Origin of the sequence: Sarcina sp. DSM 11001, from assembly GCF_900101015.1 — a bacterium.
Lineage (GTDB): Bacteria > Bacillota > Clostridia > Lachnospirales > Lachnospiraceae > CAG-791.
This window is the reverse complement of the sequence record NZ_FNFZ01000001.1, coordinates 75,412-133,082: the sequence shown is the minus strand read 5'-3', so window position 1 is coordinate 133,082 and position 57,671 is coordinate 75,412. Positions and strand designations below refer to the sequence as shown.

At 52.5% G+C, this 57,671-nt stretch carries 39 protein-coding genes and 2 tRNA genes (1 of these 41 running past the window's edge); 9 read left to right on the top strand and 32 right to left on the bottom strand.

Annotated elements, in window-relative coordinates:
* Positions 1-729, bottom strand: the 5' portion of a protein-coding gene (gene pfkB / locus BLT02_RS00470; RefSeq protein WP_092990890.1) for a 1-phosphofructokinase. The gene continues 177 nt to the left of window position 1, outside the view; the window shows 729 of its 906 coding nt (coding positions 1-729); the start codon lies at positions 727-729; its stop codon lies off the left edge, out of view.
* Positions 730-1,371: 642 nt separating this feature from the next.
* On the opposite strand from pfkB, the gene BLT02_RS00465 reads away from it, so the two are divergent.
* From BLT02_RS00465 to BLT02_RS00455, 3 genes are read left to right on the top strand one after another with little or no spacing between them, the layout of a single operon-like run.
* Positions 1,372-1,851, top strand: a complete 480-nt coding sequence (locus BLT02_RS00465; protein ID WP_092990889.1) for a DUF134 domain-containing protein — start codon at positions 1,372-1,374, stop codon at positions 1,849-1,851.
* A gap of 19 nt (positions 1,852-1,870) precedes the next feature.
* On the top strand, positions 1,871-2,617 hold the full coding sequence (locus tag BLT02_RS00460) for an ABC transporter ATP-binding protein (protein WP_092990888.1): 747 nt from the start codon (positions 1,871-1,873) through the stop codon (positions 2,615-2,617).
* Positions 2,618-2,651: 34 nt separating this feature from the next.
* Positions 2,652-3,587 (top strand): SufB/SufD family protein, encoded by a 936-nt coding sequence (locus tag BLT02_RS00455; RefSeq protein WP_092990887.1) that lies wholly within the window; start codon positions 2,652-2,654, stop codon positions 3,585-3,587.
* Between the two features lie 273 nt (positions 3,588-3,860).
* Here the strand turns inward: BLT02_RS00455 and BLT02_RS18155 are convergent, their stop codons facing one another.
* The 8 genes from BLT02_RS18155 to BLT02_RS00415 all read right to left on the bottom strand — a co-directional run bounded on the left by BLT02_RS18155 (position 3,861) and on the right by BLT02_RS00415 (position 17,629).
* Positions 3,861-4,574 (bottom strand): hypothetical protein, encoded by a 714-nt coding sequence (locus BLT02_RS18155; RefSeq protein ID WP_347474847.1) that lies wholly within the window; start codon positions 4,572-4,574, stop codon positions 3,861-3,863.
* 168 nt (positions 4,575-4,742) lie between these two features.
* Positions 4,743-5,033, bottom strand: coding sequence for a hypothetical protein (locus tag BLT02_RS00445; protein ID WP_092990886.1), 291 nt, complete (start codon positions 5,031-5,033; stop codon positions 4,743-4,745).
* 223 nt (positions 5,034-5,256) lie between these two features.
* Positions 5,257-5,329, bottom strand: a tRNA-Thr gene (locus BLT02_RS00440).
* A 192-nt stretch (positions 5,330-5,521) separates the two neighbouring features.
* A complete protein-coding gene (locus BLT02_RS00435; protein WP_092990885.1) occupies positions 5,522-6,223 on the bottom strand; it encodes a hypothetical protein in 702 nt (233 codons plus the stop codon).
* Between the two features lie 94 nt (positions 6,224-6,317).
* Positions 6,318-8,801, bottom strand: coding sequence for a clostripain-related cysteine peptidase (locus BLT02_RS00430; RefSeq protein ID WP_092990884.1), 2,484 nt, complete (start codon positions 8,799-8,801; stop codon positions 6,318-6,320).
* Between the two features lie 329 nt (positions 8,802-9,130).
* A complete protein-coding gene (locus tag BLT02_RS00425) occupies positions 9,131-10,081 on the bottom strand; it encodes a hypothetical protein (RefSeq protein ID WP_092990883.1) in 951 nt (316 codons plus the stop codon).
* A 279-nt stretch (positions 10,082-10,360) separates the two neighbouring features.
* On the bottom strand, positions 10,361-16,528 hold the full coding sequence (locus BLT02_RS00420; RefSeq protein WP_092990882.1) for a SpaA isopeptide-forming pilin-related protein: 6,168 nt from the start codon (positions 16,526-16,528) through the stop codon (positions 10,361-10,363).
* Positions 16,529-17,077: 549 nt separating this feature from the next.
* Complete coding sequence (locus BLT02_RS00415) at positions 17,078-17,629, bottom strand: hypothetical protein (protein ID WP_092990881.1); 552 nt, start codon at positions 17,627-17,629, stop codon at positions 17,078-17,080.
* Positions 17,630-17,980: 351 nt separating this feature from the next.
* Here BLT02_RS00415 and BLT02_RS00410 point away from each other — a divergent pair, with 351 nt between their 5' ends.
* The 3 genes from BLT02_RS00410 (at position 17,981) to BLT02_RS00400 (ending at position 22,370) form a co-directional block, all read left to right on the top strand.
* Positions 17,981-20,767, top strand: a complete 2,787-nt coding sequence (locus tag BLT02_RS00410) for a leucine-rich repeat domain-containing protein (RefSeq protein WP_092990880.1) — start codon at positions 17,981-17,983, stop codon at positions 20,765-20,767.
* Between the two features lie 69 nt (positions 20,768-20,836).
* Positions 20,837-21,577 (top strand): hypothetical protein, encoded by a 741-nt coding sequence (locus BLT02_RS00405; protein ID WP_092990879.1) that lies wholly within the window; start codon positions 20,837-20,839, stop codon positions 21,575-21,577.
* 172 nt (positions 21,578-21,749) lie between these two features.
* The gene (locus BLT02_RS00400) at positions 21,750-22,370 is read left to right on the top strand and encodes a hypothetical protein (RefSeq protein WP_092990878.1); all 621 of its coding nucleotides are present in this window, start codon (positions 21,750-21,752) and stop codon (positions 22,368-22,370) included.
* Positions 22,371-22,625: 255 nt separating this feature from the next.
* Here the strand turns inward: BLT02_RS00400 and rlmD are convergent, their stop codons facing one another.
* The 11 genes from rlmD to BLT02_RS00345 form a co-directional block, all read right to left on the bottom strand.
* Positions 22,626-24,092, bottom strand: a complete 1,467-nt coding sequence (rlmD, locus tag BLT02_RS00395) for a 23S rRNA (uracil(1939)-C(5))-methyltransferase RlmD (RefSeq protein WP_092990877.1) — start codon at positions 24,090-24,092, stop codon at positions 22,626-22,628.
* A 37-nt stretch (positions 24,093-24,129) separates the two neighbouring features.
* Positions 24,130-24,783 (bottom strand): ribulose-phosphate 3-epimerase, encoded by a 654-nt coding sequence (gene rpe, locus BLT02_RS00390; RefSeq protein ID WP_092990876.1) that lies wholly within the window; start codon positions 24,781-24,783, stop codon positions 24,130-24,132.
* A gap of 308 nt (positions 24,784-25,091) precedes the next feature.
* Entirely contained in the window at positions 25,092-25,478 is a 387-nt protein-coding gene (locus BLT02_RS00385; RefSeq protein ID WP_092990875.1) for a desulfoferrodoxin family protein, read from the bottom strand.
* Positions 25,479-25,786: 308 nt separating this feature from the next.
* Entirely contained in the window at positions 25,787-28,930 is a 3,144-nt protein-coding gene (locus tag BLT02_RS00380; protein WP_092990874.1) for a translation factor GTPase family protein, read from the bottom strand.
* An 8-nt stretch (positions 28,931-28,938) separates the two neighbouring features.
* Entirely contained in the window at positions 28,939-29,991 is a 1,053-nt protein-coding gene (locus BLT02_RS00375) for a 3-deoxy-7-phosphoheptulonate synthase (RefSeq protein ID WP_092990873.1), read from the bottom strand.
* 125 nt (positions 29,992-30,116) lie between these two features.
* Positions 30,117-30,977, bottom strand: coding sequence for a prephenate dehydrogenase (locus BLT02_RS00370; protein WP_242869647.1), 861 nt, complete (start codon positions 30,975-30,977; stop codon positions 30,117-30,119).
* A 257-nt stretch (positions 30,978-31,234) separates the two neighbouring features.
* Positions 31,235-32,473 carry a 3-phosphoshikimate 1-carboxyvinyltransferase gene (locus BLT02_RS00365; RefSeq protein WP_092990872.1) on the bottom strand — a complete coding sequence of 413 codons (1,239 nt, stop codon included), beginning with the start codon at positions 32,471-32,473 and terminating at the stop codon, positions 31,235-31,237.
* Between the two features lie 138 nt (positions 32,474-32,611).
* Positions 32,612-33,868, bottom strand: a complete 1,257-nt coding sequence (locus BLT02_RS00360; RefSeq protein WP_175453609.1) for a shikimate kinase — start codon at positions 33,866-33,868, stop codon at positions 32,612-32,614.
* A gap of 89 nt (positions 33,869-33,957) precedes the next feature.
* Entirely contained in the window at positions 33,958-35,058 is a 1,101-nt protein-coding gene (gene aroC / locus BLT02_RS00355; RefSeq protein WP_092990996.1) for a chorismate synthase, read from the bottom strand.
* 141 nt (positions 35,059-35,199) lie between these two features.
* Positions 35,200-36,210 carry a 3-dehydroquinate synthase gene (aroB, locus tag BLT02_RS00350; RefSeq protein ID WP_092990870.1) on the bottom strand — a complete coding sequence of 337 codons (1,011 nt, stop codon included), beginning with the start codon at positions 36,208-36,210 and terminating at the stop codon, positions 35,200-35,202.
* Between the two features lie 163 nt (positions 36,211-36,373).
* Positions 36,374-37,465, bottom strand: a complete 1,092-nt coding sequence (locus BLT02_RS00345) for a bifunctional chorismate mutase/prephenate dehydratase (RefSeq protein WP_092990869.1) — start codon at positions 37,463-37,465, stop codon at positions 36,374-36,376.
* Between the two features lie 657 nt (positions 37,466-38,122).
* Between BLT02_RS00345 and BLT02_RS00340 the strand changes: the two genes are divergently transcribed.
* A complete protein-coding gene (locus tag BLT02_RS00340) occupies positions 38,123-38,992 on the top strand; it encodes a phosphoribosylaminoimidazolesuccinocarboxamide synthase (RefSeq protein WP_092990868.1) in 870 nt (289 codons plus the stop codon).
* A 237-nt stretch (positions 38,993-39,229) separates the two neighbouring features.
* On the opposite strand, the gene BLT02_RS00335 is transcribed toward BLT02_RS00340, so the two are convergent.
* Together BLT02_RS00335 and BLT02_RS00330 are read right to left on the bottom strand one after the other, a co-directional pair.
* Entirely contained in the window at positions 39,230-40,189 is a 960-nt protein-coding gene (locus BLT02_RS00335; protein ID WP_092990995.1) for a transketolase family protein, read from the bottom strand.
* Between the two features lie 31 nt (positions 40,190-40,220).
* Complete coding sequence (locus BLT02_RS00330; protein WP_092990867.1) at positions 40,221-41,144, bottom strand: transketolase; 924 nt, start codon at positions 41,142-41,144, stop codon at positions 40,221-40,223.
* Between the two features lie 340 nt (positions 41,145-41,484).
* Here BLT02_RS00330 and aldA point away from each other — a divergent pair, with 340 nt between their 5' ends.
* The gene (gene aldA / locus BLT02_RS00325; protein ID WP_092990866.1) at positions 41,485-42,939 is read left to right on the top strand and encodes an aldehyde dehydrogenase; all 1,455 of its coding nucleotides are present in this window, start codon (positions 41,485-41,487) and stop codon (positions 42,937-42,939) included.
* Positions 42,940-43,246: 307 nt separating this feature from the next.
* On the opposite strand, the gene thrS is transcribed toward aldA, so the two are convergent.
* The 7 genes from thrS to BLT02_RS00285 form a co-directional block, all read right to left on the bottom strand.
* Positions 43,247-45,028: a threonine--tRNA ligase gene (gene thrS / locus BLT02_RS00320; protein WP_092990865.1), complete on the bottom strand. Its 1,782-nt coding sequence runs from the start codon at positions 45,026-45,028 to the stop codon at positions 43,247-43,249.
* An 824-nt stretch (positions 45,029-45,852) separates the two neighbouring features.
* Positions 45,853-46,830: a DUF5688 family protein gene (locus tag BLT02_RS00310; protein WP_092990863.1), complete on the bottom strand. Its 978-nt coding sequence runs from the start codon at positions 46,828-46,830 to the stop codon at positions 45,853-45,855.
* 198 nt (positions 46,831-47,028) lie between these two features.
* Positions 47,029-47,586 carry an elongation factor P gene (gene efp / locus BLT02_RS00305; RefSeq protein WP_092990862.1) on the bottom strand — a complete coding sequence of 186 codons (558 nt, stop codon included), beginning with the start codon at positions 47,584-47,586 and terminating at the stop codon, positions 47,029-47,031.
* 388 nt (positions 47,587-47,974) lie between these two features.
* Positions 47,975-48,469, bottom strand: coding sequence for a transcriptional regulator NrdR (nrdR, locus tag BLT02_RS00300; protein WP_092990994.1), 495 nt, complete (start codon positions 48,467-48,469; stop codon positions 47,975-47,977).
* A gap of 93 nt (positions 48,470-48,562) precedes the next feature.
* On the bottom strand, positions 48,563-49,750 hold the full coding sequence (locus BLT02_RS00295) for a pyruvate kinase (protein WP_092990861.1): 1,188 nt from the start codon (positions 49,748-49,750) through the stop codon (positions 48,563-48,565).
* A gap of 130 nt (positions 49,751-49,880) precedes the next feature.
* On the bottom strand, positions 49,881-51,236 hold the full coding sequence (mgtE, locus tag BLT02_RS00290; protein ID WP_092990860.1) for a magnesium transporter: 1,356 nt from the start codon (positions 51,234-51,236) through the stop codon (positions 49,881-49,883).
* 68 nt (positions 51,237-51,304) lie between these two features.
* Entirely contained in the window at positions 51,305-51,940 is a 636-nt protein-coding gene (locus BLT02_RS00285; protein ID WP_092990859.1) for a YigZ family protein, read from the bottom strand.
* Between the two features lie 539 nt (positions 51,941-52,479).
* On the opposite strand from BLT02_RS00285, the gene BLT02_RS00275 reads away from it, so the two are divergent.
* Entirely contained in the window at positions 52,480-55,161 is a 2,682-nt protein-coding gene (locus tag BLT02_RS00275; RefSeq protein ID WP_092990857.1) for a transglycosylase domain-containing protein, read from the top strand.
* 365 nt (positions 55,162-55,526) lie between these two features.
* Here BLT02_RS00275 and BLT02_RS00270 read toward each other — a convergent pair whose 3' ends face one another.
* The 3 genes from BLT02_RS00270 to BLT02_RS00260 all read right to left on the bottom strand — a co-directional run bounded on the left by BLT02_RS00270 (position 55,527) and on the right by BLT02_RS00260 (position 57,367).
* The gene (locus tag BLT02_RS00270) at positions 55,527-56,069 is read right to left on the bottom strand and encodes a hypothetical protein (protein ID WP_092990856.1); all 543 of its coding nucleotides are present in this window, start codon (positions 56,067-56,069) and stop codon (positions 55,527-55,529) included.
* Positions 56,070-56,095: 26 nt separating this feature from the next.
* Entirely contained in the window at positions 56,096-57,052 is a 957-nt protein-coding gene (locus BLT02_RS00265; protein WP_092990855.1) for a phosphodiester glycosidase family protein, read from the bottom strand.
* Between the two features lie 241 nt (positions 57,053-57,293).
* Positions 57,294-57,367, bottom strand: a tRNA-Met gene (locus BLT02_RS00260).
* Positions 57,368-57,671 lie beyond the last annotated feature (304 nt).

Sequence of the window (57,671 nt, the reverse complement as noted above, 5' to 3'; positions counted from 1 at the left end):
TGCCTTGATCCGGGGAGCGTCCTCTTTGTAGGTCTGCCCGTCCTCTGTTATGGGCACTGCCCCGTGACTGCCCATGGACACCAGCACGTTGCGTGCGCCCTGCTCCTGGAGCAGCTTTGCCCAGGGTATGACTTCTTCATGGGTCTTCAGGGTCACCCCAAAGATCGCGCCCAGTTCATGGTGATTGGGCTTGATCAGGAAGGGATGGTACTTCAGCACATTGGTCAGAAGACTCCCCTCCGCATCCACTACGGTCTCGATTCCTCTGCCGTCCAGCCTGCAGAGGATCCGTTCGTACATATTCTCTGGAAGGGTGTTGGGAATACTCCCGGAAATCACAAGGATATCTCCCGCCTGCAGCTTGTCGAGTTTCCTGCCCAGCACTTCAATATCCTTCCGGCTGATCTTTGGTCCCTGTCCGTTGACCGCCGTCTCCTGATCAGACATGATCTTGCAGTTGATACGGGAAAAACCTTCCTCAACATGGATAAAATCGGTCATGCAGCCAAACTCCCGCATCCTGCTCTCGATCTCCCGCCCGGTAAAACCTGCGAGAAACCCCAGTGCCACGCTGTTGTGTCCCAGGTTGGACAAAACCATGGAGACATTGAGTCCCTTGCCTCCCGGCAGAAGCTTTTCGGACCTGGTGCGGTTGATCTCACCAGCCCTGAAATTTTCTACACCGACAATATAATCAAGGGACGGATTAAACGTCACAGTATATATCATTTCTGTCCTCCGCTAGTGTGCTGTCTCAATCATTTTTAAAGTTAAAACTGCCAAATCGTCATCATTCCCGAGTCACACCATTTCCTGACGATTCCTCTGTTTGTCTTTTTACGTGCGGTAACTGTCCGCGCTGTCTTTGCGCTGTCTTTGCGCTGTCTTTGCGTCAGCCTCCTCTTTGACACGTTCTGTCCCGATGATATCATATTGCGGGTTATTCATAAAGCTGCTGATTGTGACAGCCGGTCTAGCCCCGCCCTTTTATAATCTGCTCCCTCACACGCGGGGCATCCTGAAAGTTACGAAAGTTACCGATGATGGCGTCCCCTGCCTCCGGTACGGCTGTACCGGTTATCAAAATGCGCATTATCAGGAAAGGTATTTTAAAAAATCGGCTCCGGCTGCAATTAGCATGGACAAACCATATATTCCTTCCCTATAATCGACTTATGTCGAAAATAATCTGTACAAGGTCTGTTCCCTGTACCGAACTGTCATCGGGTATCGAATGCTTTCAATAACAATAACAATCGTTTCCAAATTACAAGCGTTTCCGATCACACCCTGAACAGAGTGTGACCATGAAACACTGTGTCTTTTTGTTATAGGGAGTTTCGCAACCTGTCTATAAAGAGGAGAAGTACTATGGCAAGGCCGCAGAAAAGCCGCCGGATCTGCAATATTCCGGGTGTTATCCGCTTTGGACCTGCTCCCTTCGCTGGTCCCCGGGCGGATCCCTCCAGTCTGCAGAATGCCGTTATTCTTACGGTTGATGAGTATGAAGTGCTGCGTCTGGTGGATTACGAGGGACTCACGCACAGTGCATGCGCCTCTCAGATGAATATTTCCCGGACAACCGCAACAGAGATCTGCGAATCCGCGCGAAAAAAAGTTGCTGAAGCCATAGTCTGCGGCAAAGACCTGATCATCGAAGGCGGCAGCTGGGAACTGTGCAAAGGAGGACGGGATGACTGCTTTCTCGACTCCTGCACCCGCAGGGAGGAAAACCATGTCACAGAGCACACCGACGGACAGATGCCTGACACAGCCGGAACCCATTCTTCCATCGCTGCAGGCGTATCAAGAGACATGACTAAAGACAAAGATAAAACAGAACATCATTAAAATAGTGTGGAGGAAAAACATGCTGGAACTTCAGAATATTTCGTTTGGCGTCACCGAAGACAATGGCGGCGGCTCTGTCAATAAAGAGATCCTCAACGACATCAGCCTCACCGTCGGGGACAACCGGTTCGTCGTGATCACCGGCCCCAACGGCGGAGGCAAATCTACTCTGGCCAAGATCATTGCCGGTATCGAGAAACCCACATCCGGCCGCATTCTCCTTGATGGAAAGGACATTACAGATCTTAACGTCACGGAACGGGCAAAAGCCGGGATCAGTTTTGCTTTCCAGCAGCCTGTCCGGTTTAAGGGGATCCAGGTGCTCGACCTCATACGGCTGGCAGCCGGAAAGAAAATGACAGTTGCTGACGCCTGCCAGTACCTGGCCGAGGTCGGCCTGTGCGCCAAGGATTATATCAACCGCGAAGTCAACGCCAGTCTCTCCGGCGGCGAACTCAAGCGCATCGAGATCGCCACTGTACTCGCCCGCAGCACCCGGCTCTCCGTCTTTGACGAGCCCGAGGCCGGGATCGACCTGTGGAGCTTCCAGAACCTCATTCAGGTCTTTGAAAAAATGCGCGCACAGATCCACGACAGTTCCATCATGATCATCTCCCATCAGGAGCGTATCCTCGAGATCGCTGATGAGATCGTGGTCCTCAGGGATGGACGGATCGATGCCAGCGGCCCCAGAGAGGAGATCCTCCCCGCCCTGATCGGCACTCCCTCGGCAGTCGAGGCCTGCAAAATCCTGAAATCCAAATAAACTGCTGCGCTAAACCAACAAATGGAGAAAAGACATGCTGAAAATAAAAGAAATAGATGAGATCCAGAAAAGACTGCTGATGGAAGTCGCCGACCTCCACAAGGTGCCTGAAGGTGCCGTCAATATCCGCGCGAACGGCGAACTCGCCATCCGCAATACCACCGCGAACATTGATATCGTCTCCAAGGAGAATGGCTCCGGTATCGACATCAAGATCAAGCCGGGCACCAAAAACGAAAGCGTCCATATTCCCGTCGTCTTGAACCAGAGCGGCCTCAAGGAAGTCGTCTACAACGACTTTTTCATCGGAGAGGACTGCGATGTCGTCATCGTGGCAGGCTGCGGTATTGACAACTGCGGAACCCAGGATTCCCAGCACGACGGAATACACCGCTTTTTCATCGGCAAAGGCTCCAAAGTCAAATATGTAGAAAAGCACTATGGTTCCGGCGACGGAACCGGCAAACGTCTCCTCAATCCGGGTACGGAAGTCTATATGGAAGAAGACAGCACCATGGAGATGGAAATGGTCCAGATCAAGGGCGTCGACTCCACAAAGCGGGATACAAAGGCTGAGCTGAAGGCCGGAGCGCGCCTCGTTGTACATGAGCGCCTCATGACCCACGGCACCCAGGACGCCTACAGCATCTACCATGTCGATCTCAAAGGCGACGGCTCCAGCGCGGATGTCGTCTCCCGTTCCGTTGCCCGCGACAATTCCTTCCAGAAGCTTGACCTTTGTGTCGTCGGCAACGCCGCCTGCAGCGGACACACTGAGTGCGATTCCATCATCATGGACAATGGCCGGATCCTCGCTGTCCCTTCCCTCGAAGCCAACAGTACCGAAGCCGCCCTCGTCCACGAAGCAGCGATCGGCAAGATCGCCGGTGAACAGATCATCAAACTCATGACCCTCGGCCTGACCAAAGCGGAAGCTGAGGAACAGATCATCAACGGATTCCTGAAATAAAACAGATCCAGATCAAAACAAGAATTGCGATTAAAAAACCAGATCCAGATCAAAACAGGAATTGCGATTAAAAAACCAGATCCAGATCAAAACAAGAATTGCGATTAAAAAACCAGATTAAATAAGCCAGATTATAGCAGGAGCTGCCGCTTTCCAATAAAGCGGCAGCTCCTGTTTTTGAGTCAAGGCAGCTCCTGTTATTCAATCAAGGCAGCTACTGTTATTCAATCAATCCAGCACTGTTATTCGGATAAAGCAAGTCCTGTTATTCGGTCATTTTCTGGAAATGAACCCGAAGGTCTTTGCAACAGACAACTGTTCCTGCTGGATTTCCTCAAGCAGTTCCTCATCAGAAGTATAAGTCTGTTCCTCCTCTGCATCCGGCAGGGAGAGGACATACTTCTTAACCTTTCCGTCCGGTTTCAGAAAAACGGTCAGGAGGGCTGATCTCTCCTGCCCTTTTGGGATCTCTGTTTCCCCCTCTCCTGTATTTGTTTCTTTTTCCAGATAAGGGATCCGGCAGGTCAGTTTCAGGGTCATCTTCTCAAGGTCCGCTTCTCCTCCAGTCAGGATTGCCTGGGCGCGGAGATATTTCTTCATTCTCGCAATTTCTTTATCCCCCATGGTCTTGAGCCGTCCGGCTGTGCTGTTGTGGCGCAGGTCCGCCAGCTTCACCCGGGCGGCAAGGGGATTGTCTTTCAGGCGGCGCACATAATCCAGATAAGGTGTGTCATCAGCGTGCGTGAGAAGGGTAAGGGCTTCCATGACTGCCGGCGGAAATCCTTTAGCCGCAAGCATCTCCAGAGTCAATTTCGTATCCTCCGCCACATCGTGCAGAAGCGCTGTACAGACCTCATCCTCCGTTTCCATTTCCTCTGCCAGATGAAAGGGATGGAACACATAGGGCATATTCCCTTTGTCTCTCTGCCCGCTGTGTGCCTTAAAACAGATATCCATAGCCCTCTGCGTCAGATTCGTATAAAGCATATCTAGCTCCTTCGTGTATTCCTATATTCCTGCCGTTTCCTGGATTCTTTTCTGGATTCTTTCCTGGATTCTCCCGGAGGTCTCCTGTCGTATCCTTCCTTATTCCTTTCCTCTTCCTTTATTCTTTATTCTCTTCCTCTTCCTTTATTTCATTATTTATTCCATCTCTTATTCCATTCCCTTGAGCTCTTCGATAAACAGCTCGTAATAATCATCCTCCCCTGTCAGCAGCGGCGAATTCTCGCCCCCTCCGTTCGTTGAACGCCGCATCGCAGCATAATAATCCTCTCCCGCGGACAGCAGGTCCATTTCATACAGAGGGATGCCTGCCTCTGTACTCAATCTGCAGAAATCCGACAGCGGTGTCTCACTCCTGTATGTATCCAGAAGCTTCTGCCGGAATGTTCTGTCCATTAGTGCTTTTTCACGAAGAGCTGACATCGCATCATAAATTTCCATTTTTTCTCCTTTTCTCTTTCCTGTCTGAATCAAGATCCATTCAGAAGCAAATCCTGTCTTTGATCACGCCTCTTACCCCGTCTTTAGTCTTTTCGTTAATCCTGTATTTAATCCTGTCTCATTTTAACACAAAGCCATAAGTCCCGATACGGTTCCGGGCTCAACAGGCGGGATGAAAACAAAAAATCCCTGAAGCCTTAAAACAGGCTTCAGGGACTCTCAGAGCTGGCAACGAGAATCGAACTCGTGACCTCCGCACTACCAATGCGACGCACTACCGACTGTGCTATGCCAGCAAATTGTTTTGTTGTTTTCCGCAACAAAAGTATACTACCACAGTCCGCATGATGCTGTCAACAGTTTTTTTAACATTCAACCTTATATTTTCAACTATTTTCAGCTTTATATTTTCAGCTTTATTTTTCACGCTTTAAGTCACTGTACACATCCTGTCGAGGGGAGAATTCGCTTGCGAAAATGCCCTCCCATTAAATCAAATCGTCTATTGGCTCGATCGTCATAAAATGACCGTGCCCAAGCTCCTCGTCCCCGACATAGACAGGGACAGGCGACCAGCCGTCTGAAAGAAGAAACTGTCGTTTCCCGTCCTCTCTTTTGCAGGCATAGCAGATCATATGGTGATCCTTGTATTTGGGATGGAAATAGACTTCCAGGTATACGATAGCGCCGTCCTTCAGGGCCTTTTCGACAGCATCGGGAGTGATCCACGGGTGGAACCTGACGGACACCTTGTTTTCCAGCCCCGCCTCGCGCAGGCATCTGCGAAGGAACCAGGGCATCAGGAAATTGGACGTCCCGCCGAAGTGTCCGAAGAAGTCTCCGTTCCAGTAGCTGTGTGTTTGTCTGCCGATGTCTGCGCAGACCAGAAAGAGCTCCTGCGGTGTCATCCTGTGTGCATTGACAGACCTGCAGCAGCCGTCCGCTCTTTCGGCGGCAGCCCGGTTCTCCACCATCCGGACAACGTTGACGGCAGCAGTCGGACCACAATGGCGTTTAAAGCCTTCCCTGAGCTGTCCGAACTGTCCCGTCGTACAGCAGGAAGCAAAGGGGATCCATCTTTCGGATCCCCCTTTCCGGCCGCTTTTTCCGGCTGCACAGTCCGGACCTGGTACGGCCGCTTCGTGCTTCCTGTTCTTTTTTTTATTAGAATCCATATATTTCTGCAGCAACAGGATCCTCCTCTGTCCTCATTTCGCGAATGAGATGCACGGGTTGTGCTCAGCGGTCGATCATTTCCGACTCCATGTCAGATACAAGATATGCTCAGTGGTTGAGCGCTTCTGTCCAGTAAGCCTGATTATAAATATCTGTCAGGCGATAGGTAAGCCTCACTTTCCCTTCAGGAAGAAGAACGTCACTGACTGTGAGGTCCCCGTTCACAGTGACCGGCTTCGGCATCCTGTAGCTGTCCTGGTATTTTCCGTCGTAGGAATAATAGTCACAGATGAAGGTCAGGACATCTCCGTCCGCGATCTCTGTGAGATTCTTGGCAAGCACTTCGATCTTCTCATCCTCGTACACAGTCTGTGCCCCTGCTACGAATCCCTTCGGATGGTCATTGTCAAAGACAATGATCAGGTTCACTCGCTCATCATTGAGAAATGCAGGAACACGGCCTGTAATGGTCCAGTTATCCCCGTCCTCGGAAGTGTCAAGATGATAATAGGGGACAATGTGGTTGTTAATGCCAAGCCAGGTCTTTCCTTCATCTGCCACGAGGTTTCCTTCTTTGTCAAAACTGTAGATATTATCAAGTCCGAGATCAATAAACCCTTCACCGTCGTCATAAAACAGGTTGAGGTCGAGAGAGTGGATGAGGTCCCACTGCTGCTCGGACAGGGTCATGACTGCCTTTCCCTCCTCATTTTCTGTCCAATAGAGAGCAGAGGTATCGAGGTGATTGTCATTGATGTACTGGACAGTCTCCTCATCTGAAACCATACGTCCCTGCAGGAATCCTGCATTTGAGGAAGACAGTCCGCTGATGGAGCTGTAGTCGCCTCCCAGGAAAGACCCCAGGAGCTGACCGATCAGCTCTTCATTCATCCCGGAGCCATAGGGAGAGCTGCCGCCATAAGAGGAGCCTCCCGAACCGGAACCTGCTGCGCTTCCGCCTCCATAAGGAGAGCCGCCAAGAAGAGTCCCGAAGAGTGAAGGAATCGGGGAACCGGTGGTGCTGCCGCCTGCCGCCGCCTGGCCGCTGACCTCCATACTTGCAAATTCACGGATAGCCTGGGCGTAATCTTTATCCATGCCGATCGCGTCGTAGGTCTGGGTCGCCTTGTCCACGTACCTTGTGCTCTGGTAGGGGAAGTAGATCGACAATCCGTAGGAATTGGTCATTCCTGAGGATGTGCGGTTGTATTTGACGGCGCTGCGGATCGTCTCCGCCAGTTCCTTTCCTTCTTTATTGCCCATATTATAGGCAAAATGAGCCAGATCGATCTGGTCGATCCTGTTGGAAGCGGCGAACTCGCGCGTTCCGCTGCGGGCTCTTGAGATAGTCCTGTAATCCTTTTCCTGGATCGATTTTGAAATCGACTGGGAAAAAGCATTGAGTTTGGAGGGAACAGTTCCGGCAAGTTCAGCGAGATCCGTGATCGAGAGCGTAGTCCCCTGGCCCGGAGTGCGCCTCGCGCAGGTATCGACAAAATCATCGATGATACGCTTGCCGATCTCCGGGGTCGGCATAGAAGTATTTTTGCTCAGACTGCTCAGCCAGTTGGTATAGTACCAGCCGATACCAGGCTCTGTCTCTTCGGAAGCAACCATGTAATCGGCATACTGATTGAGCATCAGTCCGGTCTCCGCTGTTGCCATCAGGCAGGCGTCAAATCCGATGAAATCAAAGGTGACGCCGCCCTCCCTGAGGGCCTTGTTGATCCCGGCCAGGCTCATGGAACCACTGGATCTGAATTTCTCATCATAGCCGTAGCCGCTGACAGAGCCGCAGCCGTGATCCCACAGGATCAGTTCGTTTCTGTTCGCCGGGAATTTCTTAGAACAATACTGGATAAAAGAGGAGAGAGTGGAGGGATCCGTCATGCAGTGTGCTCCGACATTGTCCTCCAAAGGAAGAAGTCCTCCCTTTTTGACCTGATAGATCTGGTTGGTCCTGCTGCTGATAATGTCATTGTTCCAGCGTGAGCAGCCGCCCGTGTAGACGATCACATTGACATTATCCCCGATATCCGCCGACGCCATTTCCTGCAGGTCAGAAGTTGCCATCCTGCTGCGGGATTCGAGATCCGTCCCGCACAGATAGATCATGATGGTGACGACATCTTTTCCGCCGCCGAGTATTCTGGTGCGTTTCTCCCGGGAGCCTGAAGCGACTGCCGTATCCAGATTCCCCGTGGCGCCTCCTGTTGACCAGCTGCCCTGGGAGCTGGAAGAGGTACTGGTCTGAGTGCCTCCCGTCAGGCCGCCATAGCTGCCGCCGAAACTGCCTCCAGAACTCTGGTTGGAGCTGCCGTAATCGTAACTGACGCTGCTTTCACCGCCGCCTCCTCCCAACAGGTTTCCGCCTCCCAGGAAATAGACAAGGACGATAATAATGATCACCGGAAGGCTCAATCCGGCACCGCGGGTGATCCCGCCGCCTCCCCTGCCGTTATTGCTTCCGCGTCCGCTGTATCCGTCTCCGGAGCCTACAGGACCGGTTCCCAGCCCGCTCCCTTCCCGGCCCAGTCCGGTACCCTTGCCTGTCACGTTCTTTTCTCTAGCGCGAGGTCGTTCCCGATCCATGTCTTCCCCCTTTCGCAATGAGTGTCCTATGGCAGAAACCGCCATACATTATAATACATCTATAAGTACTGCCTTATTAAGGCCTAATACTACCTTTATTATGCCTTCATCTGCTATTATACCTTCACTGCTGCTATTCCTTCACTGCTGCTATACCTTCATTGCTGCTATTCCTTCATTGCCCGGGATGAGATCCCCGCCGCCCTCCCTGTAAAAAACAGACAGCGGAATACAGGATTCTCCAGCCGGTCCTGCGCGATGAAGCGGGTTTCCTTTCTGCGCGTGTATGCCACGGCTGATGTCACAGGTACTGCGTGATGAAGAATAACTCAGTACTGGGCAATGGAGCAGGCGCAGACCTCATAGCTGTCCGTGTTCTCCGGGATCGGTCCCGCCGCTGTCAGGACATACCGGGCTGTCTTTCCCGCCGGGATCATGACCCGTCCGGTCTCTCCTCCCAGGATCACATCTCCGTGCCTGAACAGGACTGTTACAAAAGCCTCCTGGTCCGTATCCCTCGAACAGGAGATGTCTCCGGAAAGCTCTGGCAGCTCGCCAAAACGAAAGTATCCCTTTGCCAGGCCTTCCGAATTCTTTCTTCCAGCGGAGGGGGCTTTCTGCTCATAGTCAGGAGAAACGCGGATGGACACCGTTCCCGCACTGTAGCTGTCCGAGGAAGGCATGTCCAGTTCCTTATCCGTGGGATAAAAAACCTGAGGATCCTCGGACCTGGCAGTAAACCAGACACTCTCAGGCCTCTCTCCGCGGACGATCATATCCGACGCAAAGGCGATCTCATCTCCAGGCAGCACATAGGTGCGGATGGTCTTTTTGCTGGAGTAAATCTCATTGCCCTCGGCATCTGCAGCCACGGCTGTCACTGTCGGCCGGATCATGGCCCGGTCATTCCCGCTGTTGCTTATCCTGACTGCATAATCCACCAGCCAGGCCTCCAGCGGCTTTCCCTCTTCATCTGTTTTTTTGGGCGGATACACATCTGATTCGTCTATTTTGGTAATGGTATACCCGCTGTCCCTGATCATCGCTTCCGGAAGCTCCCTGTTTTCCTGCTCCTCGGCTGCAGCCTCCTGGGCTGTCACATCAATGTACAGGTTTTCCTCCTGATCTGAGGGCCCGTATACTGTACCGGCCTGAGGTTTCCCACAACCCTGCAGAGACAGCAGGATTCCGATCAGCAAAACTGCTGTCCGGGTGATCACTCTGTTTTTTCTTTTATGCTTTTGATGAGGATGTTCAGAACAATGATAGTGTCCGTGCATAAAAAGACCTCTAGTCCCTGGTATTATAATGATAATGAAGATATACCGCCGTCATGGCTTAAACCATGACGGCGGCCAGTACACATTCAGTATACCACTTAAGACACTTTTCGTGAAAAGCAAATCATGAAATCGGGATGTTTTATTCCGTATTTCTTCTTAATTTCTACATATAATTTCTACATATACCCGCTTATATCCGCTTATTGTCGGGCAGCAGACCAATCAAGGTCACAAAATGCTGGCAGGCTGCGATATTTCTTAACACTGTGTCATCTGTCATCCTTTGCGCCGCCCTGACTTCCTGGTCTTTTTCCTGTAGAATAAGAGTCCGGCAACAGCGGCCGCAGAGATCAGGACAGGTACAAGGAAGAACAGAATATTGGTTTCATCTCCTGTCTTTGCCCCATAGGAGGATCTGACCGTTGAAGGAGAGGCCGGCGTCACCGATTTCCTGCCGGATCCAGTATTTTTCGTACTTTCCGGCTTCTCGGGTTTTTCGGGCTTCTCAGGCTTTTCGGGTTTTTCAGGCTTCTCAGGCTTCTCAGGTTTTTCGGGTTTTTCGGGTTTCTCCGGCTTATCCGGCTTTTCAGGTTTCTCGGGCTTCTCGGGTTTCTCAGGCTTTTCAGGTTCCTCTGGTTTTTCAGGTTCCTCTGGTTCGCCCGGCTCTTCCGGTTCTTCCGGCTTGTCAGGTTCTCTCAGGATCACCGTCTGTGCCGGGTCTTCGGGATCCCTGTGAGATGCGATGAGCTCCTCTCCCTCTTCTTTAACCACATATAATTCTTCAAAAGCGACGAGGGCAAGGCTCTGCAGGCTGCTGTCGGCAGTTTTATCCCGGCCTTCTTTCTCCAGCTCCTGTTCAATTTCCGCACTGTCAAAGCTAAAATCGATAATAGTTTCCCCTGCAGACTCCTCTGCGGTAAAGACAGCTTCCGAAGCGACAGCCTTTCCTGCTGTCAGGAAAGACTCTCCGGTATCCTTCCTCATCAGGCTCCCTTTCAGACGATACTCCTGTCCCGTGATCAGATTTTCCCAGAGCACACGGTCGCGCACCGTGATCCTGCCCTTTGCTTCAATATATTTGCTGTCACCGTCTGCAGCGGCTGCAGAAGTCCGGATCTCAGGATAATGGATGCTCTGGTCTTCATCCTCCGGATCTTCATGAACGGCGATGGGTCTTTCCGGATCCTTGGGAAGATCAGGGTCCTCCGGGCTGTCCTCTCCCTTGAGATAAAGCTGTTCAAAGGCCACAACTATCGTGTTTTCCAGGAGGGAGGCATCGTAGGTAAAGGTCAGATCGACCGTCTGTTCCGCCTCCTCAGCCTGAAACTGTGCCTGAGCAGTGACCCTTTTCCCTTCTTTATCCTTCAGAGGCAGACCATTTGCTTTATTGACCAGGTGCCCGGTCACTGTATAGGTCCTCCCCGGGATCAGTCCCCTGCAGGTGACATGATCCACGGTGACTGCCCCCTCACGGGCATTTCCGACATGCATTCCGGTCAGGGCATCTTCGGCTTCTGTCTCGATGCTGCACAGCCGGACGGTCTGGGCTTCATCCTCAGGATCCGCGTGGGAAGCGATATCCTCGCCCCCGTTTGTGCTGTCATGCCAGGGAGCCGGGGGCTCAGGAGAAGCTGTCTGAGCAGTCGAACCGGATGAAGGATCCTCCTGCCCGGCGGCTTCCTGATGGCTTTTTTCAGAGGCATATTCATAGCAGACCAGAGTCATGCCCTCTGTTTTTGAAGCATCGAAGGTAAACCGGAGGGTGACAGTCGCGGAAGGGGACATGATTTTTTTCGTCCGGACGTCCTCTACCTTTTTGCCGTCGATCAGGAGGGGTTCGCCTGTCTCCCGGACATGAATCACACCGTGGAAGACCACTTCTTTTCCGATATACTCCTCCATGCCTCCATAAGTGACCGTATCTGTCAGGGTCACGATCCCGCTGCTGTCCGCGAAATGATCCCCGTCTTCATCAGTCAGCTCTGTCTCCAGGACCGGTTTCATCGTATTTTCAATATTTCCCAGCAGGACTGTCTGTTTCTGTCCATAGATGGAAAAATGGTCAGAAAACATTTTCATTCCACGGTTGTTTTCCCCTTCGATCTCCGTGATCAGATAATCCCCGTAGGGGAGTGCTCCCATGGAATCATCAGGTTCCGTATCGATACCAAACCACAGACGGCCTGTCTCTTCCTCCTTTTTCTGTGCATTGAACCATTCTGCCGTGCTCTCATAGTTTCCGTTTGCATCAGTCGTAAACCGATGGCTTTCCAGCTGATTCCCCTCACGATCGAACGCCGTCACTTCAAAGGTGACGCCTGCCATGCGTTTCTGTGTGTATCCGTTGATCTTCCTGAGGGAGAAATCTCCTCTGATGACCTGGTCTTTAATGGAAGTGTCTTCGCTCCCCGTCAGGTCTACAAGTGTGTTATCTTCCCTGATCGCGAATCGCAGGGCTTCTCCCTCTGACAGCATATATCCTTCCGGGGCAGAAGCCTCTTCGATCCTGTAATTCCCATAGGAGAGAGCCCGCGCCCCGGTCTGTACAGTCCCGGTCTCATCTGTAGTCAGAGTCATGGCAAGTCCGTCCGGTAGAATCTTTTTCCCGTCCGCATAGACAGACCTGTCCCCGTCATTCCAGATCTTGAAAACCGCGCCTGACAGAGATCCTCCTCCGAGCGGTGCGCCTTTTCCGGTCTCCCGGTCCAGCTTGGATACTTTGACTCCGCCGAAGATCAGGCGGTCTTCGCTCTCGATTGTCACTGTTTCCGTAAAGGAAGTGACCTCCGCCCTGTAGATCTTCTCATCAGGCAGGTATCCTTCCGGAGTTTTCGTCTCCCTGATATAATAAGTCCTGCCTGCCAGCACTTCCAGAGTATCGGAGGAGCCGTCCTCCCGGATCACAAATGTCCCGGTCTCTCCTGTTCCTTCCCGGGCATCTTCCTCTGTGGTATACAGGCTGTAAACAGCTCCTGCCACCGGCATAGTGTCGGTTTCTTTTTTCTCCTTTTCCTCCGAGGACACTTTGCGGACAGTGATCTTCCCCTTTTTAGGCCTCTCCGAAGACTCCACTACGGAGTTCAGGACTGGCCTGACTGTGACATTATGGGTTTTCGTATCCAGCTCAAATCCGGTGGGCGCAGAGGTCTCTTTCAGCGTATAACTCCCGCAGAGAACTGTCAGCACGTTGGAAGTGCCGTCTTTTCCGGTCCTGAGTGTTCCGACGCTCTCTCCGTTCTTGTCATAGAGCGTATATTCCGCACCGGCCAGGCTGTAAAGGTCGCCCACAGCCCCGGGATCCTCCGTGCTCTTTTTTACCTGAACGGTCCCTTTTTCCGGAGTTTCGGATGATTCCACCACGGTGAGTTTATCCGCTTTGACCGTGACATTATGGACTTTAGCTTCCACCTGGAAGCCGGGTGACGGACTTGTCTCTGCCAGTGTATAGCTTCCGCAGAGGACTGTCAGCACATTGGAGGTGCCGTCCTCACCAGTTTTGAGTGTTCCCGCGCTCTTTCCGTCCTTGTCATAGAGCGTGTACACTGCTCCTGCCAGGCTGTAGGGGCTTTCAGTGGCTTTGGGGTCCGAAGATTTCTTATTCACCTGAACAGTTCCCTTTTTCGGAGGTTCGGAAGATTCCAACAGATTGATCTCGTCCGCCCTGACCGTGACGTTATAGGTTTTCGTGTCCAGGTCAAAGCCCGGAGACGGAAAAGTCTCTTTCAGAGTGTAGTTCCCGCAGGGGACTGTCAGCACGTTGGAGATGCCGTTCTCACCGGTCTTGAGCGTTCCTGCGTTTTTTCCGTCCTTGTCATAGAGGGTATACTCTGCTCCCGCCAGACTGTAGGGACTTCCGGTTGCTCCGGAGTCTGCCGGTTTCTTACGCACCTGCACCTTGCCCGTTTCCGGCTCATCCGCAGTATTGGTTATTTCTGTCCATACTGTCTGTGTGACGCTGCCTGCCACTGTCAGTGCCTTGACCCCGCTGATGGGCTTGTATCCCTCCGGTGCGCTCAGCTCTCGGACATAATACGTCTTTCCCGCCAGAACATCGATCAGGTTCGATCTGCCGTCGCTTCCTGTAGTAAAGACACCCTCGGGATCAGCCTCATTGCGGGCATCCTCCAGATCGGAATAAAAGCCGAATTTCGCTCCCGCAAGGACTTTTCCGCTCTTTGCGTCCTTTTTAAGGATCCCTGCCTGCGCATACCGGGGTGTATTCTCAGCCTTGATGGTTATTCCTCTGCCTTCTGCCAGTGTAAACGGGCCAAAGGGCTCCGTTCTGGTCTGATACCCTTTCGGGGTGCTCACCTCTTTAAGATAATATGTTCCGGGAGCACAGTAAAAAATGCTCTGGTTCCAGAGGCCGCTCTTTCCGTTGTGCCCGACCTGGATCGGATCGATCTCCACCGTCATCGTCGGGCCTGTATACACATGAACGCGTTTCGTACATGCCTTGTCTTCGTACATGCGGAAGTCCACTGTCCCTCCTGACGCTGTCTCATGGAGACAGTAATACTCGCTGTAGGAATTGCGCATATCAGGGTCCGAGGTCGTCTTGATCAGGGTGATGCTGGAAGGCTTTTCCTCTTCCTCCTCTTCCATCCTTCCAAAGACATAGGCCTGCATCCAGTGCCCGCTGCTCTGGGTCCTGCCGCTGATATAGACAAAGACCCTGTCCTGGTCCGGTACTGGTTTTGAAGATACTCCGGACCGGTATGCGGACACGAGAGAGCGGAATCCGCTGCTCAGATTCGGCCTGTCATACTCGATCCCGGCCAGCTCCGCATACCGCATGGACATGGCTTCGTGGCAGGCAGCGACCGCCGTTTTCCTCGTATTGCCAAAGCCCTTGGACCTGGCCAGGTCTTCGCCGTAGCTGTCTAACATTGTGTAATAATAGAGCTTGATCATCACGGCATCGGTGACTCTCCTGACATCGGGCAGGACTGTTCCCTTCGGCCAGCCCCGGTCGTCCGGGACAACGCAGATACCCGTATAGTCATTCCCCTGCTGATCGCGGACATTGATCGGGGTGGTGTGGTTGATATGGCCATTTCCCTCTGCTCCGATCCCCAGATCTTCATAATCGATCTCGCTTTCTTTACTTACGATCTTCGCGCCTGAGAGAGTAGAGGCCCCCAATGCCCCCGCACCGAGGGAGACACTGCTGTATGCCCGTCTGAACTCAGAGGCAGTCATCCATTCTTCTGCTGCTTCAACAGCGGCGGGAGACTGCAGGGTACTTCCCTCCGCGGCTCCCGCATTGCCCTCCGGAGCAGGAGTCTGGGCATTCTTTCCGGCTGCCGGGTCCGCTCCGGCCTGCCCGCTATTCTCCGGTACAGCTTCCTTCCCTGTCTTGTCCTGGTCTCCAGAGTTTCCTTTATCTCCGGTTACAGCCCGGTCAGTCCCTTCATCCTGCTTACTGCCTGCTTCCCCTGAACCCGGATCCCCGGAAGGGTCTTTTTTTCCGTCTTCCCCGGATCCAGCCGTCTTGTCCTGTCCGCTCTCCCCTTCTTTGTCCTCCCGGTCCTCTCCGTCTCCGGATTTCCCGCCGGAAGCCTCCTTGCCGGATCCGTTTTCACGGGATTCCTTTTCTCCGCTTCCATCTTTTCCGGTTACCTGGTCCCCGGATTCATCTTTCCCGGCTTCCTGGTCCCCGGATTCATCTTTTCCGGCTTTCTGGTCCCCGGATTCATCTTTTCCGGCTTCCTGGCCTGCGGATTCATCTTTTCCGGCTTCCTGTTCTCCGGAAGCATTTTCTCCGCTTCCCTGTCCTCCGGATCCAGTTTCTCCAGTCTCCTGATCTCCAGATCCATTTCCCCCGGCTTCCTTTTCTCCGGTCTCCTGGTCTCCGGATCCATTTCCCCCGGCTTCCTTTTCTCCGGCTTCCTGGTTCCCGGTCTCCTTATCTCCGGTTACCTGGTCTTTCCCATCCTCTGAACTGTTATCCGTGTCCGCCGGTTCCTTTCCATCACTTTCACCCCCGCCCGGATGGTCTCCACCGGTTTTTTCCTCTCCTGTATCCGCTTCGCCGGTATTCTCCCCGCCCTGCTCAGAAGAAGAGGAAGATGGTGTGCCGTCTTCTTTTCCTGCAGCGGTTTCCGTCTTTTCTCTGTTGTCTGTGTCCTCTCTGTCTTTCCCGTTTCCGGATGAAGGCAGATTACCTGTCTTCTCCCTGTCTGACGGAGATGACCCTTCTGCGGCCGCAGCCTCTGTCTTTGGAACCTGTGTGTGATCCGTCCCGGAAGAAGCTGTCAGGTTTCTGTGGATCTCCGTGAAACCTGCGCGTCCCCGGCTCTTTGCGAAAACTGCTGTCTGACCCGCCGGTATGCTGCTGCCGGCTGACAGCAGGATAAGTATGACAGCCAGAACTGCCGGAAGAACACGGGATAACCCCCGCCGCCGGTGATTCCTTCTATGATTCATTACATTCTTTTTCAAAACATCCTCCTTTTTCTTGTAAAACAGGATTGGTTTCATCAAAAATCAGGACATGCCCGCAAGTCCTTTACGATCAAGATCAGGACTCGCCAAAGTACTTTACGATCAAGATCAAGACTCGCCGGCGAATCCTGCACGATCAGGAATAAAGCAGATCGGACAGGCCGTTTACAGGCATAAAAACAGTATGACTGCCGTTATATGATTTTTTGCACATGGTATTAAGTCCAATCCGGACAGAATTCAGAATGTAATGAATATATCAGCAGCTTTTCTCTGCTGTGGAATTTACAATATCACTCAGTCCATCTGTTTGTCAATTGTTTTTTTCATCGACAGATGATTTTTAATACATCATACCGCCCTGGTCCGGGCAAAAAAAACAGCACCGTCGCCGGTGCTGTTTCCTGAAAATAAAACCAGTATAATCTCAAGTGTAAACAAGAATAATCACAAAAGCATAAAGAATGATCTCAACAATAAAAGAATGATCTCAACAATAAATACAGAACACTCTCACGTCAGTAACGGATCAGTGCCGAAAGGGCTTTACGCGCCGTGATTATCAGAATTCTTTTCCTCTTCCTTCTGAATCTTGCGGGCCACCTTGTTCAGCTGCTTCTGCTCTTTAACATTCTCTCTATAGCTGTGCAGTGCCTCTTTTTCTTTATTGGAGTGCGTCAGCTCCGCAATGATATCGCGCGCTCCATGGATATGTTCGTTCATGCCCTTCTGGTCGGAGGACGTCAGCAGGTATCTGCGGACTGCGAAAAGAACTGCGATGGAGAAGACGATCAGCAGGTTCTGGAGCGGGGGCAGCGATTCAACGATCATGTGCCTTGCGATAGCGAAGAGCAGGACCTCGATCAGAGTACCGGGTGTATGCATACACAGCATCTTCAGGAACTCGATGGAGACCGCGATCGTCAGACTTGCTTCAAGAAAATGGTGAAGGGACGCGCCTTCTGTAAAGATCAAAGGCGTTTCTACCATCACGGTCCTCCCGATCACCAGGCAGATGACGATCAGAAGATAAATGGCCAAAATAATCTCTACATACTCCGACAGATGAAGCATCATTTTTTTCAGTGCATTTACCATGTCTACCCCCTTTATTCCTTTCTTTTAATTCGTAAAAATGAAGTTAAAAAAATGTTAAAAAATAATTACAGTAATACTAAAATCAAGTGTAACAGGGAACTAATTTACAGGCAAGCGTCTTTTTGTGTATGAGTTTAAAAAATACAATCCAAAGGCATATAGTCCAGGGCATATATTTGACTTCAGGGCATATTTTAAAGTACATTTGAGCGCAGTACATTTTTATGATGGTTGAGTTAACAAATCCCTTAAAATCCTGTATAATAGTGAGAGTTTTATCATGATTTCTCAATAACCGTCTAAATACATCCGACCTCCTGGCTTTTTAAGCCAGTGGATCCTTTATTGATTATGCAAACTACTACAGATCATCTGTTTCAATCAGAATCCAGCCTCACAAATGAACTGCTTGGCAGTGTAATGCCAGGCTGGGAAACCGTCCGGATCGTCTCAGCTTCTCCCCAGGGAGACCTTTATCTGATCCGGAATATAAGAAAAAATACCCCTTCCGAATCCCTGCTCCAGTTCACCCGGGTCACTATGCGGGAACTGTCTGACCGTTTTGAGGGTGCCCTTCCTGACCCCGGCGGACTGACAGACCTGTTTAAGGATGCTCCCAATCTTGTTCCTTTACAGGATTGTCATATCATCCGCAACAGGGAGGAGTGCCTCTGCTTTCTCCGTATGAAGAATATGCCGGCTCTGCAGTCCATACTGCCGGCCTGCGAAGCCGGAACCGTACCGGAATCAGAGGTATTTAAGGCTGCGCTTGATATCTGCCGCGCTCTGATCTTCTGTCACGATGCCGGCGTTATCCACATGGGCATCAGCCCTGCCAGTATCTTTATCGACCCTACAGGGAACTACCGTCTCGGATATTTTGACCTGTTAGGAAAGGCCCTCATTTCCGGCAATTCTATCCCGAAGAGAGGATCAATCTCCTATGTGGCTCCTGAGCAATTCTCGGGAAGGGACTGCAGCAGCTCTGTCGATGTGTATTCCCTGGGGCTCGTGCTTTATCAGCTTCTCAACAGAGGACGCGTGCCTTTTCTGCCCTCAGCCCCTCTGCAGTATTCCACTGCCGACATAGATAACGCCAATTACCGCCGTCTCCACGGCGGCTTTCTCCCTGCCATCCCTGACGCGGACATCAATCTGCAGGGTATCATCAGGAAATGCTGCGCGATCCGGCCTGAGGACAGATATTCTTCCGCCCGCGAACTTTACAGGGCCCTGCTTTCCTGTCTTCGCCCTGATCTGCCGGACCACAAAAGGCTCCTCAGTTCCTATCCGGAAACTCTCCCGCAGCCTTCTGTCCTGCCCGAAGTGCCTGTTTATCTGAAAAAAAACGACACCAGCCAGGACATCTTCCCTGACGACACGGAGGACAATATCGACGAAATGGATCTTGTTCCGGACAGCACCGGAGCAGGGGAATACGAGGCTGAAGCCCCGGAATCCCGGATACACGCGGCTCCCTTTGTGATCGCAGCCGCCGGCCTTCTCCTGATCATCGCAGGAGTCACTGTTTTTATGGTGAAAAAGCCCCCCATACAAAACTGCCGTCCGGTACTGAGTGGTCTTTCCAGGTCTCTCTCCCATAATACAATAGGAAACATCTCAGATACAGGGAACCGGGCTCTGCAGGTGATCGATGAAACGAGTATAGAGATCCCCGACCCCGTACTGAAAAGAGCAGTTCTCACAGCGCTCGGCATCCCCGGAAATGAAGTCAGGGTCTCTGATACAAGAAATGTGAAAGAGCTCCTTCTTGGAAACAGCGATGATGCTCCTGATCCTCAGGAAGCCATTGTCAGCCTGGCCGGCCTGGAGTCCTTTCCTCACCTGAAAAAGCTTTCTCTTTGCCGCATGAACATCTCGGATAACGCCGACCTCTCGGCACTGAGCCGGCTGCAGAGACTGCGCACCCTTGACCTGCATGGCAACAGCCTGTCCTCCGCCGATGCCGTTAAAGGACTCAGGAAGCTCACCTGGCTCGATCTGAGCAGAAACCGGATCAGTGATCTCTCTTCTCTGCAGGAACTCACAGAGCTGAAAAGTCTGGCCCTCTATGAAAACGAGGTCACAGACTTATCCGGGCTGGCCTCTCTTGCAGGTCTGCAGGAATTGTATCTGGACAGCAACTCCATCACAGACATCACCCCTCTCTCGAACCTGAGGGAACTGGAGACCCTGCGTCTCGACAACAACCTGGTCTCGGATATTTCCCCGCTGCGGAGTAATACCTCGCTGGGTTCCCTGACTCTGACCGGCAACCAGATCACAGACCTTTCTTCCCTGGGAGAATTTTCCTCTGTCCAGGAACTCTGGCTGGACAACAATCCGATCGGCGCGTTCCCTGATCTGAGCGGAATGACAGACCTGCTTTACCTGAACCTGGGCAACACCCGGATCTCTGATCTGAGCGGGCTCGCAGACCTCCAGTCTCTGGAGGAACTGGTGCTTTCGGACAACTATATCTGGGACATCACTCCACTGGGGCAATTGACAGGCCTGGTTTACCTGGATCTGGAAAACAACAGCATCAGCGACCTGATGCCCCTGGCAGGACTCGACAGTCTCGAGACCCTCTATCTGGGCAGGAACAGGATCAGCGATATCGCCGCCCTGCGCGGCCTGACAAAGCTGACCACGATCGCCCTTCAGGACAACTGGATATCTCTGATCGATCCCCTTGCCCTCCTCACAGATATTCAAAGCCTGGACCTGAGCGGAAACAGTATCAGCAGCCTCACTGCCCTGAATAATTACAAAAACCTGACATGGCTCAACGTTGGAAGCAATTCGATCAGTGATCTGGCCCCGCTTGAAGGCTGCACAGAGCTTGAGACCCTGCAGGCTTACAGCAACAGCATTACGGATCTCACACCTCTCAGAAATATGCTGAAGCTCAAATACCTGGTCCTCAACAGAAACTCGGTTTCGGATCTCTCTGCTCTTAAAAACCATCAGAACCTCGAGAGACTCTATATCGAATATAATAATGTGACCGATGTCTCTGTACTTACAGAATTAAAAGGACTGAAAAAAGTATATCTGGCAGGAAATATTCTGTCTGACACCACCGTACTGGACCGTTTCCCGGAAACCACGGATGTCTACACCCTGCCGCAATGAACCGGCAGCCCGGCCGGATCCAGGATTTTTTCAGCCCCAAAGGACTCACCCCAAAGGAGGTAAACACACATGAGAAACTCTTTTAAACGCTTTACCGCAGTCCTGCTCATCTTCCTTGCAATCTTCAGCTTTACATGTGCCATGCCTGTCTGTGCTGAGGCAGTCACCTATTCCAAACCGGCCAATTTCCATTTTGTGTGCTGGAACAACACTCAGTTTACTTCCTGCAGGTTTGCATGGAACACGGCCTACGACTCCGCCGGCAATGCTGCCACCGACTATGAGATCAGGGAGACCTGGACGAATGGTACCCACTACTGGCACGGATTCACGACCAAAAGAGTGGTCAACATCAATAAGCATGAGTACAATCATGTAGTGGTCGCGTCCGTCAGAGCCAGATGGAAATTGACCAATGAAAAGACCGGTTCTGTTTTCTATATCTACAGTCAGTGGTCCAATCCCGTCTATGTCACCCCCTGGCCCCGGAGCGCGGCAGGTTCCGTGCCCGATTCACGCAAGCCCTACGTCAGCCTCCGCTGGAACACTGTCTACGGCTCCAGCGGCTATAATATCTTTTTGACCCAGAATCCAAAAGGTACCTGGTATTGGAACCAGGCAACCACCCAGAAGGCGACCTCAACGACAGCGACCATCAAGAGCTTCCGGAGTGCAAAACTGAAGACCTATGCCAACTACTATGTGCGCATTGTCACCAGGAGAAAACTCAACGGTGCATTCTGCACTGTGCCGGCTCCCGGTTCAGGATACTACTCCCTCCGTTTCCGTCTGACCAAAGCCGGGAAATAAGCTTTCTCCCGGCGCATCAGCGCCATGTCCTTTAGTGTTTTAAGAGAAATGATTTCAACCTGAAAAACGATTTCGCCTGAAAGATAAATCTTCGACGCGAAAGAAATGATTTCGGCCTGTGTGGAATCTCCAACGTTCCACACAGGTCTGATAGTTTGAGATGGAGGTAAAGATGCGCTCTAAATGCATTCCGTTCATTCTTCTGCTCATCATCACAATAGGGCTTGCTTCATGCGGAAAGGCTGCAGGAACAAACAGCTCAGGCAGCCCGGATACATCAAAAGCATCCGACCAGACACTAGCTTCGGACCGCAGTGCCGGAGACAACGATCCGGAGAAACCCAATACAGAAACTGATGGCGGGTCCTCCACTGATACCGCAGCCAGCCCTGAAAATGGCGAAAGTATATCCCTCTCGTCCACCGCAGAAGACTCCTCCCTCTCCGTCTCTGAGCAAAGTCCTGACCAGTCATCTGCCGCAGACAGTACCGCCCCTTCCTCCGAAGCGAAAGCAGACTCTTCAAAGCCCGCGGATCCTCTTTCGGATCCAGATGCCGGGACAGGCAGCGAGATGGATCACAAGGCCTCCCGCACAAGGCCGGAACACACAGTAGATGATCTGGTCTACAATCCGCCTGCCCCTCAGGCTCCCGCCTCATGGACAGCCCCCGCATCACAGACCACAAATCCCTCTGATTCCAGTTCAAACAAACAGAAAAACAAGAAAGAAAAGAAGGAAAAGAGCAAAAAGGGAAACCGGATCGGTTCCTCTATGGGCGGCGGCAACTTTTAAAATACCTCAGGTCTGACAGGGCCTGTGATAGTCCTTTTGATCTTAGAGTTGGTATATTGATATAAATGAAAAATTTACAGAAACTTTCTGAAGAAGTGGATTCGCTGGAGGTCTCACAGTATTTGTAAGATCCAAAAGCCTTCATTACAGCCAGATATTGTCAGGACTGTCACGAATGAATCCGTACATTCTATCTGATCATCAGTACAGGCAATACCTCTGTCAGTCCAGGCTATATCTTTATCAGTCCAGGTTTTAACTGTTCGTCCGGACCATTTGACAGACAGTCTCGATACCGCCTGTAAAAGGGAACATATCCACGGGAACCGCCTTTCTGACCTCGTAGCCGTTCTGTGTCAGATACTCCAGGTCCCTCTGTAAGGACCAGGGGCTGCAGGAAATGTAGACGATCTTTTTGGGGCGGACAGCGCAGGCAGCGCGCATGAACTCTTCCGTGGAACCGCTCCGGGGAGGATCCATGAAAATGACATCGATGTCAGGAGATGAAATGTCCCTGTGCCCTGCTGCCAGGTCCTCCATAAAGCGGGTGGCATCGCCCTGGAGGATCTCGACGTTTGTCAGTCCGTTCATGTGGATATTGTGCTGGGCGTCCCGGACAGCATCCGCGTTCAGCTCGACGCCGATGACACGGCGGGCATGGGGGGCGGCAATGATACCAATGGTCCCGATGCCGCAGTAGGCATCCAGGATAGTTTCTCTGCCGGAGAGAGCCGCACAGTCGATGGCGATATTATAGAGTTTTTCCGTCATCAGGGGATTGACCTGATAGAAGGAGCGGGAGGAGATGCGGAAGCGCTTTCCGCAGAGGACGTCTTCAATATAGCCTTTTCCGTAGACGACAGTCTCCCGGTTTCCGAGGACCATGGTCGTATTGCGGTCATTGACATTGACCAAGATCGTCGTGATTTCCGGATGGAGCTTCACAAGCTTTTTAACAAAAGTATTGCGGGACGGAAGAACAGGGTCTGTCAGGACAAGGGTCACCATGATCTCTTTTGTGGCCCGGGCCGCGCGGATCTGGACATAGCGGAGAAGCCCCATATCCAGATCCTCGTCATAGACACGGATGCGGAAGTCGGCCAGGAGCTTATAGATGGTCTGGACGATCCTGTCAGCCTGAATATGCTCGATCAGGCAGGCCTTTACAGGTACGACTTCATGGGTCCCCTCGCGGTAGATGCCGCAGACCGGCTTTCCCTTACGGTCCGGTGCAAAGACTGAAGTTACCTTATGGCGGTAGTGTTCCGGCGCCTTCATGCGGATAAAGGGATCCGGAGTGACGTAGTCCCCGATGAGTTCATCGAGGATCTTCTGCTTGCCCAGGATCTGTTCATCGTAAGGGACATCGATCATTGTACAGCCGCCGCAGAGAGCGGAAACGGGACAGCGGGATTTCTTTTTTGCCGCTTTTACAGCTTTTTCAGTTTTTACCGGATCCGGGTTTTTTCGGACTCCCTGCTTTTTTTCCACTTTCTTCTTTTCAGGTCTGTTTCCGGACATCTGTCTGCTTTCTGTCTTCATCTTCTCCTGCCTGTTCCGGTCAGTCTGTTTTCTTTCCGTCTTTATCTTCTCCGGTCTGTTCCAGTCAGTCTGTTTTCTTTCCGTCTTTATCTTCTCCGGTCTGTTCCAGTCAGTCTGTTTTCTTTCTGTCTTCATCTTCTCCGGCCTGTTCCGGTCAGTCTGTTTTCTTTCTGTCTTCATCTTCTCCAGCCCGTTTCCTTAAGTCTGTTTTTTTCTGTCAGCGATCCATGATCTCTTTAAATGCCCGCACGTTCTCTATAATATTCCCTTCAAAGACCGCGGATCCGGCCACGATGACATTTGCGCCGGCATCCAGGCACATCTGGAGGTTGGAGGTCTTCACTCCGCCGTCGATCTCGAGATCGATCGCTTTCCCGCTGGCGTCGATCATGGCCCGCATGTCTTTGATCTTTTGTGTCATCGCGGGGATATAGGACTGGCCGCCGTATCCAGGGTTGACTGTCATCAGCAGGACCATGTCGAGATCGTCCAGAAGCCAGGTCAGCTCACTTATGGGTGTGTGGGGACACAGGGCAAGGGCCGCCTTTTTCCCGATGCTGTGGATATAGGAGAGGGCACGCTGAGGATGCCTGACCGCCTCAATGTGCAGGCAGATCAGGTCCGCGCCGGCTTCCGCAGCCGCATCGATGTAGCGGTCGCCGTCCTGGACCATGAGATGGACGTCAAAAGTCTTTTTTGTCAGCGGACGGATGCTTTTCATGACCGGGAAACCGAATGAGATGTTCGGGACAAACATCCCGTCCATCACGTCGACGTGTACATACTCCGCCGGAGACTCATCGAGCGCCCGGATCGCGTCGCCCAGCCTGGTAAAATCCGCACTGAGGATAGAAGGTGCTAACAGATTCATAAATAAAATCCTTTCGCTATTTGTATAAGGGCCCCTGTTGCCGTCCGGCGATGGGCAGTTGACACTATTCTCCTTTTCACTTCCATTTATTATGTGAGGTATCCTGTCCCTGCCTTATTATGCATTCTGTCCCCGATATCCAGTCCCTGAAAGAGCCCGGGGGAAAGTCTTCCTCCGGGCTCTGCCTTACATCTGATATACAGCAAACAACATTACTCTATGCTGCGCATTGTATGGTGCCGTTCGGGAACAGTTTCCAGATAACAGTTCCTTATCCTGCGCCTGCCGGACAGGTCTGGTGCGGGTCCTTATTCAGTGATGTCCGCTTTCCAGAGGCCGTGAAGGTTGCAGTACTCGTATACGGTGACCGGCTTGTCATCAAATACCGTAAACTCAGCAACAGGTTCCTCTCCGGGATTGAGATATTTGATCTGGACTCCCTTTTCCGTCTCAAGAGCGATAAATCCGATATAGTGCTCTTCGAGCATAGGATGAGCAACAGAACCGACCTCGACTCTGACCACGCCGTCCACGATCGCCACTGCAGGGACGTGCTTCTCTTTTGCACCGTCGGTATCATTTGCGCGAAGCTCCTTCATGGGCTCGCCGCAGCAGGAAGGGTCGCAGCCGCCCTGGTTGATCTTGATCACCATGCTGCCGCACTTCTTACATTTGAAAACTCTGAATTTTGCCATAATAATCCTCCTTATTAAAGCACAATGTTTCTTTTTGTAAAAGCTGTGAAATCCAGCCTGGGTTCAGGCTTCCATCCCATTATAGCTTATGTCTCCATGAAATAGAACAGGGAAAGGCGGCCTGAAATTATGAAATATTTTAAAACTAAAGACTGGTTTCCTGCACAAAATTCCTGTCTTCTGCCCCATCCTTGCATTACACGTCACATATGCACCGGTCTCCGGAAGCTTTTTCGTCTTTCATGAATAAACTGAGAATAAATCGAGAATAAACTGATGTCATGGAGTGGCCGGAAATGCGTTTTCCGTCACTCATCCGTCCCGATCCCGTACTGCTCGCGCATCTCGCGTTCGGTAAAGATGATCTCCTCCAGGAGCATCTGCGCCGACATGCGGAAGGCCCCTGCGCCGAAGATGATGACCTGTTCAATGGCATCAGATGTCGCCACGGTGACTCTGTATTTTTTAGCGAGGACATGGGCAGTCTTTTCGATATAGAGGTCAGCTGTCTCCGCCTCCTTTGTATAGACGACATCGATGTTGTGCCAGCGGAGGACTTCACCCTGACCGCCTGCCACCTTGTAAGCGTCAAAAACGAGGATGACCTTCTCTGACCGGTAGCCTGCAAAATTGGACAGGATATCCATCAGCTTGTCCCGGGCGGATTTGATGTCGCGAAGGGCCAGCTGCCTCAGATCCTCCCAGGCAAAGATGATGTTGTAGCCGTCGACCAGCAGATAGTGGTCCTGGGGCTGGACCGGCTTTATCTTCCGCTCCGGTCTGCTGTCCGCCCTGTCGTCAGCGCCCGTTTTTTCCAGGCCCCAGGGGTCGCTGGATTCTCTTTTTTTCTTCCGGGAGGAGTCTGACCCGAATCCATCTGGATCAAAAAGGCCGGACTCTGAACCGGCCCGGGACTTCACAGGTCCGTAGGTGCGTTCAAAGATCTGCATGAGTTCTTTTTCCGCTGCAAAAACGGCCTGCTGGCGCCGCCGGAAGGCATCCTCTTTCTTTTTTCCCGGATTTTTTCCCGGGTTTTTCCCCGGGGCGGAAACACCTGTCTGTGCTCCCCATGTCCCCTCCGGACCATCTCCCGGTAAAGATCGGTCAAATGATGATCGGTCAGGTTCAAGAATGCCTTCTTCCAGGAGCCTGCGCTGCTTCTCGCGCTCCTCGGCGGCCTTCCTGGCCCTCTCCGCGGCGATGTCCAGGGATTCCTCCTCGGTCATGGCGGGAGCCTCCTCCGGAAAGCGCCAGCCGGTGTCCACATGCATGAAACTGCGCACCTCATACCAGGGAATGATAGTGCCTGCCCCGTGGGAGCAGAAAACAGAGGAAGAAGGATTGCGCACATCCAGTTCGGGATCATAGCCGGAAGCAGCAATGACTGCTTCGGCATTTTTGCAGGGGATATAGCCGCTCAGAGTGCATTGCAGAGTCCCCGCCCCACGGGTATAGGCGGCTACCTCCTCCATGTAGCTCCCCAGCGTCGCGACCGTGACGATTCCCCGCAGCACAGCGTTCCCGGTCTGTTCTGAAAACTCCGGCTGTCCAAATGAGGCATCCATCTGCTGGAGGTCAGCCATGGCCCTGCCCAGATTGTCCTGAGGGAGCTCCAGCCGGAAATCATAGGCCGGCTCCAGGAGGACAGAGCGGGTCATCATCAGGCCCTGTCGGACAGCCCGGTAGGTCGCCTTGCGGAAATCTCCGCCCTCCGTGTGCTTGGCATGGGCGCGCCCCCCGATAATACTGATCTTCATGTCCGTGATCTCCGCCCCCGTCAGGACACCCCTGTGGCGGCGCTCCTCGAGATGGGTCATGATCAGCCGCTGCCAGTTGAGTGCCAGGTCATTGACACTGCACCGGCTCTCAAAGACCAGGCCGCTCCCCGGCTCTCCGGGCTCAAGGAGGAGATGGACCTCCGCATAGTGCCGCAGAGGCTCGAAGTGGCCGACTCCCTCCGCCGGTTCTGCGATTGTCTCTTTATAGATGATCCTGGAAGGGCCAAAATCCACCTGCATGCCAAACCGGTCCAGGATCAGCCGCTGCAGGATCTCCCTCTGGACCCGGCCCATGACCTGGACAGTGATCTCTTTTTTCTCCTCGTCATAGGCGAGGTGAAGCATGGGATCCTCCTCCTCCAGAGCCCGCAGCATCCGGTAGGCGCCATACAGGTCCTGACCGGGTGGAAGGATGAGGCGGCTCTGCATGACGGGCTGCAGGAGCTGTTCCGCCTCCGCCGTCTCTGCCTCCGCCCCCAGGCCCTGCCCTGCGCGGGTGGAGGACAGGCCGGGCACCGCGACAATGATCCCCGCAGGAGCCTCCTGCAGGGCTTCAAATTTTACTCCTTTATAGAAGCGCAGCTGGGAAGCCTTCTCCGGCTGCCCCTTCTCGTCGACACTTTCCGGAATAATCTGCCGGGGCAGGAGCGCTCCGCCCGTCACCTTCAGCCAGGTGAGCCTGGCACCGTTCCCATCGTGTGTGATCTTGTATACCCGCGCCCCGAAGCTGTCCCCGCGGACAGGTGCCGGCGCCAGAGTGTCCAGCATAGCCAGCAGGACATCGACCCCTTCTTCGTGCAGGGCTGACCCGAAGCAAAGCGGGAAGAGCTTCCTGGCAGACACCAGAGCCGCCGCGTCCTGCAGGGTGATCTCCTCTCCCTCCAGGAAACGCTCCATCAGGCTGTCGTCGCAGACCGCGGTCTCTTCCTGAAGCTCCGCGGAAAAGCCCCTGAACTGAACAGGCTCAGCCGGCTCCGCGCCTGTCTGACCGGCTGCTGATGATCCGCGGGATCCAGAAGCAGATTCACCGCGGCTCCCGGTCTTACTGCCGTCCGCTTCTACTGCCGAAAACGCCTCCTGCAGATCTACGCAGGCATTTCCCAGCTCCGCCCTGATCTGCCCGTACACGGCGTCCCGGTCCGCCCCCGGCTGATCCATTTTATTCACAAAAATGAAAACGGGAACTCCATAGTGGTCCAACAGCCTCCACAGAATCCGGACCTGACCGGTCACCCCGTCCGCCGCACTGATGATCAGGACCGCGTAATCCAGCACCTGAAGCACTCTTTCCATCTCCGTGGAAAAATCCGCGTGCCCGGGTGTGTCCACCAGCGTCCATATACGATCTTCGGCTGACACTTCCGCTGCAGGCACAGCTGACCGCCCTGCAGACACAGATGCCCGCCCTGCAGGAAGAGATGCCCGCTTTCCAAGTAAGGATGTCCGCTGTGCAGGATGCGTTGTAAAAGACGCCTGCTTGGAAAAAATCGTGATCCCGCGGTCCCGCTCCATGGCATCCGTGTCGAGAAAGGCATCCCCGTGGTCGACGCGGCCCGCGCTGCGGATCGCGCCCGTCCGGTGCAGAATTGCCTCCGAAAGTGTCGTCTTGCCCGCGTCAACGTGGGCAAGGAGGCCTATGCACAAATACTCTGTTTTTTTCTCATCAGTTTTCATATTTTTGACTATTCAGAAATTGTTTCTTTGGACAGGCTTTCCGCCAGCTCAAAGATGAGCCGCTCGCTCTTTTCCCAGCCCAGGCAGGCATCTGTGATGGATTTGCCGTAGCAGCCTCCGCCGATGTCCTGACGGCCGTCCTCGATATAGCTCTCCACCATGAAGCCCTTGACGATCTTCCGGATCCTGCTGCTGTAGCTGCGGCTGTTCATGACCTCTTTGAGAATCCTGGGCTGCTGGAAGGGATCCTTGCCGGAATTCTCGTGATTCGTGTCGATGATCACTGCAGGATTTTTGAGCTCCGGCCTCGCCTCGTAGGCGTCACAGAGCCTGAGGATATCCTCATAGTGATAATTGGAAAAATGCTCGCCGCGGCTGTTGGTGTATCCCCGGAGGATCGCGTGCGCATAGGGATTGCCCATCGAAGTCGCCTCCCATCCCCTGTAGATAAAGGTGTGGCTGTTCTGCGCCGCATGGATGGAATTCATCATGATCGTGTAATCTCCGCTGGTGGGATTCTTCATGCCTGCAGGGACTTCCATCCCGCTGGCTGTGAGCCTGTGCTGCTGGTCCTCCACGGACCTGGCTCCGATCGCCACATAGGAAAGGAGATCATCCAGATATTTGTAGTTTTCCGGATACAGCATCTCATCGGCGCTGGTCAGACCGGTCTCCTGGATCACGCGCATATGGAGCTCTCTGGTGGCGATAATGCCTCTGAGCATATCCGGTTTTTCCTGAGGATCCGGCTGATGCAGCAGGCCCTTATAGCCGTCTCCGGTCGTCCTGGGCTTATTGGTGTAGACCCGGGGGACGATCATAATATGATCCTTTACCTTTTCCTGGATATCGGCAAGGCGCTCCAGATAATCCATTACACTGACTTCATTGTCCGCGGAGCAGGGTCCTATGATCAGCAGGATCTTATTGCTCCTGCCGGAAAAGATCTTTCGGATCTCCGCATCCCTCTTCTCTTTGATCCTGTCCATATTTCCGGTCAGGGGATACATCTCCTTGACCTCCATCGGGATCGTCAGCTTCCTTTTAAAATCCATATTCATAACCAGATCTCCTTACGCTGTTCTTTGTCAGCGGTCTTTTGGTTTTCGTCTTTTGGTTTTTATCTTCGGTTTCACCCGGGTTATCGCGCAGAAAACGCATCCTTTTTATATCCTGTTTTTTTATCCTATTTCTGGATAAAATAGGAGTGCCTCTTTGTGGAGAGACGCATTTTGTCTTTCAGGCCCTCGCGGTCGTCGTTTGCCAGAAGATTCCGGAACTCTGACAGTTCACTGATAAAGGCATCCATATGCTGGAGCAGGAACTCTTTGTTCAGAAGGAAGAGTTCCGACCACATGTCCTCATTGATGCTTGCGATCCTGGTCAGGTCGCGGAAGGAATCGCCGGTATAATCGACCAGGTGGGTGTTGTCGTTACAGGTCATCAGACTGACCGCGATGACATGGGTGAGCTGAGAGACAAATCCGATCATCTTGTCATGTTCCTCCGGTGTCAGGACGGAGATCTTACGGAAGCCGAGGAGCCTGCCCAGAGCCTCGCACCAGGCTATACCGGAAGCGGTGTTTTTCTCAGTGGGGGCCACAATGAAGTTGGCTCCGCGGAAGATCCCGTCGTCCGCGTTCTCGACCCCGCTGACCTCACGGCCGGCCATCGGATGGGCGGGGACGTATTCCACATCCTCCCTGAGCATATCCTGGATCTCATAGACGACGCAGCTTTTCACACCGGTCACATCCGTGATCAGGAGGCCGTATTTAAAGAGAAACTGATGCTCCCTGATCCATTCCTTAAAAACCTGCGGATACAGGGCAAAGATCATCACGTCCGCCTTGCGGATCGCCGTCTCGTCCGGATAAGCATATCCTTTGTCAATGATCCCGTTTTTGACGGCATAATCGATCGATTCCTGTCTGCTGTCGATCGCTTCCACCTTGAACCCAAGTCTCTTAAGCCCCTTTGCCAGGCTTCCGCCCATCAGGCCCAGGCCTACGACCAGAATGTTATTATCGCTGATCCAGTTCATCATAATAAGTCACTCCTGTTCCGCATTGATCAGGGACAATCTGTCCCTTTTGAAAATAGTTTACTGTTCGCTGTTAAATTGAATCTATATAAAAACCTCAGAGAGGAAAAATCTCAGAGAGGGTGTTTTTATTCTTCATCGCGTAATACCCGTGTCTTCAGACGTGGGATACACGCGCAGAAAGGGAACCCCGCACGCGGGGCGCAAGACTCGTGAGCGAGTCTTGAATAATTGTGCGCCGTCCACCTTTAGAGTGACCGTCACTGCGGTCTGTCAGCCGCGGTAAATTCGATTCCGAGTTCTTTCAGCCTGTTAAAAAAATCCGGAAGGCTTTTTGAAACTGCTTCTGCTCCCCTGACCGCTCCCCCTGTCTTTGTGAGCAGGACAGAGAGAGCCATGACGATCCGGTGGTCATTGTGCCCGTCCAGAGTTTCCCGGGGACTGCTCAGACCCGGCCAGACCCGGATCTCATTTTCCATCCTTTCCACCCTGGCGTTCATTTTTTCCAGCTCCTGCTGCATGGCGGCTCCCCGGTCGCTCTCCTTGATCTCCAGCCTCTTCGTCCCGGTAAAGACGGCGCCGTTCAGACCTGCGGCCATCGCCATCAGGACAGGCCCCAGATCAGGGCAGTCAGAGATATCCAGCTCCGGGGTCCCCGCCGCAAGCTGTTCAAAACAGCTCCGGTAGACCTGGTCGCCCTGAAGGCTGTTTTCGCTCAATCCTTCCACCAGCACCTTTCCGCCGATCAGATTCAGAGCTTCAAAAAAGGCGGCATTGGAATAATCTCCCTCCACACTCAGATCCTGCGGCCGGTATTTCTGTCCGCCCGGGATCCTGATCACGCAGGGTGCCGGGCCGGCCGTGTCCGTTTCCTCCCATAAAACACTGACACCGAACATCTCCAGCGCCTGCATCGTCATCTGAATATAGGGCCGGCTCTCCACCGGCGGGACCAGCACTATCCTGCTGTCCTCATCCAGAAGCGGAAGGACAAACAAGAGTCCGCTGATAAACTGGCTGCTGATATTACCCGGGACCACATAATCTCCGGCTCTGAGCCTTCCCTCCACGGTCAGAAGACTGCCCTCTTTTGTAAATGTCAGTCCCTGGTCCCTGCAGATCTCCTCGTAGACGCCAAGGGGGCGTTTAAGGAGGATTTCACTTCCTGTCAGGGTGTTTTTCTGCCCGCTCATCAGACAGACCGGGACCATAAAGCGCAGGGTACTGCCGCATTCCCGGCAGGAAAGCTCAGAAGGATGCGGGGTCCGGCGGATATCCACTCCGCTCACTGTCACAGATCTGTCCTTATAGACGATACCGGCTCCCAGGGCCCGCAGACAGTCCAGCGTGGCCAAAATATCCTCTGACAGGTCCACATTTGAAATGACACTGATCCCCTCCGCACATCCCGCGCAGATGAGGAGCCGGTGCGCCATGCTTTTGGACGGCGGAGCGAACATCCTGCCCTCCGCCTTTGACGGTTTTATCGTAACGATCATCTTCTTTTCCTCCGGGAAGGCTCTTCCTTTAATCCAAAACCCGATCGCGAGTCTTTTGCAGCACGCGCCGACTGTCCGCAATGACAAAGGACTTCAAAAGCTGTATTAAAGCTGTATTTAATAAGCCTTTTCCCGCGTTCAGACTTGCAGCAGGGCCAGGATCTTTTCCGCCCCTTCTTCCGGTGATCCGTCATTGTAGATGGAGCCGTCACAGACCGCCCTGTAGATTGGATACCGTTTTTCCAGAAGTGCGGCGACCTTTTCCTTCGTATTGGCCAGAGGTCTGTCGTCTGCCGGCAGGATCTGGCTGAGCGGCCGGTCCAGAAAAACAATATAGCCATTCTTTTTCAGGGCATCCACATTCTCCCGGCGGAGCACAGCACCTCCGCCCGTGGAAATAATGAGGCCGTTTTCAGAGGCCAGCTGCCGGATCACCGCGGATTCCGCGTCGCGGAAGTAGGGCTCGCCGTCTTCAGCGAAAATCGAAGTGATCTCCCGCTGTTCCTGCCGGACGATCATGGCGTCAGTATCCTCCATCCTCCTGCCCAGTTTCTGTGCCAGGACCGTCCCCAGGGTCGTCTTTCCCGACATGGACATGCCTGTCAGGACAATGTTTCTCCTGGAATTCAGAATCTCCTGAAAAATCCGTCCGGCGACACCGCTGTCAATCTTTTTGTCCATGAAGAGTTCGGAAGCATAGACAGCCTGGACGACGAGCATGTACAGGCCTCCCTGCGCCGGGATGCCGCGTTTCTGTGCCTCCAGGACCAGGGTCGTCCGCAGCGGGTTATAGACGGCATCGATCAGGCCGCAGAGATCCGGGAAATGTCCGGGATCCAGAGGACAGCCGTCAATAGCCGGGAACATTCCGCACGGAGTCGTGTTGATGATGATCTGCGCGTCCGTGTGGCTTTCAAGCGCCTCTTCATAAGTGACAGTACCTTCCTCTTTCCTGGTCCGGCTGACCTTGAAGATCTGAGCCGCCCCCAGATCGGAGACCACGGCATGAGCCGTTCTGCTCGTTCCTCCCGTCCCGAGGATCAGGACCTTTTTTCCGGAAGGATCAATACTGTTCCGCAGGAGCAGATCCCGCATGCCGTAATAATCTGTGTTATATCCGTACAGCTTCCCGTCCCGGTTGACGATGGTATTCACAGCCCCGATCTGCCGGGCCTGGTCACTGATCCCGTCCAGATAGGGGATCACCGTCTGTTTGTAGGGGATCGTCACATTAATTCCCTTAAAATCCGCAGCCTCCAGGAAACTGCCCACTTCCTCAAGTCCCAGCTCCTTCAGCTCATAGGGATACGGCCTGCCAGTATAAGACCCGATTTTTTCGTGAATGATTTTTGAAAAGCTGTGGGGGAGGTGCTCCCCGATCAGTCCATATTCCATCCCTTTACTCCTTTTTAAGGGTGCTCTCACAGGCCGCATGGATTTGGCAGAGGCGGTCACCAACAGTGGCGTTTCACGATCCGCAGGGATCATTCCCCGTCTCCTGCCAGATAATCCGTGCCGTACCTCTGGGCGAGCACGTCGCACAGGACAAGCGCCGTGACACAGTCCGCAACGATCCTTGCCCTGTGTACAATAGCGGGATCATGCCTGCCGCTGATCACGATCTTTTTTTCTGTCCGGGTAAAAAAGTCCGCCGTATCCTGCTCTTTATAAATGGAGGGTGTCGGTTTGACCGCGCACCTGAACAGCAGGGGCATGCCGTTGCTGATCCCACCGTTGATCCCACCGTTGTGGTTTGTTCTGGTCGTGATCCTTCCGTCCTGTACGGCAAAGCTGTCGTTGGCATCGCTCCCCCTCAGATCCGAAAGAGCAAAGCCGTCACCGAACTCCACACCCTTGACTGCAGGAATGCTGAAAAGAGCATGGGAGAGGACACTCTCCAGAGAGTCAAACCAGGGTTCACCGATCCCCGCCGGCAGTCCCGTGACCGCCGTCTCCAGGATGCCGCCTACACTGTCGCCCTCTTTGGCAGCCTGCTCCATGGCCTCCCGCATCTTAACCGCGGCCTCATTGTCGAGGACAGCAAAACCGGTCCCGGACAGATTCCGGATATCCTCCTGCAGATCCATAAACCCGCGGTCCGGAATCCCGGCACACCTGGCAATATGGGTCCCGATCAGGATCCCTTTTCCCTCCAGGGCGGACAGGGCTATGGCCCCGGCTGCCACGAGGGCGGCTGTGATGCGCCCGCTGAAATGCCCGCCTCCCCGGTAATCCTCAAAACCATGATATTTGCAATAAGCTGTGTAGTCCGCATGTCCCGGCCGGGCAAGAGACCGGGTCCCGGAATAGTCCTTGCTCTTTGTATTTTCATTGGGGATCAGGATACAGACGGGAGTCCCTGTAGTAGCTCCGTTAAAAACACCGCTCACGATCCGGAAATGATCCGGCTCCACACGCTTTGTGGAGATCGATCCCGACGGCCTGCGCAGCCGGAGTTTCTCAGCGATCTCGTCTTCTTTAACCTGAATACCGGGCGCAAGCCCGTCCAGCACTACACCGATCTCACTCCCGTGGCTCTCGCCGAAAATGGTAACGGATACACTGTTTCCAAAAGTGTTTTTCATGTGCTTCGCAGCCCTCTCTCTTTTGTTCAACGGATAATTCAGCAGATCAACATCGATCATTCATCAGATCATCCGACAGATCACCATCGATCATTCAGAAGATTTTTTCAACGGATCATCATCAATCATTCAGAATCTCACTCAGCAGATCACCATCGACGCTTTTTCCTTCAGTTCCGACGCGTCCGCTTTTCTCATCCTGAAGGTCCCGATCCTGTCAGTCTCGATGACAGTGATCTTTCCGCTCTCCGCCTTTTTGTCGTGCATCATTGATCTGCAGACTGCTTCCAGATCCATATGACAGGAGGCGGGCAGGTGCATTTTTTCATAAATGGAAAGCAGGCGGTCCCGGATGTCCGGGCTGCACATGGGCAGCATTCCGATCGCCACGCATTCTCCGTGGAAAAGCGAACCGTCCAGAGCCTGGCTTTCGATCCCGTGCCCGATGGTGTGGCCGAAATTAAGGGCTTTCCGGAGCCCCTGTTCCTTTTCATCCTTTTCCACGACATCCTTTTTGATCTTCAGGGACTGCTCGATGATTTTTTCAATATTGCCATCGACATCTCCCTCCTCAAAGAGGCGGAAAAGATCCTCGTCAAAGGTCACCGCCATTTTGAGGGCTTCTGCCAGTCCTGCCGACACCTGGCGCCGGGGAAGCGTTTTTAGGACATCCGCGTCGATCAGAACCTTCCGGGGCTGGTAAAAGGCGCCGACGGCATTTTTGATACCGTTCAGGTTGACAGCCGTTTTCCCGCCGATGGAGGAGTCCACCTGGGAGAGGACTGTCGTCGGAATGTTGTAAAAATCAATCCCCCGCATGTAGCTGGCGGCCGCAAAACCGGCAAGATCACCACAGATCCCGCCTCCCACTGCCGCGACGCAATCCTTTCTGGTGAAGCCGCAGGAGAGCATCCTGGCAAGGAGCATTTCATAGCTCTGCAGAGTCTTGTGTTCCTCACCCTGCCCGATCGTACAGATGACGGGCTCTTTACAGGCGGATGCCAAAGCCTGCGCATATTGCAGAGGCACGCCGCTGTCCCGCACGATCAGCACCTTCCTCTGCAGGGATAGATGATCCCCCGCTTTTTTCAGGCATCCTCTTTCAATGACGATGTCATAACTGTTTACTCCCAGATTCACCCGCAGAGACATATCCTGTCCACCATCCTTCCATCAGGAATATCAGCTATTGCTCCCTTAATTCCATCTATATTTTCCGATTTTCTTATCCAGCTTATCTTTTTCGGCTGCTGTACACAGCCGGACTTTTTTCAGCTTATTTTCGGCTGCCGGTACACAGCCGGGCATTTTCCGCTTATTTTTTTCCGGCAGTATACTGCCCCACGATCTTGAGCATATCACAATGATCCCTGAGCTCACTGATCATGTCCTGACCGTCCTTGGACGCCGGGCTGCCCTCGGCTTCCACATAGAAATAATATTTCCAGGGAGTAGTTTTGATCGGTCTGCTTCTCAGGACCTTCATATTGAAACCGTAACGGCTGATCACTGTGAGGGCATCCGCAAGCGCTCCGGCGACATTGTTGACCCTGAAGAGCATGATAAAGGTGCTTCCCTCCCGGACAGTGTCTTCCACATTTTTTGTCCTCGCGAACACTGCGAACCTGGTGGTATTGTCCTTACTCTCATTGATGTCGTGATCCAGAATCTGAAGGCCATACAATTCCGCAGTCTCCTCGCTCGCGATCGCAGCCAGAGTCCGGTCCCCTGTCTCCGCCACCCTGCGGGCGGCAACCGCTGTGTTTACTTCTGTCTGTTCGAGAAAAGCGTGCTTTCTGATATAGGGCTGGCACTGGCTCAGGGCCTGGGGATGACTGATCACTGTCCTGATCTCCTCCATCTTCGCGCCGGGCACCGCCAGCAGGTCATGTACGATCGGAAAAGGATAGACGCCGTTTACATAGAGGCTCCCGTGGAACATCAGGTCCACGACCTGCCCGACTTCGCCGGCATAACTGTTCTCGATCGGAAGAACGGCATAATCGCACTCACCTTCCACAACGGACAGATAAGCGTTGTCAAAAGAGTGATAGGGTATGCACCGGCCGTCCGGGAAGATCCGCTTGGCGGCAATATGGGCAAAGGCTCCCATCGTTCCGCAAAAAGCCACTTTTGCCCCGCTGATCAGACGCTCCTGATACTTTTTGGAAACCTCCATGACATCCTGCATAAAGGTCAGATAATAGGGTTTGATCATCTCATCCGTGATCAGGGCACTATTGCGCTCCAGGACCTTTTTTTCCTGCGCTGCATCAAAGACAGGAAGCCCTCTCTCCTTCTTGAAGGCGGCAATATCTTTTACTGCCGACATTCTTTTTTGAAAAAGCTCCGCCATCTGCGCGTCTGTTTCCTGAACTGTTTTCCTCGCTTCTTCCAGATCTCTCATAGTTTTCTCCTGCCCTGTTTTAATGCGGCCCTCTATTTACACGTCCGTGCATGGCTTGGAATATCCCCAATTCGCCATGCTGACAGGTTCGTGCATGGCTCATTGCTTCGCGCAAAAAAACCGTGTGGATCTGTGATCCACACGGCTGGTCTTACATCAATCTTTCTGCCTGTTATTCTTTTTCTTCAGGCATCTGCTATCGCTGTAATTATTTGTATGCATCACAACACTCTTTTACTTTCCGAAACATAAAAGTAAAAGTAATAGCCGTATGCCGGATTGAATACGCGAACAGCAGTCATTTTCTAAAACCTGATCTTTCACTGAAAAAACATATTTATGATTTTGTAACATTATCATTATTCCTTTCATCTGTCAAGTCCTTTAACTGAATCGGCAGAGCCGGCATAACCGATGAAAGTATAAAGAGCATCCCGCCATAAGTGGCACAATTCTTTTAACCCTTCATTTTTCCTGACATTTTTTCTCTTTTTTATCCAAACAGAGAAATTCTGTGGTATAGTAAGAACGCAATGCGCCTGAATAAAGAAGGAGCGTTGTTTAAAAAGCAAGGCGGAACTTAAACGTAACACCAGGTGCCGGCATGATGAGAACAGGACACCAGGTGCCGGCATTTTTGAAAGGAGTTCGGATAAAATGAAAGAGTACACCCCGGTAAAAGAAGGCAAGGTACGCGAGATCTACGATATCGGCGACTGTCTGATCATGGTCGCTACTGACCGCATCTCCGCCTTTGATGTCATCCTGAAGAACAAGATCACCAAAAAGGGCACCGTTCTGACCCAGATGTCCCGCTTCTGGTTCGACTATACAAAGGACATCCTGCCCAACCACATGATCAGCACCGATGTCTGCGATATGCCCGAATTTTTCCGTCAGGACCGCTTCGACGGCAACAGCATGATGTGCAAAAAGCTGACCATGCTTCCGATTGAGTGCATCGTCCGCGGCTACATCACCGGCAGCGGCTGGGAGAGCTACAAAAAAGACGGCACGGTCTGCGGGATCAGGCTCCCCGAAGGTCTTCAGGAATGCGCTCAGCTGCCCGAGCCCATCTACACCCCCAGCACCAAGGCTGAGATCGGCGACCACGACGAGAACATCAGCTTTGAGCGGAGCATTGAGGTTCTGGAAAAACAGTTCCCCGGCAAGGGGCAGGAATATGCTGAAAAGATCCGGGACTGCACGATCGCCCTTTACAAAAAATGCGCTGAATATGCCAAGGGCCGCGGCATTATCATAGCCGACACCAAATTCGAGTTCGGTCTGGACGAGAAGGGCAATGTCGTTCTCGGCGACGAGATGCTCACCCCTGACAGCAGCCGCTTCTGGCCCGCAGATGGATACGAACCCGGCCACGGCCAGCCCTCCTTTGACAAGCAGTTTGTCCGCGACTGGCTCAAGGCCAATCCCGACAGTGACTACAAGCTTCCTCAGGATGTCATCGACAAGACCATCGACAAGTACGAAGAAGCCTACACCCTGCTGACCGGGCTGAAGCTGTAAAACAAGATAAAAAAACAAAAAAGTTAAAATAAACAAAAGTATTTAAAAACCAGCACTGCAGAGCCGTTTCTGCAGTGCTGGTTTTTCAGTCTGTTCTATTCTGAGCCAGGTATCTGTTTCAAGTATCTGTTTCAAGTATCTGCTTCAAGTACCTTTTTAAAGCACCTGTCACAAGTTACGTTTCCACAGTTATGGGGACAGGATTACCTGTTTATATATCTGTTTCAAATATCTGCTTTAAGTGTAATCGAAACCTTTTTCCGCCAGGAACTCTTTCGCAGTTCTGACGATATTTTCATCATTGAGGCCAAAGGCCACCATGAGCTCCGCCATGGGGCCGGAGAAGCCGAACTCGTCCTGGAGGCCGATGCGGCGGACAGGGGCGGGATATCTCTCTGCAAGACATGCGCAGACTGCCTCTCCGAGACCGCCGATGACGCTGTGTTCCTCTGCTGTGATGATCTTTCCGCACTCCTTTGCGGCAGCGACTACGATGTCGGCGTCGATGGGCTTGATGGTACCCATGTTGATGACGCGGGCATGGATGCCCTCTTTTTCAAGCATTTGGGCCGCTTTTAGGGCCTCATAGGTCAGGATGCCGTTGGAAATAATGGCGATGTCTGTCCCTTCATGGAGCACCTCGCCCTTACCGATCTCGAATTTATAGTCCTTGTCGTGGAAAACAGGAATCGGGGCACGGCCGAGACGGATGTAGACAGGTCCTTCGTACTCGTAGGCTGCGCGGACCATCTTTCTGGCCTCAACATCGTCGGCCGGAGACATGACGAGCATACCGGGGATGGCGCGCATCAGGGCAAAGTCCTCGCAGCACTGGTGGGAAGCCCCGTCCTCACCGACGGAGATGCCGCCGTGGGTGGCGCAGACCTTGACATTGAGATGTGTATAACCGATGGAATTGCGGATGACCTCATAGGCGCGGCCGGTCGCGAACATCGCGAAGCTGGACGCGAAGGGGATGAGCCCCATCGCGGCCATGCCCGCCGCAGTGGCCATCACATTGCACTCAGCGATGCCGCAGTTGAAGTGGCGGCCGGGGAATGCCTTTTTGAACATACCGGTCTGGGTGGAGCCTGCCAGGTCCGCGTCAATGGCGACGACCCTCTCATCGGCCGCGCCGAGCTCGACGAGCGTTTCTCCATAGCTGACTCTGGTTGCGATCTTATTACCTTCTACCAAGTTCGTTCCTGCCATGGTCTCAGGCCTCCTTTCAATGTGCCGCCCCGTCTGCATCTGTCCTGAATGTCAAAGAAAAGGAAGCCGGATAAGCGGTGCCGGACTCCTCTCCGGATTCGATCATTCTCCTGACCGCGTCGATCTCCGCAAGTGCCTTCGCGCACTCCTCGTCGTTGGGTCCCTTGCCGTGCCAGCCGGCCTGATTCTCCATGTAGGAGACACCATTTCCCTTGACAGTGGTCATCAGGATCACCGTGGGTTTCCCGCTGTCCCTGCATGCATGGAAAAAGGCAAATGCTTTTTCCAGCTCATTATAATCGGCGCCCTTAATCTTGATCACATTAAATCCGAACGCTTCAAACTTCTCATCGATGGGTTCCATGTTCATGACATCTTTTGTGCTGCCGTCGATCTGCAGACCGTTAATGTCCACGGCAATACAGAGATTGTCCAGCTTATAATGGGCCGCGTATTCGGAAGCCTCCCAGACCAGGCCCTCTTCGATCTCGCCGTCGCCAAGGAGCGCATAGACATTGATATCCTTCTTCATCAGCTTCGCCGCATTCGCCATCCCGCAGGCCGCGGAATAGCCCTGTCCGAGAGAACCGGTGGAGAAATCCACTCCCGGCGTCGTGTTCATGTTCGGATGTCCCTGCAGATAGGAACCCACTTTCCGGAGCGTGATGAGGTCCTCTTCCGGGAAAAAGCCCAGCTGGCCCAGCACCGCATAGAGTCCCGGCGCACAATGTCCCTTGGAAAGGACGAACCGGTCGCGGTCCGGATCCTGAGGATTTTTCGGATCCACACGCATCTCCTCGTTATACAGATATGTCATGTAATCGATAGCACCCAGACTTCCGCCGGGATGACCCGACTTTGCCGCATGCGTATCTTCAACGATATGCCTTCTGGCTGTGTTCGCAAACAGCTTCAGTTCCTTGATTCTCTCCGGTGTCATGTCCTGTACTTTTCCTCCTCTGAACTCTTGATCAAATCTGAAGACCCCGCTCCGCCGCGCCCGGCAGATTCTATTATAACCATTACTTAATAAAAAAGGAATACATTATTCCTTTTTTGTACAAAATCCGAAGTCCCCGTTTTGTGATAATTGCACAAGAAGATTTCTGAAATCTGCAAAATTTCTGTAATTAATAAACACAACAGTTGAAATATTGTATTTTTAGAAGTACAATATTGTAAATGGTTTTTCAAAGCAGACATTTTTGCCTGCGCTCCTGTTCCTGTGGTTTCATCCTTATGAACAGGTTCTTAGTTTTATTATCAGATGGGAGGTCATTATGAGAACGTATGAATTATTTATCAATGGCGAATTCATCCCTAACGGCGACCGCGAAATGCTTCAGGTCCTGAACCCCGCTACCGAGGAAGTCATCTCGGAAGTCCCCAAAGCTACGGCGGCAGACGTCGAGGCAGCTATAGACGCAGCAGCCGCCGCTCAGAAAGAGTGGGCCAAGACACCTCCTATTGTACGCGCCGGCTATGTCCGGGAGCTGGCTCAGCTCGTAGCTGATAACCGCGAGCTGTTCGCCAGGACCAATTCCGAGGAAATGGGCAAACCGCTTGCCCAGTCCATGGATGAAGCCGGATGGCTGACAGAATATCTGAATTATTTTGCGGAGATGGCCCGCCATATCAAAGGCCAGATCATCCCCTCCGACCGCCCGAATGAAAACATCTTTATGTACAAAATGCCTCTGGGCGTCGTGGCAGGCATAATGCCCTGGAACTTCCCGCTCTTCCTCATCGGCCGCAAGGTCGCTCCTGTCCTGATGGCAGGCTGTACAGTCGTGCTCAAGCCCTCCAGCGACTCCCCGAACGGCTGCTATGAGTTCGCGAAGCTCGTCGAGAAGAGCTCCCTTCCCAAGGGCGTCATCAATGTTATCAGCGGCTCCGGTGCAGTAGTCGGCGATGCCCTCTCCTCCAGCCCCAAGGTCGCCATGGTCTCCATGACCGGTTCCACCGAGGCAGGCAAGAAGATCATGAAAAAGGCCGCCGACAACATCACCAAGGTCTCCCTCGAGCTGGGCGGCAAGGCTCCGGTCATCATCATGAACGACTGCAAGCTGGACGAGACCATCGAGCATGTCTACAATTCCCGCATCATCAACACCGGCCAGGCCTGCAACTGCGCGGAGCGCATCTATGTCCAGGAAGGCATCTATGACGAATTCGTCAAAAAGATCGTCGCCCGCTTCGAGAAGACCACCTACGGCAATCCTCTGGAAGGCGCCTTCGACATGGGCCCCATGGTCAACAAGGCACAGCAGGAGCACGTGGACGATCTGGTGAAGAGCGCCATCGCGGACGGAGCAAAGGTCCTCTGCGGCGGACATCCCACTACTGTAAACGGCAAGGGCTTCTTCTATGAGCCCACCGTCATCACAGGCTGTGAGCACGGCAGCAGGATCATGACCGAGGAGATCTTCGGACCCGTCCTTCCGATCACCACCTTCAAGACCCTGGACGAGGCATTTGAAAAGGCCAACGACTGCATCTACGGCCTGACCTCCTCCATCTACTCCACCAACTGGGATACCATCATGCGCGCCCTCAACGAGCTGCACTACGGCGAGACCTATGTCAACCGCGAGCACTTCGAAGCCTTCCAGGGCTTCCACGCAGGCGTCCGCCAGTCCGGTCTGGGCGGCGACGACGGCGAACTCGGCCTTGAAGAATTCCTCGAGACCCACGTCTGCTACGTCGACTATGACCTGAATGCCCAGGGCATCTGAGAAGCATAATGCCCGGTCCTGAACAAAGTCCAAGTCCAGCCGCCGGAAGGGTACGGCACTTACGAGTAAAAAACCAGCCGGAGAAACGATCATCCGTCGTTCCTCCGGCTGGTTTTATTTGTTTTTCAGAGAATCTGTTTATTCCTCATTGTACATTGTAGAATCTGTTTATTCTTCATCGTACATTGCACAAAGCCCGGAAACGAGCCTTGTACCAGCTGCTCTGACCTCATGTCATCTGTTTTTCATAGTTTTCACAGAGTTCTTTTTATTCCAGGGAATCATTCCGGTGGATCATTTCGATGAATCATTCCAGGGAATCGATCAGGTCCAGGCTGTGCTCCACATTCATCTTTCGGCACATGTCGAGGAAGGTGTCGAGAGGAATGTTGTTGAGCTGGCGGTTGGAGCCGCGCAGGTTGAGGGATACGGTGCCCTCTGCAGCCTCCTTGTCGCCCAGGATCAGGACATAAGGAGTCTTGTAGTTCTTGTAGTACTTGATCTTCTCCTTCATATTCTTGTCGGAGTAGTCAGCCTCAAAGCGGATGCGGTTCGCGGCGAGCTTGCCTGCGACCTTCTTCGCATATTCATTGTGCTCCACACGGATGGGAACAATGCCCACCTGATAAGGGGAAAGCCAGAAGGGGAAAGCGCCCTTGAAGTGCTCGATCAGGATGCCGATGAAACGCTCGAGGGAGCCGAAAAGGGCCCTGTGGATGACGACGGGGACACGCTCGGAACCGTCGCTGGCGGTGTAGGTCAGTTCGAAGTTGCGGGGCAGCTGGAAGTCGAGCTGGACGGTGCCGCACTGCCACTCGCGGCCCAGGGCATCCTTGATCTGCAGGTCGATCTTGGGACCATAGAAGGCGCCGTCGCCCTCGTTGATCTCGTAATTGCCCTCGCCGTACATGCCGTCGAGGATCTTCTTAAGGGAGGCTTCCGCCTGGTTCCAGAGCTCGATGTCGCCCATGAAATCATCGGGGCGGGTGGAGAGCTCCGCGCGGTAGGACAGGCCGAAGGTCTCATAGATCTCATCCGCGATAGCCAGGATATCCTTAATCTCGTCTTCGATCTGGCTCTCCATCACGAAGGTGTGGTCATCGTCCTGACGGAACATCTGCACACGGAAAAGACCGTTGAGCTGGCCTGTCTTCTCTTTTCTGTGGACCACGTCGGTCTCGGAATAGCGGATCGGCAGGTCACGGTAGGAATGCACGCGGCGCTTGAAGACGTTCATGGCGTTCGGGCAGTTCATGGGCTTGGCCGCCATGGTGTCATCGGCCTCGATCTGGCCGTCCTTGCCCGGGATGATGAACATATTGTTCACATAGTGTGCCCAGTGGCCGCTGATGAGCCAGAGCTTTTTATTATTGATGATAGGAGCGGAGATCTCCTGATAGCCGTGCAGGTCGTGAATGCCGCGCCAATATTCAAGCAGGGTATTGAAGACCCTCCAGCCGCGGGGCAGCCAGTAGGGCATACCCTGGGCGGTCTCGTCGAACATGAAGAGGTCAAGCTGCGGTCCCAGCTTCTTGTGGTCGCGCTCCATGGCCTCCTTGATCAGGGCTTTGTGGGCCTTGAGGGACTGCTTGTCCGGGAAGGCATAGGCATAGATCCTCTGCAGGGAATCACGGTGCTCATCGCCGCGCCAGTAGGCGCCAGACACGCTGCGGATCTCAAAGGCCGCTCCCATGAGCTCCTGGGAATTGGAGATATGAGGGCCGCGGCACAGATCCACGAAATCATCTCCGGTATAATAGACAGTGATCCGCTCGTCCGCCGGCAGGTCCTGGATCAGCTCGGTCTTGAACTTCTGTCCCTCGAACAGAGCCAGTGCCTCATCCCTGGACATCTCCTTCTCCGTCCAGTCCTCGCGCCTCTTGAGGATCTCTTTCATCTTATCCTCGATCAGCTTGAAATCATCCTTGTTCACCTGTCTGGGCAGGATGAAATCATAATAGAAACCGTCCGCGATCTGCGGTCCGATCGCGTACTGTACGTTCTCTTTTCCAAAGATCTCAAACACTGCCTTGGCCAGAATGTGGGACAGGGAATGACGATACACTTCCAGATACTGTTCTCTTTCCATACCTTGTTTCCTCCTTTATTAAAGCGCCCGCCGCGGAATGTTCCTCATCTCCCATGCAGGATCTCCTGTCCACAAAAAATGGACTGTTACTGTTCACAGAAATGTATGATGAACCCCCCGCCGCAAAGTGCCTGACATGCTCCGGCACCTGTCATCCGGATCCCGGAACACTGAACCTCCGGGGAGAAATGCCTGTACGGAGATCTCCCGCAGAACCTCCTGCCGTGCATAGAAAAACCCCCGCACAGCATAAAAAATTGCCTTGCGAGGGACGTTTTTTCGAACGCGGTTCCACCCTGCTTGCCGCCGCTGCTCCTGCATTTAAAACCTGCAATAACCAATAGCCGAAGCAAGCCAGGGCTGAAACACTACTGATGCCTGATCATGATCCGGACGTATTAAGGGAACAGCCCTGTGGCGGCCACTCATTTCATGATGATAACGGAATCACCGGGCTTGATTGGAGCCTCTCCGAGGTGGTCTTCAGACAGCTTCCGACGGACTGCTTCCAGAACCACTGCGCGAATCTCCATAAAAGCGCACAGCCGGCAGCCCTCTCTGGGACATCCCCTGTCCTACTTTCCTCATCAACGATTTCGGGATACAGGCAAAAAGGACCTGCAGCCCACTAAGAATAAACAGTGATATTCTATACTATTGAGGCAGATTATTCAATATCTCTGTAATACATATTTCGTTTATTTTTGACACCTGAAGCTTTATTTTTGACAGCGTTACATGTCCACGCCCCTCGAGGGGGCGTGGACAGTAACGATCAGAACACGCCTGACCATAGCCAGATGCTCCCGGAACGATTCGACAACTTACGCTTCTTTAGTGAAAGCATCGTCCCCCGGAACGTATTTATACACAGCGTCGGTCAGGATCTCCTCCTCTGCCACCTGCGTGTGGTTGATCTCCGTCACAATACTGAGCAGATCCTCTGCCTCCTCGCCGGAGTCGGGGAGCAGGATCAGTTCGTGTACTGAACTTGGCAGGATGAAATAAGGGCCTCCAATCTTCCTGGAGATTTCCTGCAGCATGCCGGGATAGAGGATCACCGCGGCTCCGAACAGGCCGGTTTCATTGGTGAGAAGATAAAGATTTCCGTCCGTCTCCGGGCAGACCACCTCCAGTACTTCAGAGAGGGGCCGCAGAACGGGAGGGAGCATCTGCGCGCAGTTTTCCAGGACCTCCCTGTAAAGCTCCTGTTCATTCTTTCCCCATCGTTTTATATCTGTATTTTTAACGATGATCATGCCGTTCCCGAAAGCCGGATCTTCCATCAGATAGTAAAAAACAGCAGATAAATCCTCGAGATCGACATGAGGAACTCCCTTCAGAAATCCTCTGTTTGCCTCTGTCCCGATCAGCTTGATCCCCAGTCTGTTCCTGACAGAATCGTAGCTGTAGAAAAAATTATCCGGAAATGTAGTGCCAGGAGTTTTTTTCCTGCAATAATTTATGATATTCTCCGCGGATTCCGATACAGCCTCTCCGTGGAGATAATGATCATAGTAGGGTTCGAGATATATAGTCGGAGCGACCTGCGCGTCATTGAAACGGATCGTGCAGGCATTTTTACAGACACCATTGTTTTTCCTCACCTCGCGGAAAGTAATGTCCACATTTTCGTCAGAATGCTTTTCAAGCTCCGAGCGGAGCATGGCATAATACTCCGACTTCCTCACACACAGGCCTTCCGCCTTATCTTTGCAGCTGTTTCCCTCTCTGTTCTGTTTATTGATATGTTGTGTATTTAAAGGTTGTTTATTGATAGGTTGTTTATTTGTATAATTCATCGATCAACTACTGCCTCCGTTCAAAAATGCATTGAAATATAAACGCATCGAAATTTAAAAAGCTTTAAAATTTAAACGCATAAAAAAGGCAGTGAGTTTTGTACTCACTGCCTTCTTAATCCACAAAGCCGAAGCCGTAAGATCAGGCTCTCGATAAGACCTGGTCCCCCGGTTCCGTATAATAGAAATAAAGGAATGTCATGCTCTGGAAAGATACTCACCGCTCCTGGTGTCGATCTTGATCTTGTCGCCGATGTTGCAGAAAAGCGGTACGCTGACCTGCGCGCCGGTCTCCACGATCGCGGGCTTGGTAGCGCCTGTGGCGGTATTGCCCTTGAATCCGGGTTCGGTCTCGGTAATCTCAAGCTCCACGAACATCGGAGGTTCGATCGCAAACGGGATGTTATTATAGGAATTGACCTTGATCATATCGTTCTCTTTGACGAACTTCATGTTGTCACCGACAATATCCTTGCCGAGAGAAATCTGGTCAAATGTCTCTGTATCCATGAACGCATAGAGCTCGCCATCCTGATACAGATACTGATATTCCTTGCGGTCGATCCTGGCCTGAGGGAATTTCTCTGTAGGCCTGAAGGTTGTCTCAGTCACACCGCCGTTGATAATATCTTTCAGCTTGGTTCTGACGAACGCTGCGCCTTTACCCGGTTTAACATGCTGGAACTCAACGATCTCGAGAACGCTTCCATCTTTCTCAATCGTAATGCCATTCCTGAAATCACTTGCAGAAATCATATAAAGTACCTCCTGAGATAATCGCGTCAATACCAGTTTATTCTATAACAGAGAAGCAACTTTTTCAACCACCATTTAAAAACTGCAGCAGTATCTGTGGAGGCTGGGTCACAGTACAGACCGGCTCGAAACTCGAGGCGTTTTTCGCGGCTTTTTCGCGAAAAACCCGAGTTTTACGGCGAAAATCCCATCGCGAAGCGATTTGGAATGGGATTTTCGCAAGCTACAGTACACGTCCTCGATAGGGCGTGTACTGTAGCGAGGCTGATGTGTTACAGTCCAGGCCTGCCTGAAGGGAGACAGGCAAGGGGGACAGTGCCTTAGTTACTCCACGCCCCGGTCATGGTGCGCCAGTAACGACGGCCGCGCCCCAGCCGGACGATGTGCTTCAGGAATCCCTGCCGGCTTTTTTCGTTTTCCCGCGGACATTTTCCTGCTCGAGCAGTTTCCCGAGTTCCTCCATGAAAGTGCCGACATCCTTAAACTCACGGTATACAGAGGCAAAGCGGACATAGGCGACCGGATCCAGGCTGTGAACGCGCTTGATCACCAGCTCTCCGATCTCGGAGCTGGAGATCTCCTTTTCCTCGCGGTCAAAAATCTCTTTTTCGATCTCATCGACAACACGCTTGATCTGGTTTACGCTGACCGGGCGTTTGTGGCAGGCTCTGAGGATCCCACCCTCGATCTTGGACCGGTCATAGGGCTCTCTGTTGTTGTCCTTTTTGATCACGACCATGGGGATCGTCTCAATCTTCTCATAAGTCGTGAATCTGCGCTTACACGCATCACAAACCCTTCTTCTGCGGATAGAATTGTTTTCCTCCACCGGTCTGGAATCAGACACTCTGGTATCTTCACTTCCACAATAAGGACACTTCATTTCTTTTCCCCTTTCCAGAAATTCAGTCAGCTGCCTCAGCAAAACCTTTTTGTCTCAATTTGATCTCACTCTGTCCTGTAAAAGCCATAATTTTCAGCTGTTCAGGATTTCTCTGTATCTCTCTCCCTCCGCCGCCGTCTTTGCGAGATAGCGGATGACCTCCACGGGATAACGGCCGACAGCGGTCTCTCCGGTCACCATTACTCCCGAGGCGCCGTCTGCGACGGTGTTAAAAATATCATTGACTTCAGCCCTCGTGGGAACTGCACTCTGTTCCATGCTCGACAGCATCTGGGTGGCTGTCATAAAATATTTGCCCGCTGCCCTGCAGTCCGCCGCGATCTGCTTTTGGGCGGCCGGAAGCTGCCACAGATCCATGTCATTTCCGAGATCTCCGCGGGCGATACAGACAGCATCACAGGCAGGCAGGAGCTCTGCGAGCTGGTCCATCCCGGCGCGGTTCTCAATCTTGGCAACGAGCTGCAGTTTCTGCGCCCCATTCTCCGCGAGCACTCCTCTGACCTCTTCGAGGTCCTCCCTGCTCCGGACAAAGGGCTGCATAATACCGGTCACCCCGCAGCCAAGGGCATCCCGTACGTTCTGGCGGTCCGCCTTCGTCATGGCAGGCAGGCGAATGTCAGCCCCCGGAACCTTGATGCTCTTGCGGCCCGTCAGTCTCCCTCCGCGGACCACCCGGGCAAATATGCTCTCCTCCCCCGTCTTCGTGACCCTGAGGAGGAGTCTTCCGTCATCCAGAAGCACCTCCGTATTTTTTTCCAAAACATTATAGACCGCTTCCGGGACAGGAATGTCCACAAGAGATCCGGATCCACCGGCGGCACACACTGACGTCCCGCATCCCGGACTCGAAGATGCCCCTTCTCCTGAACAGGAAGACGTCCCGTATCCCGGACTGGAAGGTGCTCCTTCTCCTGAACAGGAAGACGTCCCGTATCCCGGACTGGAAGGTGCTCCTTCTCCTGAACAGGATAATGAAAACGCTTCTTCACTGCACAGGCGTACTTCCTCATCCTCGCGCAGCTCAGCCGGCTTTCCCATAGGTCCGATCCGCAGCTCCGGTCCCTGCAGATCAACGAGAAGGAGGGGTTTTACTCCCGCCCTCTGCGCCGCATCGTGAAGAACATTGAGCAGGCCCTCACTCTCCCGCAGGCTGACATGGGAGAGATTCAGGCGGACCCCCGTCATTCCCGCAAGAAACATCTGTGTAAGTACTTCTGCCGAGGCACAGGATGGCCCCAGAGTACCGTAGACATCGATCATTTTCACCCCCGGCAGAAAACCTGCTGAAATAATCTGCAAGGTAAGGATAAAGCATTTACCAACAGAAATTCATAGTGTAAAGACTGCATCCCGCACAGGCAATATACGTTGTATTCGACTGCGTAACCGGTCATATGTGCAGGAGCGTCTTGGCGATCGTGAAATAGACAGTCAGGGATATTGCGTCCACGATAGTCGTGATGAAGGGACTGGCCATGACGGCGGGGTCGAAGCCGATGTGCTCTGCTGTGAGCGGCAGTATGCATCCGATAATCTTTGCGACAAGGACTACACATACAAGGGTTATGCACACGATCGCGGCCACCAGAACCGGGATCCGGTCAAAAATGAGCAGCTTGGCAAAATTACACAGGGACAGGGTCACGCCGCACATCAGCGCCACGCGGATCTCTTTCCAGACCGCCTGCAGTGTCTCCTTAAATTCTATTTCTCCCAGCGAGATACCACGGATGATAGAGACGCTGGCCTGGGAACCCGCGTTTCCTCCGGTGTCCATGAGCATGGGGATGTAGGCGACAAGGGCTACATATCTTGCAAGGGCATCCTGGGCTCTCGTGATGATCGCGCCGGTGAAGGTCGCGGAGATCATCAGGAACAGAAGCCAGGGCATTCTGGCCTTATAGGTCTCCAGGATACCGGTCTTGAAATAAGGGCGGTCTGTCGGCAGGATAGCCGCCATCTTTTCGATATCCTCCGTGGCCTCTTCCTGGATGATATCGACGATATCGTCGATGGTGATGATTCCCACCATCCGGTTCTCGTTGTCCACGACCGGCATGGCGGTGAAGTCGTATTTCTGGAAAATGAGGGCTGTTTCCTCCTGGTCGGTCATGGTCCCGATGCTGATGATATTTTCATTCATCATGTCCCCGATGATCGTATCGGGATCCGCCATGACCAGATAGCGCAGGGCCACCGTACCCAGCAGCACACGCTGCGGATCCAGGACATAACAGACATTGACCGTCTCCTTGTCAAGACCGATCTTGCGGATCCGGTCTATCGCGTCCTTCACAGTCATGCTCTCTTTCAGATCCACATACTCGACCGTCATGATGCTGCCGGCCGAATCCTCCGGGTATCTGAGCAGATGATTGATGTCCGCCCGCGTATCCGGACGCGCATTGCTGAGGATCCTCTTGACCACGTTGGCAGGCATCTCCTCCAGGAAATCCGCGGCATCGTCCGCCATCAGGTTATCGATGATGCTCGATGCTTCACGGTCGGACATGGAGTTGATAATATACTGCTGATCGTCAAATTCCAGATCCGCAAATACATCTGCCGCCATGGCTTTGGGCAGGATCCTGAAGATCTTGAGGGACTCCTCATCCTCCATATCGTCCATGACCGCTGCGATATCCGCTGTCTGCATATCCGCACAGGTCTGCCTCAACTTTGTATATTGCCTTGACTCCAGAAGCTCACGAAGCAGGTTCTCATATTCTCTGTTCTTATCTTCCATGTTATCCCCTCCCTTCGCCCTGTCTCAGGCAGTTCACGAAAACCGTAAATCCGCCAACGGATCAAAACTCATCTGCTCACGGGATAAAAGCCTTCCGAGACAACCTCGATCTGTGCCCCGCCGCTGGTGAGTGAAGTGATTTTCTGAACCAGTGCATCCGCACCGGAAATCTCTGCTGTCAGGTGCAGAGTCACATTTGCGCCGTATTCCGTCTCTCCCATCTCGATCCCGTCCCGCCGCAGCTCATAGAGCAGCCTGTCCAGGGCAGGATATTCCACAGTCACAGCAAGCTGCCTGCACAGACACATCCGCACCTGCTGCGCGTTCTCAAGGGCAGCCCGGGCGGCTTGTGTATAAGCCCTCACCAGCCCGCCGGTCCCGAGCAGGGTTCCCCCGAAATAGCGGGTCACGACCACGAGGACATTCGTACAGCCCGTCCCCTCGATCACCTTCAGGATCGGCTGCCCTGCAGTACCGGAAGGTTCTCCGTCGTCAGACGACTTTTTTCTCTCCGATCCCTCTCCGATCACCCAGGCATAACAGTGGTGTCTCGCATCGTAATAGTGCTTCCTGATGCGCGCCACATGCGCCGCTGCCTCTTCCTCTGACGAAACAGCAATGGCTTCCCCCAGAAACCGCGACTTTTTTTCTTCATATTCACCGTTTCCGGTCCCCTTGATCGTCAGATACTCAGAAGAAGCCATCTTTACCCTCTTTTTCTCTTAAACTCGTTTCTTAAACTAAAACAGCCATACACTATAGTATAACATTAAATCCATCATTTGTGAAAATGTTCTGCAAAGATTGATTCGCGATTGATTCGCCAGGCAGCACTTTTTTTTTCGGGAAGGGGGCGGTTTTATGTCTCCCTTCAGACAGGTCTGTACTGTAAAACTCTTTTTGCAAGCAATTTATTGACCAGTGATTTGTTAACTTCTCTTTCACATTTTCCGTATTTATAAGCAAGATTTAATTTGCTATAATAGGACGGAATTGGAGAAGTTCCTATTTATAAGGTTTATATTTATAATGCTTATATTTTTAATGCTTATAATGTTTTTATAATGTTCAAAGCTTATAATGTTCTATATAGTTATATGACAGTGTTCTATCCAGTTATATGACAGTTATATGCTTATGTGATCTAAAGGCATTATTTTTTACATTTAAGTTTATCTTCTATTTTTTTTTAAGTTTTTCTTTTATTTTTTTCTTTTAGATTTTTGCAGAAAGGAACCTGTTAATGAGTTTTAATAAAAAATCAATATCTTCCAGAAAAAAGGCCCTCCGCAGTGTCGCCGGCAAGCGTTTTTCCCGGCTGTGGATCCTGGTGCTCACGCTCATCGTGATCGTGGTCGCGGGAGGAGGCATTATCGGTGTCAGCGCCATGTACGGGACATACAGGGGCATTCTCGAGACCTCTCCCGATATCGGCACGATCGATGTCAGCCCCAAGGGCTATTCCACTTTTGTCTATGACAACAAAGGCGGAAAGATCGCCACTCTCGTCTCCACAGATTCCAACAGGATCCCGGTCGATGAGACGGGGATCCCGGACAATCTTGCCAATGCCTTTGTCGCCATCGAAGACGAGCGTTTCTACCAGCACAGCGGGATCGATATCCCGGGCATTTTCCGTGCCGCCTATGTCGGGCTGACAAGCGGGTTCGACTTTACCGAAGGCGCCAGCACGATCACGCAGCAACTGATCAAGAACAATGTCTTCACAAACTGGACAAATGAGACAACTCAGGACCGGATCAAGCGCAAGATTCAGGAACAGTATCTCGCCTATGAGCTTGAAAAAAACATGCACAAGTCCGAGATCCTGCTCAACTACCTCAACACGATCAACCTGGGCCATAATACCCTGGGCGTGGAGGCGGCCTCCCAGCGCTATTTTGACAAGCACGCTGCTGACCTGACTCTGGCGGAATGCGCAGTCCTCGCCGCCATAACCCAGAACCCCAGCGCCTATGACCCGATCGTCTTTCCGGAGGACAACCACGAGCGCCAGAAGGTCGTCCTCGAGCATATGTACAGCCAGGGCTTTATCACTAAAAAAGAATACAAAGAAGCCCTGAAAGAAGACGTCTACGCCAAGATCCAGGACATCAACAAGGATAAGGAAAAGGTAGACAACAGGGTCAACTCCTACTTTGTCGATGCCCTGATCCGCCAGGTCCTGCGCGACCTCAAGGATGAAGACCTGATCGTGGACAAGAGCTTTAATAACGGCAATCCCCTGACAGATGATGAGGCGTATGCCCTTCTCTACAGCGGAGGCCTCAGGATCTACTCCACCCAGGATCCCAAGATTCAGGCCATCGTGGACAAACAATGCAGCGAGAATTCGGGCAACTACCCGGAGGACACGCTCTACTATCTGAATTATGCCCTGACAGTCACTGCCCCTGACGGGTCGCAGACCAATTACGACAGCAACAGCCTGGAATCCTGGTTCCTCGACAGGGATGAAAGCTACAGCATCCTCTATAAGTCAAAAAGCCGCGCGAAAGAAGACGTCGAGGCTTTCCGCAAGGCCGTTGTCGGTCCCGAGGACACCTACGAGGAGAACTATGAGCTGGCTCCCCAGCCGGAGATCTCCGTGACCGTCGCCGACCAGAAGACCGGCTATGTCGTAGCCATGCTCGGCGGACGCGGTGAAAAAGAAGCCAGCCGCACCCTGAACCGCGCTACGGATACGACCCGCCAGCCCGGCTCCACTTTCAAGGTCATCAGCACTTTTTCGGCCGCCCTCGACAGCGCCAGGGCAAAGGATGTAAACGGAATGCCCTTTACTCTCGCCTCCACCCAGGTCGATGAAAAATACGCCTATGACAACGGTGTAGAGGTCCACAACTGGTATGAAAAGGAAGAGAAGAGATATAGGGGCATTCAGACCATGCGCAATGCCATCAGGGATTCCCTCAATATCGTGACCGTAAAATTCCTGACCCAGATCACCCCCCGGGTGGGATTTGAATATGCGGAGAATCTCGGGATCAACACTCTGGTGGATGACGAGGAGATCAACGGAAAGATCTTCTCCGACGTCAACCAGACCCTCGCCCTGGGCGGCATCACCTTCGGTGTGCGCAATATCGAGCTCAATGCAGCTTTCTCGACCATCGCCAACGGAGGCGAGTACATCGTTCCCCGCCTCTATACCAAAGTCACCATGGTCAACGAATCCAGGGACTCCCACGGCGGTGTGACCGAGGCTGAGACCGTTCTTCTGGACAACACCAAACCGGAAAAAGAACGTGTCCTCAAAAAGACGACCTGCTGGCTCCTGACCAGCGCCATGAAAGATGTCGTGAAAGAACCGGGTACCGGTACTCCGGCCTATTTTTCTACCACTGCCATTGCCGGCAAGACCGGCACAACCGAGGAGAGCAACGACGTCTGGTTCTCCGGTTATTCTCCAAATTACACCGCTACTGTCTGGGCCGGCTATGACAATAATACCAAGCTGAACAAGACAGAAGAAGTCCTCGCCATGACCATCTGGCGGCAGATCATGTCCAATATCGACGCCAATAAAAAGTACTCCGACTTCGAAAGGCCCAAGGGGATCGTAGAAAAGGTCGTCTGCGCCGAGACCGGACTCCTTCCCGTCAGCAAATACTGCAGCCACACCTACACTGAGTATTTCGTCAAGGGCACTGAACCCACAGCCACCTGCTATCTTGGATCAAAGAAGAAGAAAGAAGAGGAAGAAAAGAGAAGGAAAAAGGAACAGGAGGAAAGAGAAGAAGCAGAGCGCAAAGCCCGCGAACAGAAAGAAAAGGAAGAAAGGGAAAAGAAGAAAAACGAGGAAGAGGAAGAAGAGGAGGACGAAGAGGACGGAAAGACCAATAGAGGAACAAGCAGACCCGGACGAAGCAGCCGGGACGAAGAGGATGAGGACGAAGACGAATGAATCTAAAAGACGAATGAGTCTTTATAAACGAACCCTTATAAATAAGCCTTCCTTCACCTGAAGAAATAACTTTCTTAACCTGAAGAAATAGCTTTCCTAACCTGAAAGAATATCTTTCTTAACCTGAAGAAACAAAAAGAGCCCTTCCGGACTGACAGGCAGTTGAATAAACGCCTGCCCCCGGAAGGGCTCTTTTTCATTGTTTCTTAAGATAATAGATGATGGATTTCCAAGACTTTCCGAATCTGGTATTGCACCACTAATCTGGTACTGCGCCACTTTCCCGGCTCTGTTTTTTCTGTAACAGTAATAGTTCAGGAACCGGTGAAAAACATCCTTTGGAGAAGAAATAGTTTTTAAACCATTTATAGAGCGGCGTGTCCGGCCTGCCAGCGGATATTCAGGAGATAAAACACTGCCCCGATCAGCAAAAGCAGAATTCCAACGAAGAGAAGGAGATTCGGATATAAAGAATCTGTGCCGGCAATATCCAAAGCTCCTTTAAGGAAACTTGCGGATGTCACGGATGCGATTCCGAAACGGTACAGGTCTTTCTGCATCCCGCCGATTTTCCAGAGCTGCCTGAGAGTTTCTATATATCCCTGTTCCTCCTCTTTCTTTTTCTGACCGGCGCTTTCAATGGTTTTATTATGCACAGCCTCCTCTTCCGTATCAGGAAGAATACTACACAGAATCAGCAGAGCCGGTATACCGCCCAGAACGAGCGGCCATACAAAAAGGAAGGTCATCCAGAAAGACTGGATTCCATGCGAAAAATGACTGTAGACCACAAAAAACACCAGGCAGAATATGGAGACCGCAAGATACCGGAAGAGTACACCCCTCTGGCGTCTTCGCAGGTTATTTATGTAGTCATCCTCCCGGACCGGTTTATTCTTTGTCTTCATAGATAAAAACCTGCTATTTTCCCGCTTCAATAACCCACATACAATATATCGCTAATCGTACGTTCCTCAAAAACATCACCGTAAGTCGTCGGTTTATTCAGGACTTTCCCCAAAAACCAGATCGTTGAGGAACCGCCCCCATCGAGGTTATAGGCTACAGTGCAGCCCTGATCAAGCATCACCTCTGCCAGCCTGTCTAGCGGCAGGCCGATGCTCTCTTCAGTCCTTCCGTCAGAGACTACCATAATATAGTGCAGAGGCTCTATCATGCCAATCGCAGTGCGGGGATTTGTGATCTGAGCTCGTTCCACTTCTTCACCCTCGATCACCTGTATCCTGCCGTTGTTCACCAGAGCCGGACCAAAGGAAAAGACCTGCCTTGCGCCGGCTCCCTCCAACTCTTCTGCCGTGTACGCGTCCTCATGAATAACCTCAAAGGACCCGTCCTCCCAGATCACCAGGTCCTCTCCATAGGGATATTTGGTATTGGAAGCACTGCGGTACAGGTAGCCATTCCGGAGGACATAGCCTTTTTCCCTGAAACCGTAATAATCACCGTTGACAGCAAAGACAGCGCCGTTTCTTTCCGCGATTCCGGAAGTGACCTCCGCGACGTTCCTTCCGAAGGAGTCCTCCGCCAGCCCCGCCTTGAGCAGGGAAGGATCAGAGAGCCTGACATCCGCAATATACAAAGTCGTATCGTCTATCCGTTCCTGCCGTATCTTTATCTTTATATTTCCATCATCATAGCTGTTCTCCGTAATGCGCGCCTTGTACCTTCCGCGGTTGAGCCCCTCCTCCCCCTGGACCCACTCCACGATATTCCGCGGAATGACAAAAGCATCCAGAAGAACAAACAGCACAAAAAGGTAGAGCAGCAGCGCGAAACCCAGCCGGATCGCGCCCCTCAGCCCCAGACGCGTCCGGATCGGACTAAGCTTCTGATGTACTCTTTTGAGATGATGTTTCAGATGATTTTTCATGATGCTTTTAAAAAATGATGCCTTTTAAAAATGATGCTTTTTAAAATGATGCTTTTTAAAATGTTCTGCTCAGGTATTGATACTCTATCTGGCGCTGCTCTGCTCAGGTGCTGTTATTCTATATGGCGCTGCACTTCTCAGGTATCGCTGTTCTATCAGATGCTCCCCTGTCATTCATTTTCCATGCAGGGAAGGCAGGAAAGAAAAAACCGGATGCCTTGAAGACATCCGGTCCTTGACGTAGCGAGGGGGGGACTTGAACCCTCGACACCGCGGGTATGAACCGCGTGCTCTAGCCAGCTGAGCTACCTCGCCATATAAACTGTATCCGTTCACTTCCCGTTTTTTCCGTTCTGCTTTCGGTCAGCTTCTATAGTATACGATTGACAGGTACATTTGTCAACGAATTTTTTATTTTTTACGTCGGTCTTTTAGCTCCTTTTTCCTTTTTTATCGGTCTTTTCCTGCGAATATTATATTTTTTCTGATAAATAATGGCAAAAGGACAGTTAATCGTGACAGAACGAAATACGCCTGTCAGCTTTTATCCTGTCACTCTTTTATCTTCGCGATATGGGTGACCTTGGGCTTGCGGAGCTGAAATATCGCTTTGTTTTTT

Excerpts from the sequence above, each read along its gene's own strand:
- BLT02_RS00465 (WP_092990889.1), top strand. The coding sequence starts at position 1,372 with ATGGCAAGGCCGCAGAAAAGCCGCCGGATCTGCAATATTCCGGGTGTT.
- BLT02_RS00460 (WP_092990888.1), top strand. The coding sequence starts at position 1,871 with ATGCTGGAACTTCAGAATATTTCGTTTGGCGTCACCGAAGACAATGGC.
- BLT02_RS00455 (WP_092990887.1), top strand. The coding sequence starts at position 2,652 with ATGCTGAAAATAAAAGAAATAGATGAGATCCAGAAAAGACTGCTGATG.
- BLT02_RS18155 (WP_347474847.1), bottom strand. The coding sequence starts at position 4,574 with ATGCTTTATACGAATCTGACGCAGAGGGCTATGGATATCTGTTTTAAG.
- BLT02_RS00445 (WP_092990886.1), bottom strand. The coding sequence starts at position 5,033 with ATGGAAATTTATGATGCGATGTCAGCTCTTCGTGAAAAAGCACTAATG.
- BLT02_RS00430 (WP_092990884.1), bottom strand. The coding sequence starts at position 8,801 with ATGGATCGGGAACGACCTCGCGCTAGAGAAAAGAACGTGACAGGCAAG.
- BLT02_RS00425 (WP_092990883.1), bottom strand. The coding sequence starts at position 10,081 with ATGCACGGACACTATCATTGTTCTGAACATCCTCATCAAAAGCATAAA.
- BLT02_RS00415 (WP_092990881.1), bottom strand. The coding sequence starts at position 17,629 with ATGGTAAATGCACTGAAAAAAATGATGCTTCATCTGTCGGAGTATGTA.
- BLT02_RS00410 (WP_092990880.1), top strand. The coding sequence starts at position 17,981 with ATGCAAACTACTACAGATCATCTGTTTCAATCAGAATCCAGCCTCACA.
- BLT02_RS00405 (WP_092990879.1), top strand. The coding sequence starts at position 20,837 with ATGAGAAACTCTTTTAAACGCTTTACCGCAGTCCTGCTCATCTTCCTT.
- BLT02_RS00400 (WP_092990878.1), top strand. The coding sequence starts at position 21,750 with ATGCGCTCTAAATGCATTCCGTTCATTCTTCTGCTCATCATCACAATA.
- rlmD (WP_092990877.1), bottom strand. The coding sequence starts at position 24,092 with ATGAAGACAGAAAGAAAACAGACTGACCGGAACAGGCCGGAGAAGATG.
- rpe (WP_092990876.1), bottom strand. The coding sequence starts at position 24,783 with ATGAATCTGTTAGCACCTTCTATCCTCAGTGCGGATTTTACCAGGCTG.
- BLT02_RS00385 (WP_092990875.1), bottom strand. The coding sequence starts at position 25,478 with ATGGCAAAATTCAGAGTTTTCAAATGTAAGAAGTGCGGCAGCATGGTG.
- BLT02_RS00380 (WP_092990874.1), bottom strand. The coding sequence starts at position 28,930 with ATGAAAACTGATGAGAAAAAAACAGAGTATTTGTGCATAGGCCTCCTT.
- BLT02_RS00375 (WP_092990873.1), bottom strand. The coding sequence starts at position 29,991 with ATGAATATGGATTTTAAAAGGAAGCTGACGATCCCGATGGAGGTCAAG.
- BLT02_RS00370 (WP_242869647.1), bottom strand. The coding sequence starts at position 30,977 with ATGATGAACTGGATCAGCGATAATAACATTCTGGTCGTAGGCCTGGGC.
- BLT02_RS00365 (WP_092990872.1), bottom strand. The coding sequence starts at position 32,473 with ATGATCGTTACGATAAAACCGTCAAAGGCGGAGGGCAGGATGTTCGCT.
- BLT02_RS00360 (WP_175453609.1), bottom strand. The coding sequence starts at position 33,868 with ATGGAATATGGACTGATCGGGGAGCACCTCCCCCACAGCTTTTCAAAA.
- aroC (WP_092990996.1), bottom strand. The coding sequence starts at position 35,058 with ATGAAAAACACTTTTGGAAACAGTGTATCCGTTACCATTTTCGGCGAG.
- aroB (WP_092990870.1), bottom strand. The coding sequence starts at position 36,210 with ATGTCTCTGCGGGTGAATCTGGGAGTAAACAGTTATGACATCGTCATT.
- BLT02_RS00345 (WP_092990869.1), bottom strand. The coding sequence starts at position 37,465 with ATGAGAGATCTGGAAGAAGCGAGGAAAACAGTTCAGGAAACAGACGCG.
- BLT02_RS00340 (WP_092990868.1), top strand. The coding sequence starts at position 38,123 with ATGAAAGAGTACACCCCGGTAAAAGAAGGCAAGGTACGCGAGATCTAC.
- BLT02_RS00330 (WP_092990867.1), bottom strand. The coding sequence starts at position 41,144 with ATGACACCGGAGAGAATCAAGGAACTGAAGCTGTTTGCGAACACAGCC.
- aldA (WP_092990866.1), top strand. The coding sequence starts at position 41,485 with ATGAGAACGTATGAATTATTTATCAATGGCGAATTCATCCCTAACGGC.
- thrS (WP_092990865.1), bottom strand. The coding sequence starts at position 45,028 with ATGGAAAGAGAACAGTATCTGGAAGTGTATCGTCATTCCCTGTCCCAC.
- BLT02_RS00310 (WP_092990863.1), bottom strand. The coding sequence starts at position 46,830 with ATGAATTATACAAATAAACAACCTATCAATAAACAACCTTTAAATACA.
- efp (WP_092990862.1), bottom strand. The coding sequence starts at position 47,586 with ATGATTTCTGCAAGTGATTTCAGGAATGGCATTACGATTGAGAAAGAT.
- nrdR (WP_092990994.1), bottom strand. The coding sequence starts at position 48,469 with ATGAAGTGTCCTTATTGTGGAAGTGAAGATACCAGAGTGTCTGATTCC.
- BLT02_RS00295 (WP_092990861.1), bottom strand. The coding sequence starts at position 49,750 with ATGATCGATGTCTACGGTACTCTGGGGCCATCCTGTGCCTCGGCAGAA.
- mgtE (WP_092990860.1), bottom strand. The coding sequence starts at position 51,236 with ATGGAAGATAAGAACAGAGAATATGAGAACCTGCTTCGTGAGCTTCTG.
- BLT02_RS00285 (WP_092990859.1), bottom strand. The coding sequence starts at position 51,940 with ATGGCTTCTTCTGAGTATCTGACGATCAAGGGGACCGGAAACGGTGAA.
- BLT02_RS00275 (WP_092990857.1), top strand. The coding sequence starts at position 52,480 with ATGAGTTTTAATAAAAAATCAATATCTTCCAGAAAAAAGGCCCTCCGC.
- BLT02_RS00270 (WP_092990856.1), bottom strand. The coding sequence starts at position 56,069 with ATGAAGACAAAGAATAAACCGGTCCGGGAGGATGACTACATAAATAAC.
- BLT02_RS00265 (WP_092990855.1), bottom strand. The coding sequence starts at position 57,052 with ATGAAAAATCATCTGAAACATCATCTCAAAAGAGTACATCAGAAGCTT.